Origin of the sequence: Rathayibacter sp. AY1D9 (assembly GCF_002932395.1) — a bacterium.
Taxonomy (GTDB): domain Bacteria; phylum Actinomycetota; class Actinomycetes; order Actinomycetales; family Microbacteriaceae; genus Rathayibacter.
Genome location: NZ_PSVQ01000004.1, coordinates 57,672 through 110,419 on the forward strand (window position 1 = coordinate 57,672; position 52,748 = coordinate 110,419).

Sequence of the window (52,748 nt, forward strand, 5' to 3'; positions counted from 1 at the left end):
GCGAGCTGCGCTCCGGGGACGCGGTCGGCACTTCCCTCGCCGGGCTGAGGATCCTCGAGCACGACACCCACGGCAAGCACCTCCTCACCCGCTTCTCCGGCGGAACGACCCTGCACACCCACCTGCGGATGCAGGGCTCCTGGACCGTGACCGCTCCCGGCCGAGCGGTCCCCCGCTCGGTGCAGAAGGACGTCCGCGTCCGCCTCCGCCTCGACGACGACTCGACCGTGTGGGGCATCGACCTCCCGGTCGTCGAGCTCCTCGCCACCCGCGACGAGCCGCGCGCCGTCGGGCACCTCGGGCCCGACCCGCTCCGCGCGGACTGGGACGCCGACGAGGCCGTCCGGCGCCTCTCCCGCCTCCCGGACCGGCCCGTCGTCGCCGCACTCCTCGACCAGCGCTGCCTCGCGGGTCTCGGCAACCTCTGGGCCAACGAGGTCTGCTTCCTCCGCGGGGTCTGGCCCTGGCGGCCGATCGGCTCCCTCGACGTCCGCGCCCTCGTGGCGACCGCGGCGAGAGGCCTCCGCGCCTCCGTCACGATCCCGGGGATGTTCCAGACCACCACCGGTGACACCCGCCGCGGCGAGCGGCACTGGGTCGCTGGGCGCGCCGGGCGCCCGTGCCTGCGCTGCGGCACGACGGTGCTCGTCCGCGACGAGGTCCGCGACGACCCCGAGCAGCGCCGCACCTGGTGGTGCCCGCACTGCCAGCCGGAGCAGGCGGCCGCCCCCTGAGCCCGCGTACCGCCGCCTGAGCCCGCGTACCGCCGCCTGAAGCCCGCGTACCGCTTCCGACGGCCCGTGCGTAGGCTGGCCGAATGACGAACGAGTGGGGAACTCCGGATCCGTCCGCCCGGCGAGACCGGTCCGCGGAGGTCGTCCCGGCGGCCGCCTCCGGCGAGGAGGTGGAGACCGCCCGCGTCGAGGACGCCGAGCGCGCGCTCGCCGTGCGCGAGGTCAAGCGGCGCCGCGACTTCCTGGGATCGCTCGGCGGATGGGCGAGCGTCTCGGCGATCACGACCGCCGTCTGGGTCGGCACAGGGGCCGACGGCTACTTCTGGCCGATCTGGCCGATGATCGGGATCGGGATCGGCGTCGTCGGCCAGGCCGCGTCGATCTGGGGTCCCGCCCGCAAGGAGATCACCGAGGCGGACATCGCCGCCGAGATGCAGCGCCGGGAGAAGCGCGGCCGCTGATCAGTCCAGGCGGCCGACCGAGGTGACGCGGACGACGGCCGCACCCTGCTCGTCCGACTCGGCGAGGTCGACGGTCGCCGAGATCCCCCAGTCGTGGTCGCCGGCCGGATCGTCGAGGATCTGCCGCACGAGCCACTGCGTCGGCTCCTCCGTGACGAGCAGCATCTTCGGCCCCCGGGCGTCGGGCCCGATGCCGATGCTGTCGTGCTCGTCGTAGTAGTCGTCCAGCGCGGCGCCCCACGCGTCGGCGTCGAAGCCGGCGGCGGCGTCGAGCTCGCCGAGCGCCTCGTGGTCGTCGAGGGCGGCGAGGGTCACCCGGCGGAACATCTCGTTGCGCACCAGCACGCGGAAGGCGCGGTGGTTCGCGGTGAGGCGGCGCGGAGCGGGCGGCACGATCGCCTGGTCCGCCGCGTGGAGCGCCGGATTGACCAGCTCCTCCCACTCGTCGACCAGCGAGGAGTCGACCTGGCGCACGAGCTCGCCCAGCCACTCGATCAGGTCGTGCAGCTCCTCGTTCTTCAGCTCGTCGGGGATGGTCTGCCGGGCCGCGCGGAACGCGTCGGACAGGTAGCGCAGCACCAGTCCCTCCGAGCGGGAGAGCTTGTAGAACGCGGTGTACTCGCCGAAGGACATCGCCCGCTCGTACATGTCGCGCACGACCGACTTCGGCGAGAGCTCGAAGTCCTTCACCCACGGCTGCGCCGCGGTGTAGGTCTCGAAGGTCGCCTCGAGGAGCTCCTCGAGCGGCTTGGGGTGCGTGACGGACTCGAGCAGCTCCATCCGCTCCTCGTACTCGATCCCGTCGGCCTTCATCGCGGCGACGGCCTCGCCGCGGGCCTGGAACTGCTGGGCCCCCAGGATCGGGCGCGGGTCGTCGAGGGTCGCCTCGAGCACCGAGATCACGTCGAGCGCGAAGCTCGGCGACTCCGGGTCGAGAACGTCGAACACGGCCAGCGCGAACGGCGAGAGCGGCTGGTTGAGCGCGAAGTTCGGCTGCAGGTCGACGGTCAGGCGGATGCGGGTCACGCCGTCGGCGCCGACGCTCTGCTCGACCACGCCCGCCTCCCGCAGCGTCCGGTAGATACCGAGCGCCCGGCGGGCGAGCTGCAGCTGCCGCTTCCACGGCTCGTGGTTGTCGAAGATCAGGGCGTGCACGTTCGCGTAGGCGTCGCCGCCGCGGGCGATCACGTTCAGCAGCATCGCCGAGGTGATCGTCATGTGCGAGGTCAGCGTCTCGGGCTCGGCGTCGACGAGCTTGCGGAAGCTCGGCTCGCCCCAGCTGACGAAGCCCTGCGGCGCGCGCTTGGCGACCCACTTCCTCCGCTTCTTCGGGTCGTCGCCCATCTTGTCGAGAGCCTTCCGGTTCTCGGACTCGTGCTCGGGGGCCTGCACGACCACGGTCCCGGCGGTGTCGTACCCCGCGCGACCGGCGCGGCCGGCGATCTGGTGGAACTCGCGGGCCGAGAGCTGGCGGGTCCGGGTGCCGTCGTACTTGGTCAGCGCGGTGAGCAGCACGGTGCGGATCGGGACGTTGATGCCGACGCCGAGGGTGTCCGTGCCGCAGATCACGCGCAGCATGCCCTGCTGGGCGAGCTGCTCGACCAGGCGGCGGTACTTCGGCAGCATGCCCGCGTGGTGCACGCCGATCCCCAGCCGGAGCAGCCGGGAGAGGGTCTTGCCGAACGCGGTGGTGAAGCGGAAGCCGCCGATCACCTCGGCGATGCGGTCGCGGTGCTCGCGGGTGGCGATGTTCGCGCTGGTGAGCGCCTGCGCACGCTCGAGAGCGGCCGCCTGCGAGAAGTGCACGACGTAGACCGGCGACTGGTTCGTCGAGAGCAGCTCCTCGATGGAGTCGTGGATCGGCGCGATCTCGTAGAAGTAGTGCAGCGGCACCGGGCGCTCCACGCCGGTGACCCGGGCGGTCTCCCGGCCCGTACGGCGGCTGAGGTCGGCGGCGAGCGCCGTCACGTCGCTGAGGGTGGCCGACATCAGCACGAACTGCACGTGCGGGAGGGTGAGCAGCGGCACCTGCCACGCCCAGCCGCGCGCCGGGTCCGCGTAGAAGTGGAACTCGTCCATCACGACCTGGTCGACCGGGGTGTCCTCGCCGTGCCGGAGCGCGAGGTTCGCGAGGATCTCGGCCGTGCAGCAGATGATCGGCGCGTCGGCGTTCACCGAGGAGTCGCCGGTGACCATCCCGACGTTGGAGGCGCCGAAGACGTCGACCAGCGCGAAGAACTTCTCGGAGACGAGCGCCTTGATCGGCGCCGTGTAGAAGCTGCGGCGTCCGGAGGCGAGCGCCGCGGCGTGCGCGCCGATCGCGACGAGCGACTTCCCGGTGCCGGTGGGCGTCGAGAGGATCAGGTTGGAGCCGGAGGCGATCTCGAGCATGGACTCGTCCTGCGCCGGGTAGAGCGGGAGGCCGCGCGACTCCGCCCACTCGGTGAAGGCCAGGTAGACCGCGTCGTCGTCGACGCGCCCGTCCGCGTCGGGCGTCGGCATCCGGTCGAGCAGCGTCGAGGTCATCCCCCCATCCTCCCAGCCCGCGGGCCGTCGCTCGGGTGCGATCCGTCACGGACGGCCCGTGCGCCCTCGCCTCACGGGCCGCGGGTGACGGATCGGTCCGCTGGAGCGAGGGCCCCGTCGACGAGTCCGACGACGCGGTCCGCGTCGGCCAGCACGGCGGGGTCGTGCGAGACGCAGACCACGGTCGCGCCGCGGTCCGCCTCCGCGCGCAGGACCGACCGGATCCGCTCCGCACTCGCTGAATCGAGACCGGTGGTGGGCTCGTCCAGGAGCAGCAGGCCGGCCCCGCGGGCGAGCCCCTGGGCGAGGAGCGCCCGCTGCCGCTGACCGCCGGAGAGCACCGCGAAGGGCTCCCGGGCGAGCGCGGCGATCTCCATCCGCTCGAGCGCGGTGGCGATCGCGTCCGCCGCGCGCGCGTCGCTGCGGCGGAGGCGGCCGAGCCGACCCCAGGTGCCCACCGCGACCACGTCGCGCACCGTCACCGGGAGGAGGTCCGGGATCGACGCCCGCTGCGGCACGAAGGCGATCGCTCCGGTGACGTCCCGCGTGCCGGACGTCAGTGGACGCACTCCCGCGATCACCTCCAGAAGCGTCGACTTGCCGGCGCCGTTCGGCCCGGCGATCACGGTCAGCGAGCGCGCGGCGACGTCGAGATCGACCCCCGTGAGAGCGCGGCGGGAGCCGAAGTCGACGTGAGCGCCTCGGAGGCGGACCGGGGGCTCGGGCAGGGGTGAGACGTCCATCCCGACGAGCGTACAGGAGTGATAACTGTTCTCATTATCGTGTACGGTCGGGCACCATGCCCAGCCTCCTCGCCGGAATCCTCGAGCCGTTCGCTCTCGACTTCCTCCAGCGCGCCCTCCTCGGCGGCGTCCTCGTCGCGGTCCTCTGCGGCGTCGTCGGCACCTGGGTGGTGCTCCGCGGGATGGCCTTCCTCGGCGAGGCGCTCGCCCACGGGATGCTCCCCGGCGTCGCCCTCGCGACGGTGCTCGGCGCGCCCGTCCTCGTGGGCGGCGCAGCCAGCGCGGTGCTGATGAGCCTCGGCATCGCGGCCCTGCAGCGGCGCGGACGACTGTCCTACGACACCAGCATCGGCCTGCTCTTCGTCGCCATGCTGGCGCTGGGGGTCATCGTGATCTCGCACTCGGGCAGCTTCGCCACGGACGCGACCTCGATCCTCTTCGGCGACATCCTCGCGATCACCCCCGTCGACATCGGGGTGCTCGCCGCCGCCGCCGGAGCCGGCCTCCTCGTCGCGGCGGCCTTCCACCGCCCGCTCGTCGCCCTGGCGCTGGATCCGCGCATCGCCGCGGTGCTCGGGCTCGGTCCGCGCTCGGCTCAGGCCGCGCTGGTCGGCCTGGTGACCCTCGCCGTCGTCGCCTCCTACCAGGCGGTCGGCTCGCTCCTCGTCGTCGGGCTCCTTCTGGCTCCCGCGGTGGCCGCCGGGCACTGGACCACCCGCATCCCGACCCGGATGCTGCTCGCGTCGATCCTCGGCGCGGCCTCCGTGCTCGTCGGCCTGCTCGTCTCCTGGCACGCGGCCACGGCCGCGGGCGCCTCGGTCGCCGGCACGGCCATCGCGGTCGCCGCGGTGTCCTGGGCGGTCCGCTCGGCCGCGTCGGCCCTCGCGTCCCGGTCGGGCCCTCAGCCGGTCGCCGCATGAGGCCCTGCCGGCACCGCCCCTCCCCCGCTCACCCTCGAAAGGACTCCGTGCACTCCCGAACCACCGCCTCCACCGTCCTCCTGGGCGCTCTCGCGCTGGGCCTGGCCGCCTGCTCGACCGATGCCTCCGCGCCGGCCGCGGACGACACGGGCTCCGGCCACGGCGCCGTCGCGAACGCCGCCGAGCTCGCCGAGCCGCGCCTGGGGCTGACGACGATCGACCCGTCGGGCGCCGTGTCGCACCTCGACCTCCTCGACGAGACGGTCACCGGCCTCGGCACCATCGGCGCACCGAGCGCGATGACGACCGACGGCCGCTACCTCTTCGCCCAGACCGATGCGGGCGTCGAGATCGTCGACAGCGGCGTGTGGACCTGGGACCACGTCGACCACTTCCACTACTACCGCGCGGACCCCCGCCTGATCGGCACGGTCGAGGGCTCCGGGACGGCCGTCGTCGCCACGACGAACCTCTCGACCACCGGCGGAACCGGACTCTTCTTCCCCGACTCCGGCGAGGCGGTCCTCCTCGACACCGAGGCGCTGTCGAAGGGCGCGATCGTCGAGCGGTTCCGGAAGGACGTCGAGCCCGGACCCGGGATGGTCGTGCCCGTCGGCTCGTCCGCACTGGTGACCGAGGGGTCCGGATCCGGAGCGGCCGTCGCCGGCTACGACTCGGACGGCGAGCCGACGGGCCTCCGCGAGGCCTGCCCCGACCCCGCCGGGACGATCACCACCCGCGTCGGCGCCGTCATCGGCTGCTCCGACGGCGCACTCCTGGCGTCGATCGAGGACGAGGAGCTCATCGTCGAGCGGATCCCCTACCCCGCCGGCACCACCGCGCCACCCGCCGCCTCCTTCGACAACCGCGAGGGCCGCCCCACGGTCGCCGGCCTCGCCGGGGACGCGGGCATCTGGCTCCTCGACACCCGGGAGCGCTCCTGGAGCCTCCTCCCCTCTCCCGCCCCGCTGGCGCAGGTCACCGCGGTGGACGACGCGGACGAGACCGTCCTCGCCCTCGCCGCCGACGGCCGCGTGCTGGTGCTCGACGGCTCCGACGGCGCGGTCCTCGCCGAGACCGCGCCCCTCGTCGCCGACACGACCGCGGACGGCTCGCGGCCCGTCCTGATCGCCGACCAGCAGCGGGCCTACCTCAGCGCACCCGCCGAGCGGAAGCTGCACGAGATCGACTACGCGGACGGCGCGCGCCTCGCCCGCACCTTCGAGACCGCCACCGAGCCGGCCTTCACGGCGGAGACGGGCCGATGAGGCGCCGCTGGGCCCTCGCGTCCGCCGCGGCGGTCCTGCTCCTGTCGGGCTGCACGTCCGCGGAGGAGGACGAGAGGCCCCTCGTCATCGTCTCCACCAACATCCTCGGCGACGTCGTGGGCGAGCTCGTCGGCGACGAGGCGCAGGTCGTCACGCTGATGAAGCCCGACACCGACCCGCACTCCTTCGAGATCTCGGCGCAGGAGGCGGCGCGCCTGCGCTCCGCCGACCTCGTCGTCTCGAACGGGCTCGGACTCGAAGAGGGCCTGCAGCAGCACCTCGACGAGGCCTCCGGTGAGGACGTCCCCGCGTTCGTCGCCGGCGACGCCGTCGACGTCCTCGACTACAGCGAGGGCGACGCGGAGGGGAGCCCGGACTCGCACTTCTGGACGGACCCCGGCCGGATGATCGACGTCGTCGACTCCCTCGGGCCCGTGCTCGCCGCGCTCGACGGCGTCGATCCGGCCGCCGTCCGGGACCGGACGGCCGGCTACCGCGCCGAGCTCGAGCGGCTCGACTCCGAGATGGCCGCGGCGTTCGCCGCGATCCCCGCCGAGCGCCGCGCCCTCGTCACCAACCACCACGTCTTCGGGTACCTCGCCGACCGCTTCGACTTCGACGTCGTCGGCGCCGTCATCCCGGGAGGCACGACCCTCGCGGCGCCGTCCGCCTCCGACCTCGCCGATCTCGTCGACGCGGTCGAGCAGACCGGCGTCCCCACGATCTTCGCGGAGTCCTCGTCTCCCGACCGCCTGGTCCAGGCGCTCGCGAGCGAGGCCGACATCCGCGTGGAGGTGGTCGAGCTGTTCACGGAGTCCCTGACGGGGCCCGAGGGCGGCGCTCCCGACTACCTCGCCATGATGCGCGTCAACACGCAGCGCATCGCCACCGGGCTCTCCCCGTGAGCCCTCCGATCCACCACCAGGAAGAAGAAGCACCCATGCAGAATCCCCACGTCCGGCGGGCGGGCCTCGGCCTGATCGCCGCCTGCTCGATCACGGTCCTCGCGGCCTGCTCGTCGAGCTCGACCCCGGCCGCCGAGTCCTCCGCGTCCACCGCGCCGGCCACCGAGGCCGCGGCGGCCGCCGGCGCCCGCGTCGCCGTCGCCTACGAGGGCGGCATCCTCGTCCTCGACGGCGAGACCCTCGAGACCGTCGCGGACCTGGACTCCGAGGAGTTCACCCGCCTCAACCCCGCCGGCGACGACCGCCACGTCATAGTCACCATGAGCGAGGGGTTCCAGCTCCTCGACACCGCCGCCGGCACCAGCGGCGAGCCGGAGCTGACGGACATCGTCTTCCCCGCGGACACCCCGGGCCACGTCGTCCGGCACGCCGGGAAGACCGTCCTCTACGCCGACGGCACGAGCGACACGACCGTCCTCGAGGCCGCCGACCTGGCGTCCTCGGACGGGATGCCCGAGACCGAGACCATCCCGGGAGTCGAGGCGCACCACGGCGTCTCTATCGTCCTCGAGGACGGCACCTTCCTCACCACGGTCGGTGACGCCGACGGGCGCACCGGCATCGAGGTGCGCGACGCCTCCGGCGCCGTGACGGCCACGAACGACCAGTGCCCCGGTGTCCACGGAGAGGGCACGGCCGAGAACGAGGTCGTCGTCTTCGGCTGCGAGAACGGCGCCCTGGTCTACGACGGCGGCGAGATCACGAAGCTCGAGGCGCCGGACCAGCCGTACGGCCGCATGGGCAACGCCTGGGTCAGCGAGACCAGCCCGATCATCGTCGGCGACTACAAGGACGACCGCGACGCCGAGGGCTACCTCCTGCACCGCGTGGCGCTGATCGACACCGAGGCGAAGACCCTCGACGTCGTCGACCTGCCCGAGGGCGTCGAGTACACCTTCCGCGGCGTCGCCCGCGGCCCCGACGACCTGGCGTACATGATCGCCTCGGACGGCGCGATCCACGTCCTCGACCCCCAGACCGGCGAGCTGACCGCCTCCTACCCCGTCGTCGACGCCTGGGAGAGCCCGGTCGAGTGGCAGGACCCGCACCCCGCGATCACGGTCGCCGGGTACATCGCCTACGTGACCGACCCGGCCGCCGACAGCATCCACGCCGTCGACCTCACCACGGGAGAGGTCGTCGCCACGGGCGAGCTCGACGTCACACCGAACGAGATCGCCGTCGCCGCGAGCTGACCATCGGCACGGAGGAGGGGCGCGGGGCCGTGGGCTCCGTGCCCCTCCTGTTCACCTGGAGGGGCCAGGATCTCCGCATGACGACCGACTTCGATCTCGACCAGGTGGTGCGCGACGTGACCGCGAACGTGCGCAAGAAGTTCCCCGACCACTCCGAGGAGCAGGTCGCGCCGCTCGTGCGCGAGGAGCTCGCGGACCTGCAGGACCGGCCCGTGCAGGACTACCTGACGGTGCTCACGGAGCGAGCGGTCAAGCGCCGCCTCAAGCGCGAGGCGCGCGGGGAGTAGACCGGGTCAGGCGAGCGCCCGCTCGATCGACGCCCGCAGCGCCGGAGCCGGCCGGAGCGCGCCCGCCTCCTCCGCTTCGAGGAGCGCCTGCGCGTCCGCCGGGCTGTGCTCGCGGTACCAGCGGTCGACCGGGACGCCGTGCCCGGGCCGGCTCAGGACCTCGACGGCGTCGCCCGCCTCCACCGATCCGCGGTGCAGCACCCGCAGGTACGCGCCGGTGCGCCCCTCGTCGGCGAAGCGCTTCACCCACTGCGGCTCTCCGAGGGCCCGTTGGAACGTCGCGCACGGCGTCCGCGGCATCGTCACCTCGACCTCGACCGCCTCGCCGATCCGCCAGCGCTCGCCGATCACGGCTCCGCTCACGTCGAGGCCCGCGATCCGCAGGTTCTCGCCGAACATCCCCGCGGCCACCGGCCGCCCCAGGCGCTCCGCCCACCAGACCGCGTCCTCGTCGGAGTAGGCGTAGAGCGCCTTGTCGAGGCCGCCGTGGTGCGCGCGATCGGCCTGCACGTCGCCGTAGAGGCCCAGGTCGCGCACTCCGACGGGACCCTCGACCGGCCGCTTGTCGATCGCGGTCACGCCGACCGTGCCGGAGTCGGGCAGGAGGCGGGCGACGCGGCACACGGCGAGCAGGCGGGGCATGCCGCCATGGTGCCAGCACTAGGCTCGCCGCGTGCGCGACGCGACCGCTCCTCCCCGGCTCGACCCCCTCCTCCTCGACGGCCTCGCCGAGGGGTACGCCGGGGACACGGGCGCCCAGGAGCACGCCGAAGGGCTGCGCTTCGCCGGCACCGACCTCACCGGCGCCGATCTCACCGCGGCCTCCTTCAGCGAGTGCGTGCTGGAGGGAGTGGTCCTGGACGGCGCCCAGCTGCGGGCCGCGTCGATCGCGGAGTCGCGGCTCGAGCGGCTGGACGTCCCCGGGCTCTCGGCGCCGCGGAGCCGGCTCCGATCCGTCGAGCTGCTCGCCTCGCGGCTGGGCTCGGCCGAGCTCTACGAGAGCACCTGGGAGCAGGTGCGCGTGGCCGACTGCAAGCTCGGCTACCTGAACCTCCGCGGAGCCGCGGTGCGCGACGTACTGCTCGAGCGCTGCACGATCGACGAGCTCGACCTGGCGGGTGCGACCGGCACGCGGCTGCGCCTGGTCGACTGCGACGTCCGCTCCCTCGATCTCTCCCGGGCCCGGATCGAGCACCTCGATCTGCGCGGCGCCGAGCTGCACGTGCTCACCGGGCTGGACGGCCTCCGCGGCGCCACCCTCTCCGAGCTGCAGCTCAGCCTGCTGCTGCCGCTGTTCGCGGAGCACTTCGGGGTGCGGGTGGGCTGAGCCGCCGGTCCGCCTAGCGCCGGCGGGCGATCAGCCGCGTCAGAGCGCGGCGGCCGAGGAGGAACACGGCCAGCACGACGGCCGTCACGATCACGAAGCTCCACTGCACGCCCTGCCCGGAGGCGATCCGCAGGAGCATCCCGCCCGCGACGGTCACCGCCCAGACGACGAGCCCGGCGGGCACGATCCGGTCCGGGGAGCGCCACGAGCGCGTGACGACCCAGCCGAGCAGGAGCGCCGCCAGGAACGGCCAGAGCGTGGTGAGCAGGCCGATCAGCGCCGACCCCTCGTCGTGGCTCCCGCGGCCGATCAGCACGAAGACCAGGACGAGCACGGCGTCGAGGGCGAGGCCGAGGCCCGCGTGCCGGGTCATGCGGGCTCCGTCACGAAGTCGATGAGCTGCTCGACCCGGCCCAGCAGCGCCGGCTCCAGGTCCTGGAAGGTGCGCACCCGGCCGAGGATGCGCTGCCAGGCGCGCGCGATGTCGGCCTGCTCCTCGTGCGGCCAGCCGAGCGCCTCGCAGATCCCGTGCTTCCACTCGGTTCCGCGAGGGATCTCGGGCCAGCGCTCCAGGCCGATCCGGCCGGGCTTCACGGCCTGCCAGACGTCGATGTAGGGGTGGCCGACGACGAGGACGTGGGCGCCGTGCGGACCGGCGGCGACCTGCTCGGCGATCCGCGACTCCTTCGAGCCGCGCACCAGGTGGTCGACGAGCACGCCGATGCGGCGCCCCGGACCGGGCCGGAACTCGCGCACCAGCTCGTCGAGGTTGTCGACGCCCTCGATGTACTCGACGACGACGCCCTCGACCCGCAGGTCGTGGCCCCAGACCTTCTCGACCAGCTCGGCGTCGTGCCGTCCCTCGACGTAGATGCGGCTGGGCAGGGCGACCCGCGCCTTCGCGTCGGCGACGTGGAAGGAGCCGGAGGCGGAGCGCGCGCGACCGAGGCCGGCGTCGCGCTTCAGCCCGGGCGCCTTCAGCGACACGGGCTTCCCCTCGAGGAGGAACCCGGGCCCCAGCGGGAACACGCGGACCTTGCCGAACCGGTCCTCCAGCCGCACCATCCGCAGCTCCACGCCGAGCACGGCACCCACGAAGCCGGAGGCGACCTCCTCGACCACCAGATCGCGCTCGGCCTCGACCACCGCCACCTCGACCCTGCCGCGGGCGCGCCAGTCGCCGGCGAGCACGTCCTGCCCGTACCTGTCCTCGTCCATCGCACCGAGGGTAGCCGGAGGCGCGCGGGGCGCCGCGCGGACACGGCGCATGCACCTCTGCTTACATGAGCAGATGACCGAGGACCTCGAACCCGCCGCCGAGCTCTTCAAGGTGCTGTCCTCCTCCTCCCGGCTGCGCCTGCTCCGGGCCCTCGCCGAGGAGACGTCGACGGTCGGGCGGCTGGCCGAGGTGACCGGGCTCTCGCAGCCGCTGGTCTCGCAGCACCTGCGGATGCTCCGCACCGCCGGGCTGGTCGCGGTCGAGCGCGTGGGCCGCGAGGCGCACTACTCCGTCGCCGACACCCACGTCACGCACATTGTCGACGACGCTGTCCGGCACGCCCTGGAGGGGTGACCTCCGTCCCTGTCGGGAACGATGATCGCTCTCGATTAGGCGCATCCATTGCAATGCGTTTATGGATCTGGTCGACTCGAGCCCGTCGCGTCCGCGGCCCCCGCATCCGGAAAGGCAGCACCATGAGCACCACCGATCTCCACGCCGAGCACCCCGTCACCGAGCACGAGCACGGCGAGGGCTGCGGCCATCCGGCCGTGCAGCACGAGGACCACGTCGACTACGTCCACGGCACGCACCACCACGCCCTGCACGGCGACCACTACGACGAGCACGAGTCGGAGGCCGAGCACTCGACCGCCGACCACGAGCACGGCGACGCCTGCGGCCACGAGACCGTGCAGCACGACGACCACGTGGACTTCGTCCACGACGGCCACAAGCACGCCGCTCACGCCGGCCACTACGACGAGCACTGAGGCCGTGCGCGACGGGAGGGCTCGCACCCTCCCGTCGGCGCTCAGCCCTGACGGGCCTTGAAGCGCGGGTTCAGCTTGTTGATCACGAAGACGCGGCCCCGGCGGCGGACCACCTGCGAGCCGGGCTGCGCCTTCATCGACCTGAGGGAGTTGCGGACCTTCACGGATGCTCCTGTCGTTAATGAGAACTGTTATCGATAGAGTAGCGGTCCATGGAGCCCCACCACCCCGCACCCCCCGTCCTCGCCGTCACCCTCGTCAGCGCGACCGACCCCCAGGACGCCGGGCGGACCGCCGCGCTCCTCGCCGGCAGGCCCGAGTCCCGGATCGCCTTCGAGGTCGATCCGCCCGGCGCCGACGGTCCCGCTCTCGCCGAGGAGCTCCACCGGCGCCTCGCGGCCGACGCCGACGACGGCCACCGCGGTCACACGGTCGTCGCCCTCGATGGCCAGGCCGACCCGCTCGAGATCGGACTCGTGCTCGAGCACCTCTGCGCGCAGCGGCATCCCGCCGACACCCGCATCGCGATCCTCGACGTGGTCGCCGTGACGTCGACGGAGGAGATCCTGCGCGTGCTCTGCGGCGGCGCGGGCCCCTCCTTCGACTCGGCGGAGCGCCTCGCCGCCCGCCTGGAGTTCTCGAGCCTCGTCGCCCTCGCCGAGCCCCTCTCCGAGAGCGACCCCGAGCGGACCGCACTCGTCCGCGACCTCCTGCGAGCACTCGCCCCCACCGCCGATCTCCTCCCCGCCGGTGAGCTCCCGGCGGCGCCACGGAGGCTCCACCCCCGGCGCGCGCACGCGATCGCCTCCTCGATGGGCTGGCAGTGCGCCCTCAACGGGACCTCGCGGCGCCGCGCCTCGGGCACGACCGTCGAGGAGTTCGTGTTCCGCGATCCGCTGCCCTTCCACCCCGGCCGCCTGAGCACGGCGGTCCACGGGGAGCTGGTGGCGGAGAAGGTGGGCCGCATCCTCCGCTCCCGCGGCCTGGTGCGCCTGGCGACGCGCGCCGACCGGGTCGGCTCGTGGTCGGTCGCCGGCGACGTGCTGACGCTGGACCCGACCAGCCTGCTCAGCTGGGACGAGGACGCGCCTCTCGGCCAGGAGCTCGCCTTCTTCGGGACGGGCCTGGACACCGGGAGGCTGACCGCCGTCCTGCAGAGCTGCCTGCTCACCCCCGAGGAGCTGCTGGCCGGCCCCGCCGCCTGGGCGGAGTACGCGGACCCCTTCCCGCGCTGGGTGGACGAGCACCGGCACTGAGCCGGGCGTCCTTTGCCGCGCGGGACTCGACGAGCGCGACCCGGCCCCTGCGTCCGAGCGCCGCCCGCCCCGCGCCAGCCGACCGTGCGCCGGGAGTGTGACGCGCGGAGGCTCCCGCCGGGCGGCGGGTGGGTAGGCTGACCGGACAGCACGTGCTCCGGGGTCGGTGGGAATTCCGAACCGGCGGTCACAGTCCGCGAGCCGCAGCCCCTCGAGAGGGGCGGCGGTTGACCTGGTGGAACCCCAGGACCGACGGTGAAAGTCCGGAGGAGAGGCAGCACGAGCGTCGCGCATCACCGCGCGATGCTGAGCGACGGTGCCCGCGCACCGTCGATCGAGACCCCGGAGTTCGGCGACGAACGGAAGAACCGGGAATGACGATCGACTACGAGCACGCGATGCGCCGGGCGCTGGCGCTCGCCGAGCGCGGGCCCGCCCGCGGACCCAACCCGCGCGTGGGCTGCGTGATCCTCGCGCCCGACGGCACCGTCCTCGGCGAGGGCTGGCACCACGGAGCCGGCACCGCGCACGCCGAGGTCGACGCCCTGTCGCACGTCGCGGCGGGCGCCGCCGAGGGAGCGACGGCCGTCGTCTCGCTCGAGCCGTGCGACCACACAGGGCGCACGGGTCCCTGCAGCCGCGCCCTGATCGAGGCGGGCGTCTCCCGCGTCGTCTACGCCGTGCCGGACCCGGGCGAGCGCTCGGCCGGCGGCGGTCGCACCCTCCGCGAGGCCGGCGTCGAGGTGATCGAGGGCGTGCTCGCCGAGGAGGGAGAGCAGTTCCTCCACCCGTGGCTCACCGCGACCCGCCTGCACCGCCCCTTCGTCACGCTCAAGTGGGCCTCGACCCTCGACGGCCGCACCGCGGCGGCGGACGGCAGCAGCCGCTGGATCACCGGAGCGGCGGCCCGTCAGCGCGTGCACGAGCAGCGTGCCGCGCACGACGCGATCCTCGTCGGCACCGGGACCGTCCTCGCCGACGATCCCGCGCTCACCGCCCGCGGCGACGGAGGCGAACTCCTCGCCCACCAGCCGGTGCCCGTCGTCGTCGGCACGCGCCCCGTGCCGCCGGGCGCCCGCCTGCACGAGCACCCCCGCGCCGTCGTGGTCGAGCGCACCCGCGACCTCGCCGCGGTCCTCGCGCACCTCTACTCCGCCGAGATCCGCAGCGTCTACGTCGAGGCCGGACCGACCCTCGCCTCCGCGCTCGTCGCCGCCGGACTGGTCGACGAGTACCTCGTGTTCCTCGCGCCCGCGCTCCTCGGCGGCCCCCGCCTCGCGCTCGGCGACCTCGGCGTGGAGAGCATCGGCGGGGCCCGGCGCCTCTCCCTCCGCTCGGTCGAGATCCTCGGCGACGACCTCCTCGTGACCGCGCGCCCCGACGTCCTCCCCGCGGGCGGTGCCGGCACCCCGGCCCGCCTCCCCCACGCCCTGCAGATGGAGACCCACTGATGTTCACCGGAATCATCGAGGAGAAGGGCGTCGTGACCGCTGTCGAGGCGGGCGCCGACGCGATCCGCCTCAGCATCCGCGGGCCCCTCGCCGTCGAGGGCGTGCGGCACGGCGACTCGATCGCGGTCTCGGGCGTCTGCCTCACCGTGGTCGAGCACACCGACCAGGGCTTCACCGCCGACGTCATGGCGCAGACCCTGCGGATGTCGACCCTCGACGGCGTGGGCGTCGGCGACCCCGTGAACCTCGAGCGCGCCGCGCTGGTGGGCGACCGGCTCGGCGGCCACATCGTCCAGGGCCACATCGACGGCACGGCGACGCTGCTCGCGATCGCACCGGGCGAGGCCTGGCGGGTGCTGCGGTTCTCGCTGCCGGCGGAGATCGCTCCGCTCGTCGTCGACAAGGGCTCGATCGCGGTCGACGGCGTCTCGCTGACCGTCTCGGCGATCAGCCCCGCCGCCGAGCCGGAGCAGTGGTTCGAGGTCTCGCTGATCCCCGAGACGCTCGCCGTCACCACGCTGGGCGCGCGCGCGATCGGCGATCAGGTCAACATCGAGACCGACGTCCTGGCCCGCCACGTCGAGCGGATGCTCGCACTGCGCTCGATCGCGGAGGCCCGCTCATGAGCCTCGCCACCATCCCCGAGGCCGTCGAGGCGCTGCGCGCCGGGCGCCCGATCATCGTCGCGGACGACGAGGGCCGCGAGAACGAGGGCGACGTCATCGTCTCGGCCCAGCTCGCCAGCCAGGAGACGATCGCCTGGATGGTCCGCCACTCCTCCGGGTTCATCTGCGCGCCGATGACCAACGAGATCGCCGACCGCCTCGCCCTGCCGCTGATGGTGGTCGAGAACGAGGACCCGCGCGGCACCGCCTACACGCTGTCCGTCGACGCGGCCGACCGGCTCTCCACCGGCATCAGCGCCTCCGACCGCGCGCACACCCTCCGCGTGCTGGCCGACCCCGAGGCGACCCCCTCCCGCCTGAACCGCCCCGGCCACATCCTGCCGCTGCGCGCCGTCGACGGCGGCGTGCGCGAGCGCGACGGGCACACGGAGGCGGCGGTCGACCTGATGAAGCTCGCCGGCCTGTACCCCGTGGGCGCGATCTCCGAGATCGTCGCCGAGGACGGCGAGATGATGCGGCTGCCCGGCCTGATCGCCCTCGGCGAGCGCGAGGGCGTGCCGGTGACCACGGTCGCGGCCCTCATCGCGTACCTGCAGGAGTTCCACTGCGACGCGGAGGTGCCCGTCACGGTCGCGGTCCCGGAGAGCGCGCGGGTGAGCTTCGAGGTCGAGACCACGGTGCCGACCACCCACGGCCCGTTCCGGATCCGCGCCTACCGCGACCGGCAGACCGGAGCGGATCACGTCGCGATCCTCGCGGGAGAGGTCGCCGCGGGGCGGCCCGCCCTGGTGCGCGTGCACTCCGAGTGCCTGACCGGCGAGGCCTTCGGCTCGCTGAAGTGCGAGTGCGGGCCCCAGCTCGACGCCGCCCTCGACACGATCCAGCGGGACGGCGGCGTCGTCGTCTACCTCCGCGGTCACGAGGGCCGGGGCATCGGCCTGATCAACAAGCTGCGCGCCTACCGCCTGCAGGAGGACGGCCTCGACACCCTCGACGCGAACCTCGCCCTCGGGCTCCCCGCCGACGCGCGGGACTACGGAGCGGCGGTCGGGATCCTCGAGGACCTCGGCCTCACCGAGGTGCGCCTGCTCACCAACAACCCCGAGAAGGTCCGCCAGCTCACCGACCGCGGCATCGTCGTCGCCGAGCGCGTGCCGCTCGTCGTCGGAATCGGCGCCTTCAACGAGGGCTACCTCGAGACCAAGCGCGACCGCATGGGCCACACCCTCGACAGCGTCCTCGACCACGACCCCCTCGACGCCGGGATCTCCGGCCTCGCCCTCGACGCCGGGATCGCCGGCGCCACCACGAAGGAGTAGCAATGGCCGGTAGCGGCGCCCCCACCACCTCCCCTCTCGACGGCGCGGGACTGCGCGTCGTCGTCATCGCGGGCACCTGGCACGAGCAGATCAGCGACGGCCTGATCGCCGGAGCGAGCCGAGCCCTCGACGAGGCCGGAGCGTCCTGGTCGCTCGTGCGCGTGCCCGGCTCGTTCGAGCTGCCCGTCGCCTCGAAGGCGGCCCTGGAGGCGGGGGCCGACGCGGTCGTCGCCCTCGGCGTGATCATCCGCGGCGGCACCCCGCACTTCGAGTACGTCTCGGACGCCGCCACCTCCGGGCTCACCACCGTCTCGATCCTGACGGGCAAGCCGGTCGGCTTCGGCGTGCTCACCCTCGACACCGAGCAGCAGGGCATCGATCGCGCGGGCCTTCCCGGCTCGAAGGAGGACAAGGGGCGCGAGGCGGCCGAGGCGGCGGTCTCGACCGCTCTGCTCCTCCGCTCGCTGCGCAGCTGAACCACTGCGGGCGGCCCCCGTCCTGGGGCCGCCCGCACACGAACCTGGGAGAACACGGAGTAAAGTGGTCGGGTCGTCACGAGCGGCCCCTCTCTCCTCCCCCTCGCCCCAGCGGTCCGCGACGCCCGATCGACGCCCCGCCCCGCCGGCTCAGGGGGAGTCGCCGTCCACACGGAGCCTCTCCCTCATGTCTTCTCCCGCCGTCTCCGACGCGCCAGCAGCCGCCCCGCAGAACTCCCGCGGCCGCGTCATCCTCGCCAGCCTCATCGGCACCTCGATCGAGTTCTACGACTTCTACGCCTACGCGACCGCCGCGGTCCTGGTCTTCCCGTCGCTCTTCTTCGTCAACGAGGACCCGGCCACGGCCCTCCTCGCCTCCTTCGCCGTCTTCGGCGTCGCGTTCATCGCGCGCCCGATCGGGTCGATCATCTTCGGCCACTTCGGCGACCGCATCGGCCGCAAGGGCACCCTCGTCGCCTCGCTGCTCACCATGGGCGTCGCGACCTTCCTGATCGGCTGCCTGCCCACCGCGCTCACGCCCGGCTGGGAGTTCCTCGCTCCGTTCCTGCTCGTCGTGATGCGCTTCTGCCAGGGCCTCGGCCTCGGCGGCGAGTGGTCCGGAGCCGCGCTGCTCGCGACCGAGAACGCACCGGCCGGCAAGCGCGCCATCTACGGCACCTTCCCGCAGCTGGGCGCACCGATCGGCTTCATCGTCGCCAACGTCCTGTTCCTGGTGCTCGCGAGCACGATGAGCGACGAGACGTTCGCGGCCTGGGGCTGGCGCGTGCCGTTCCTGGCGAGCGCCGTGCTCGTGATCATCGGGCTCTACGTGCGGTTCAAGCTCGTCGAGACGCCCGCGTTCCAGAAGGTCGTCGAGAAGGGCGAGGTCGCCAAGCTGCCCCTCGCCCGCGTCTTCATCACCAGCTGGCGCCCGCTCATCCTGGGCACCTTCATCATGCTGGCGACCTACGTGCTCTTCTACCTGATGACCACGTTCACGCTGACCTACGGCACCTCACCCGTCGACGGCGCGGTTCCGGGCCTCGGCTACACGCGCAACGACTTCCTCGTCATGCTGATCGTCGGCGTGGTGTTCTTCGGGATCTTCACGCTCGTCTCCGGCCCGCTCGCGGAGCGCTTCGGCCGCCGGCGGACGCTGCTCGTGGTGACCGCGGCGATCCTCGTGTTCGGCCTGCTCTTCGTGCCCCTGTTCAGCGCCGGCTTCGCGGGCGTCATGGCCGTCCTGATCCTCGGCTTCACGCTGATGGGCCTGACCTTCGGCCCGATGGGCGCCGTCCTCCCCGAGCTGTTCCCGACCAACGTCCGCTACACCGGCTCGGCGATGGCGTACAACCTCGCATCGATCCTCGGAGCGGCCCTCGCGCCGATCATCGCGGTCGCGCTCTGGAGGGCGGCGGGCGGCAGCACCGTGCTGGTCGGCCTCTACCTCAGCGCCGCGGCCGTGCTGACGCTGATCGCGCTCCTGCTCTCCAAGGAGACGAAGAACGCGTCGTACCACGACAACGTCTCGTAGGACTCCCTGCAGAGGACGGCCCGACGGGATCCCCCGGCGGGCCGTCCGCGTCTCCGCTCCCTCCCTGAGCACCGGGCCCGCCCTCTGGCGGCCTGCTCGCAGCGACGACGGGGCAGAATGGACGGCGATGAGCACCACCACCTCCCGGCGCGGCGGACGACGACCCTCCCGCGACGACGGACCCCGCGCCTCCTTCTCGCAGCTCGTGCCCTACCTGCTCGAGCACCGCGGCATCCTCTCGGTCGTCGTGGTCCTCAGCCTGTTCGGAGCGGCGGCGAGCCTCGGCCAGCCCCTGCTCGTCGGCCAGGTCATCACCCGGGTCCAGTCCGGTCTCGATCTCGGCCCGCTGGTGTGGGCCCTCGTCGGCCTGGTCGTGGCCTCCGGGCTGATCTCGGGCTTCGCGCACTACCTGCTCCAGCGCACCGGCGAGGGGATCGTGCTCTCGAGCCGCCGCCGCCTCGTCGCCCGGCTGCTGCGCCTCCCCATCCGGGAGTTCGACGCGCGCCGCACCGGCGACCTCGTCTCGCGCGTCGGCTCCGACTCCACGCTCCTGCGCGCGGTGCTGACCCAGGGGCTCGTCGACTCGATCGCGGGCTCCCTCGTCTTCGTCGGCGCGATCATCGCGATGGCCGTCATCGACTGGGTGCTGCTGCTGATCATCGTGGCGGTGGTGGCGGTGGCCCTCGGGCTCGCGCTGACCCTCGGCCGCGGCATCCGCACCGCCAGCCGCAAGGCCCAGGAGAAGGTCGGCGATCTGGCCGCGGCCGTCGAGCGCGCCATCAGCGCCGTCCGGACGATCCGCGCGGCCGGAGCCACCGATCGCGAGATCGCGGTCGTCGACCAGCACGCGACGGAGGCGTACCGCCTCGGGATCCGCGTCGCGCACGTCTCGGCCCTCGTGGTGCCGGTGGCGGGGATCGCCATGCAGGTCGCCTTCCTCGCCGTCCTCGGCGTCGGCGGCTACCGCGTCGCGTCCGGCGCGATCGACATCGCCCAGCTGGTCTCGTTCATCCTCTTCCTCTTCATGATGGTGATGCCGCTCGGCAACTTCATCGGCGCCATCACCTCGGTGAACTCGGCGCTGGGCGCCCTCGGCCGCATCCAGGAGATCATCGATCTGCCGATCGAGGGCGACGGCGACGCCTCCGCGGGCGGCCTCGGCGCCGGCGTGGCGGAGGAGGCCATCTCCTTCGAGGACGTGGTGTTCTCCTACGAGGAGGGCGCCGTGCCCGACGCGGCGGCCGTAGCGGACGAGCGCGACCGCACCGTCCTGCGCGGCGTCTCCTTCACCGTGCCGCGCGGCAAGCGCACCGCCCTGGTCGGGCCGTCGGGAGCGGGCAAGAGCACGATCCTCGCCCTCATCGAGCGGTTCTACGACCCGGAGGCCGGCGTCGTCCGACTCGGCGGTGTCGACATCACGGCCATCGACCGCGACGCGCTCCGCGCGCAGATCGGCTACGTCGAGCAGGACGCCCCCGTCCTGGCCGGCACCATCCGCGAGAACCTCGTCCTCGGCCGCCCCGACGCCGACGACGCCGACTGCCTCCGGGTGCTCGAGGCGGTGAACCTGACCGACGTGCTCGAGCGCAACCCGCTCGGCCTGCACGCGCCGGTGGGCGAGAGCGGAGTGATGCTCTCGGGCGGCGAGCGTCAGCGCCTCGCGATCGGCCGCGCGCTCCTGGCGGCCCCGCCGATCCTGCTGCTGGACGAGTCCACGTCGAGCCTCGACGGCCTCAACGAGCAGCGCCTGCGCCTGGCGATCGACGCGGTCGCCGAGAACCGGACCCTGCTGGTGATCGCGCACCGCCTGTCGACGGTGGTCGACTCCGACCGCATCGTCGTGCTGCAGAAGGGCGAGGTCGTGGGAGTCGGCACCCACTCCGAGCTCGTCGAGTCGACGCCGCTCTACCGGGACCTCGCCAAGCACCAGCTGCTCGTCTGACGGGCGCCGCAGCGGCGTCTCGCGACCGCCGCCGCCTCATGCCGGTCGACCAGCCGCGCAGCGGCGTCTCGAGACGCCCGCACGTCTCGACCAGCAGCCTGCGCCCGCTCGTCCCTCAGCGCGGCGGCAGCCGCAGGGCCCCGTCGAGCCGGATGGTCTCGCCGTTGATCATGGGGTTCTCGACGATGTGCCGCACCAGGGCCGCGAACTCCTCGGGGCGTCCGAGGCGGGCCGGATGCGGCGTCGCCGAGCCGAGCGCCTCGCGGGCCCTGTCCGGCAGCCCGGCGAGCAGGGGCGTGTCGAACGTGCCCGGTGCGATCGACACCACGCGCACGAGCCGGGCCGCGAGCTCGCGCGCGAGCGGCAGGGTCATCGCCGCCACGGCTCCCTTCGACGCGGCGTAGGCCGCCTGTCCGATCTGCCCCTCGAAGGCGGCGACGGAGGCGGTCGTGACCAGGACTCCCCGCTCCCCATCGATCGGCTCCCGCTCGGCGATCGACGCCGCGGCGAGGCGCAGCACGTTGAGCGTCCCGGTCGTGTTGATCCGCAGCACCCGGTCGAACTGCTCGAGCGGCAGCGGCCCGTCGCGTCCGAGCAGCCGCCCGGGTGTGGCCACGCCCGCACAGCTCACGGCGACGCGCAGCTCCCCCGCCGCCGCCACGGCGCGCGAGACGGCGTCCGGATCGAGGACGTCCCCGGCGATCAGCTGCACGGAGGCGGGCAGACGCGCGGCCTCCACCGCGTGCGGCAGGTCGAGCACGACCACGTGCGCTCCTGCGGCGTCGAGCGCCGTCGCCGTCGCGGCTCCCAGTCCGGATGCTCCCCCCGCGATCAGCGCGGACGTCCCCTCGAGTCGCACGGTCAGCCCGCCGGAGCGGGGGTGGAGTCGGCGTCGGGCTCGTCGGTCGGCTCGCTGCCGGGCTCCCCCGTCGGATCACTGCTCGGCTCTCCGGACGCGAGCGCCTGCGCCGAGCAGTCGGTCAGGGTGGCGTCGTAGGCGTCACGGGCGCGCTGCGCCGCCAGGCGGACCTCCTCCTCCGCGAGCGGGCTCGCGAGCGGCGGCCGGTCGCTCAGGCCGTAGCGGGCGAGGCAGTCGCTGATCAGGCGGGTCATGCGCGCGCCGCTCTCGGGATCGGCTGTGCCGGTGGGCGCCGGGGCGGCGGTCGCGACGGAGCCCGAGTCGCGCACGGACCCGTCCGGCACCTCCGCGGCGGGACCGGAGCAGGCGGTGAGGCTCAGTGCGAACGCGACTCCGACGAGCAGCGCGACGGGCGGGCGGAGCGTCGTGCGCAGGAGCATGGACGACCTCGTTCGTGACGGCTGCGGGCAGGAGTGCGGCCACGGTAGCGCAGTCGATGCTTCCGGCGAGCGCTGGGCGCGCTCTCACGCCCCAGTGGCACCCCCAACGGGGCACAGGCGCGCCTGTCAGGAGGGCTCGGCGAGCGCCCACATCGCGACCGCCGACGCCGCAGCGACGTTGAGCGAGTCGATCCCGTGCCGCATCGGGATCTGGACGGCGACATCGGCGGCGGCGAGCGCGTCGGCGGTGAGACCCTGCCCCTCGGTGCCGAGCACGAGGGCGACGCGCTCCGGAGCGCGGGCGGCGAAGTCCCGCAGGGGCACCGCCTCCGGGGTCAGAGCCATCGCCGCGATCGTGAAGCCCGCTCCGTGCAGGAGCCGCTGCGTCGACGGCCAGTCGCCGACGCGTGTCCAGGGCACCTGGAGGACCGTTCCCATGCTCACGCGGATGGCGCGGCGGTAGTACGGATCGGAGCAGCGCGGCGTCACCAGCACGGCATCGGCTCCGATGGCCCCGACGGAGCGGAAGATCGCGCCGACGTTCGTCGGGTCGACCACGTCCTCGAGCACGACGACGCGGCGCGCTCCCGCGAGCAGGTCGGACGGGTCGGGCAGCACGGGCCGGTCCATCGCCGCGATCAGGCCGCGGTGCAGGGTGTACCCGGTGAGCTCGGCCAGGAGCTCACCCGGGCCCGTGAAGACGGGGACGTCGAAGCAGCCGACCAGGCGCTCGGCCTCGCCTGCCGATCCGCCGAGGGCGAGCACCGAGCGCGGCCGGTGCCCGGCGGCGAGCGCACGCTCGAGCACGAGCGCCGACTCCGCGATGTACAGGCCGTGCGGGCCGCGGGCGTTCTTCAGCGCGACGTCCGTGGCGTGGGCGTAGTCGCGCAGCCTCGGGTCGTCGAGCGCGGTGACCTCGATCCGCTCCACCGGATCAGGCGAAGGGGTCGGGGGTGAGCGTGTACTTGGTGCTGAGGTACTCGTGGATCCCCTCGAGTCCGCCCTCGCGGCCGAGGCCCGACTGCTTCACCCCGCCGAAGGGCGCCGCCGCGTTCGACACCACGCCGACGTTGAGGCCCATCATCCCGGTGGCGAGCCGCTCGATCATCCGCTGACCGCGGGCGAGGTCGCGCGTGAAGACGTAGGACACCAGTCCGTACTCGGTGTCGTTGGCGAGCTCGACGGCGTCGTCCTCGTCGGTGAACGGCACGATCGCGAGCACCGGGCCGAAGATCTCCGTGCGCAGGATCTCGCTCTCCCGGTCGACCCCCGCGAGCACGGTCGGCCGGTAGAAGTGGCCGGCCCCCTCGATCCGATCGCCGCCGGTGAGCAGGCGCGCGCCGCGGGAGACGGCGTCCTCCACCAGCGCGGACGCCTTCTCGACCGCGCGCTCGTCGATCAGCGGGCCGATGGTCACCCCGTCCTCGGTGCCGCGGCCGACGCGCAGAGCGCGCACGCGCTCCACGATCCGCGCGGCGAACTCCTCGGCGATCGACTCGTGCACGAAGAAGCGGTTGGCGGCCGTGCAGGCCTGGCCGATGTTGCGGAACTTCGCGAGCATCGCGCCCTCGACCGCCCGGTCGAGGTCGGCGTCCTCGAACACGACGAAGGGCGCGTTGCCGCCCAGCTCCATCGAGGTCCGCAGCACGTTCTCGGACGCCTGCTGCAGCAGCGTGCGCCCGACGGGAGTGGAGCCGGTGAAGGACACCTTCCGCAGGCGGGGATCCGACAGGATCGGAGCCGACACGGCTCCCGCCGAGGACGTGGTGACCACGTTGAGTACGCCGTCGGGGAGCCCCGCCTCGGCGAGCAGCGCCGCGAAGGCGAGCGTGGTGAGCGGAGTGAGCTCGGCCGGCTTCACGACGACGGTGCAGCCCGCCGCCAGCGCCGGAGCGATCTTCCGCGTCGCCATCGCGAGCGGGAAGTTCCAGGGGGTGATCAGGTAGCAGGGGCCCACCGGGTGCTGCGAGACGATCATCCGGCCGCTGCCCTCGGGCGAGACACCGTAGCGTCCGCTGATGCGCACCGCCTCCTCGCTGAACCAGCGGAGGAACTCGCCGCCGTACACGACCTCGCCCCTCGCCTCCGCGACCGGCTTGCCCATCTCGAGCGCCATCAGGAGCGCGAACTCCTCGGTGCGCTCCTGCAGGAGGTCGAACGCCCGCCGGAGGATCTCGCCCCGCTTCCGCGGCGCCGTCGCGGCCCACGACGGACCGGCGGCGACGGCGGCGTCGAGCGCCCGGACCCCGTCCTCCGGAGTCGCGTCGGCGATCGAGACCAGGACCGCTCCGGTGGCCGGGTCCTCGACGTCGATCGAGCCGCCGCCGGAGGCGTCCACCCACTCACCGCCGATCAGCAGCTGCGTGGGGATGCGGGCGAGCAGAGCGGTCTCGGCGGCGCGGGACGCGACGGAATCAGTCACAGGAGGGAACCACTTCTTCGGATCGGAGCGCGCAGACCGCGCCGGGAGGAGCTTCTCGTCCTCCCAGTGTAGGACGGGCGATCGCTCCGGGGGCGGGGTCGCCGGGAGCCGCGAGGACCTGCGCCTCCGTGAGCCCTGTGGAGGGACGAGCCCTCAGACGGACCGCTCGACGCGGACTCCCGCCTCCGTCAGCTCGCGCAGCGCCGCGGCACTCGCCTCCTCGGAGACGCCTGCGACCAGGTCCTGGAGCACGCGGACCTCGAGCCCCGCCCGTCGCGCGTCGAGCGCCGAGGCGCGCACGCAGTGGTCGGTCGCGAGTCCCACGACGTCGAGCGCAGTGACGCCCCGCTCCGCGAGCACGGCGCCGAGCTCCTCGCCCGCCTCCGTCGTGCCCTCGAAGGCCGAGTAGGAGGGGCGGCCCTGCCCCTTGAGGATCTGCACGTCGATCAGAGCGGTGTCCAGGGCCGGGTGGAACCGCGCGCCGTCCGTGCCGGCGACGCAGTGGACGGGCCAACTGTCGACGAAGTCCGGCTCCACCGCGAAGTGGCCGCCGTTGTCGGAATCGCCCTCGTGCCAGTCGCGGGAGGCCAGCACCGCGGAGTAGCGGTCGGCGTGCGCCGCCAGATGCTCGGTGATTCCCCGGGCGACGGCCGCGCCGCCTGTGACGGCGAGCGCGCCGCCCTCGGTGAAGTCGTTCTGCACGTCGACGATCAGGAGTGCGGTGGTCATCGTGGGCCTTCCGGGAGGAGGTGGCGAGGAGGAGCGGGAGGTCGACCCGCCCGGGTCAGGAGTCGGAGAGCGAGGATCCGCAGCGGTAGACGCCCGTCACGAGAGTGTCGATCGCGGTCTTCGCCGAGTCGGAGACGTCGCCGAGAGCGTAGACCGCGAAGGTCAGCTCGGTGCCGTCCGCCGCGGTGACCACGCCGGCCAGGGTGTAGCCGGTGTCGATCCAGCCCGTCTTCGCCCGCACCGCGCCGTCGGCCGCGGCGTTGTCGCCGGCGAAGCGGTCGGAGTAGGAGAGCGAGCCCGTCCGGCCCGACACCGGCAGGCCGTCCAGGAGGATCCCCAGCTGCCCCTCGCGGGCCTGCACCTTCCGGAGCAGCTCGGTGAAGTACGCCGGCGCGACCGCGTTGTCGTCGCTCAGGCCGGAGCCGTCGACGATCGCGATCCCGGACGTGTCGACACCGTAACCGGCGAGCCCCTGCAGCACACCGGCCTGCTCGGCAGCGAAGTCGCTGCCCGCGCCGGTGCGGATCGCGACGAGCCGCGCGAGCATCTCGGCGATCGCATTGTCGGAGACGAGCAGCATCTGCTGCACGAGCGTGCCGACCGGGGCCGACTCGACCGAGCCGAGAACCGCGGCGCCCGCGGGAGCGGTCCCGGTGGAGACCACGGGCGAGCCGTCCAGCTCGTCGGCGAACGCCTCTCCGGCCCGGCCGACCGGATCCGTGCCGCGCTCGGAGGTCGAGGCCGTGGTGTCCTCGCGATCGCCGTCCACCTGGAGCGCCGTGATCTCGGGCATGTAGCCGTCGACCTGCTCCTTGCGGTTCCAGCTCGGCTGCCAGGTCTCGCCCGAGTAGAGGGAGGAGTCGAGCACCAGCGACGTGATCGGCGTCCCGGCGGTGGAGGGGTCGGCCTCCCAGGCGCTCTCGACCTGCGCCGCGAGATCGTCGAGGTGGGCCGCTCCGGCGTAGGTCGACTCCCGGCCGGTCGGGAGCCGGGTCAAGGTGAGGTCTCCCCCGCCGACGAGGACGACGCTTCCGGGCTCGCTCCCGCGGACCACGGTGGTGGCGATGCGCGTGTCCGGGCCGAGGACCGCGAGCGCCGACGCGGCCGTGAGGATCTTGAGGGCGGAGGCGGTGCGGGACGCGGTCCCGCCCCCGCGGTCGAACAGGACCTCGCCCGTCGCGGCGTCGACCACACGCGCCTGCATCGAGCCCAGGCGCGGGTCGGCGGCGAGCCCCGCCACCGAGCAGGTGCGGAGCGCCTCGGCCGCCGCTTCGGCGGTGGGCCGCGCCGTGGCCGTCGGCGTCGGTGCGGGAGTCGCGGTGGCGGTCGGGGTCGAGGCGACGGGCAGCGCCCCGGGCTCCGCGGCGCTGCCGAGGGCCGTCCCCACGCCGAAGGCGCCGCCACCGAGCACGGCGGCCACGAGCACCGCGGCGACCACGAGAGTGCGGCGACGGCGGGGAGGAGGCGTGTCGGTCATCCGCAACAGGGTAGCGACGCGAGTTCGACGCGACCTGGACGCCGCGGATGAGGCCGGGAACTCGCGGATTCGGCCGGGACGTCGCGGATGACGGGAGAGGGAGCCGCCTGTGGGAATCGAACCCACGACCTTCTCATTACGAGTGAGACGCTCTGCCGACTGAGCTAAGGCGGCGTGCACGCGGGGCCTGAGCCCCGGACACGATTACACAGCATAGCCTGCTCGCGCCCCCGGGCGTGAATCAGGACGGCGCGGTCGAGCAGAGGCTCCGCGACGGCGGCGGCGACCGCCGCGCTCGGCTCAGGCGAGCGCGCCGCGGAGCTCCTCGAAGGAGCGGGCGATGCGTCCGGGCAGGGCCTCCCGGCCGTCGTGATCGACCCAGGCCGCCCAGGCGTGGCGGACGGCGGCGAGCCCGAGGAGCGTCAGCATCCGCGCCCGGCTGCGCACCCGCTCCGCGTCGTCGTCCTCCTGGCCGAGACGCTCGGCGACGAGCCCCTCGACCGCGAGCTCGAACTCGCGCATGCCCGCGATCTTCAGACCGACCAGATGCGGGTGCTCGCGGAAGAGCGCGCGGCGGAGGACGTGCAGCTCCCGATCCTCCTCGAGCGGCTCCTCCATCGCGGCGACGAAGACCCGCTGCAGGTCCTCGAGCACGGCGCCCCGGCCCGCGACGAACGCCGCCGCCGTCTCGTCGGCGATGACCGGGAGCCCGCCGACCAGCGCGTCCTCCTTCGAGGCGAAGTAGTTGAAGAAGGTGCGCGTGGAGACGTCGGCGGCGCGCGAGACGTCGTCGATGGTCACCCGCTCCGGCCCGCGCTCGCTCGCCAGGCGGAGGACGGCGATCTCGATCGCCCGCCGCGTGGCCAGGCGCTTGCGCTCGCGGAGCCCGGGCTGCTGCTCGCGGGACCGCTCCTGCTCGGTCAGCACTGCGGATCCACCTCCGGGACGGTCCCCTCGAGCAGGTACGCGTCGACCGCGTCGTTCACGCAGGACGTCGACTTGTTGTAGGCCGTGTGGCCCTCGCCGTCGTAGGTGACCAGGTGACCGGCGGAGAGCTCGCCCGCGAGCGCCTGCGCCCATACGTAGGGCGTCGCGGGATCGTTCGTGGTGCCCACGACCAGGATGGGCGCCGAGCCCTCCGCGGTGATCGGCTCGCGGGAGCCCTCGAACGCCGCCGGCCACTCGCTGCAGAGGATGTCGCCGTAGGCCATGTAGCGGCCGATCGTCGGCGCGGCCTGCTCGAGAGCGGCCTCGTCGGCGCGCATCGAGGCGGTGTCGGCGTCGTAGGAGTAGTCGACGCAGTTGATCGCGAGGAACGCCTCGGTGGTGTTGTCCGCGTACCGGCCGTCCGCGTCGCGCCCGTTGTAGGCGTCCGCGTACTGGAACGCGACCGCGGGGTCGCCCCGGCGGACGCCGGCCAGCATCTCGCTCAGCGCTCCCCACGCCGTGGCGTCGTAGAGCGGGTAGACGATCGCGGTGAACAGCGTGCTCGCGCCGAGCTCACGGCCGTCGGCGGCCCGGATCGGCGAGGCGTCCACGTCCTCGAGCATGCGCTTCAGCTGGGCCATCCCCGCGTCGACAGTGCCGGTGAACGGGCAGTCGTCCGAGCGGAGGCAGTCGGAGAGGTAGGCGCGCAGTGCGCTCTCGAACCCCTTCGCCTGCTCGCGCACCACGTCGAACGAGGTGGCCGCCGGGTCGATCGCGCCGTCGAGGACGAGGCGGCCGACCCGGTCCGGGAACAGCCCGGCGTAGGTCGCTCCGAGGAACGTGCCGTAGGAGTAGCCGAGGTAGTGCAGCGTCTCGTCGCCGAGCGCCGCGCGCAGCACGTCGAGATCACGGGCGGCGCTCGGGGTGCCGACCTCGGGCAGCAGCGGCCCGCTACGCTCCTCGCAAGCGGCGGCGAACGCGGCAGCGGTCGTGCGCTGCGCCTGGATCCACTCGTCGCTGCCCCGCTCCCCCGGCGTGATGTCGTAGAGGTAGGAGTCGAGCCCCGCGGCGTCGAGGCAGGAGACCGCGGTGGAGGCGCCCACCCCGCGCGGATCGAAGCCGACGACGTCGTACCGGGCGGCGAGCGCGGAGTCGACCGCGTAGTCGGCGCTGTCGCGGACGAAGTCGACGCCCGACGCTCCCGGTCCGCCCGGATTCACGAGCAGGGACCCGATCGCCGGGCCCTTCGTCGCGGGTCGGCGCACCAGGGCGATCGACGCCGTCTCCCCCGAGGGGTCGTCCCAGTCGAGCGGGACTGTCGCGTCGGTGCAGAGAGCGCCGTCGCCGCAGTCGTCCCAGACCAGCACCTGCGAGTAGTAGCGCTCCAGGGAGTCGTCGACGGTCTGCGGATAGGGGGTGGAGGTCCGGTCGACGCTCGGGCCGGGCGCGAAGCAGCCGGTCAGGAGGGACGCGGCCGCGGCGAGCGCGACGACGACGGCCGACCGGCGCCCCCGCCTCACGCGGCCACCGGGCGGCGCGCCGCGACGACGAGCAGCGCCTCGAGAGCGAGGACCGGGGAGACGTTCGCGTCGATCCGCTGCCGGGCGGTCGCGATCGCGTCGAGGACGGCGAGCGTGCGGTCGGGCGGAGTCGCGTCGGCGAGCGCGGTCATCGCGGTCCGGACCTCCTCGTTGATGACGCCGCCGGGCGCTCCGAGCTGGAGGCGCACCACGTCGCGGTAGAGGGAGAGCAGGTCGACGAGGATCCGGTCGAGGCCGTCGCGGAGGCTCCGCGTCGCGCGTCGCTTCTGGTCCTCCTCGAGCGCCCGCAGCTGCGAGCGGAGCTGCGCGGGCACGGTGCCCCCGGGCTCGACGCCGAGCGAGCGCAGCGCCTGCTGCCGCTCGGCCTCGTCGCGCTCGAGCGTGATCGCCTTGGCGTCCTCGGTCGCGACCTCGATCATCCGCGCAGCGCCGAGCACCGCGTCCGAGACGCCGCGGAGGCGCAGGGCGATGCGGAGCGTCTCCTCGCGGCGCTCGCGCGCGTTCGCGTCGGTCGCCAGGCGGTGCGCCATCCCGATGTGGCTCTGAGCCTGGCGGGCGGCGCGCTCGGCGGTCTCGGGGTCGACCCCGTCGCGGCGCTCGAGGAGACCGGCGACGTCCTCGATGCTCGGCACGCGGAGCCGCACGGAGCGGACGCGGGAGCGGATGGTGGGGAGCAGATCGGCCTCGCTCGGGGCGCACAGGATCCAGACCGTGCGCTCCGGCGGCTCCTCGAGCGCCTTCAGCAGCACGTTGGACGTGCGCTCGCTCATCCGGTCGGCGTCCTCGATGACCATGACGCGGTAGCGCGACACCGAGGGCGAGTACTGCGAGCTGCTGACCAGCCGCCGCACCTCGTCGATCGAGATGATCACGCGCTCGGTCGTCAGCACGGCGAGGTCGGGATGGGAGCGGGCGGCGACCTGGCGGCAGTCGGGGCACTCCCCGCAGCCGCCGCGGCGGCAGAGCAGTGCGGAGGCGAACGCGTAGGCGAGGTTCGAGCGGCCGGACCCGGGAGGGCCGGTGATGAGCCAGGAGTGCGTCATCGACGACGATTCCCGGCCACGGTCGTCCCGGGGCGTCGAGGCGTCCTGCAGGGCGCCGATGGCGTGCTCCTGCCCGACGAGCTGGCTCCAGACGGTCATGCCACCAGGCTAACCGCGAGCACCGACAGCCGACGCGCCGTCGAGGAGGACGGCGACCCGCTCCCGCACCGCGGCCGCGATCTCCTCGACGGGGAGAGCGGCGTCCAGGACGAGGAAGCGCTCGGCGTCCGTCTCGGCGATCGCCAGGAACGCCTCGCGCACGCGCCCGTGGAACTCCGCCTTCTCGGCCTCCAGCCGGTCGAAGCGGGTGCGGGCCGCGTCGAGCCGGCCCCGCGCGACGGCGGGGTCGAGGTCGAGCAGGACGGTGAGGTCGGGCCTCAGGTCGCGGGTGGCCCATTCCGAGAGCCGCCGGACCTCGACGGCGTCGAGGACCCGCCCGGCTCCCTGGTAGGCGACGGAGGAGTCGATGTAGCGGTCCTGCACGACGACCTCGCCGCGCTCGAGCGCCGGTCGCACGAGCGTCCCCATGTGCTGGGCGCGGTCCGCCGCGTAGAGCAGGGCCTCGGCCCGCGGATCGATCTCGCCGCGGTGGTGCAGAACGATCTCGCGGATCTGCAGGCCCACCTCGGTGCCTCCGGGCTCGCGGGTGCGGACGACGGTCTCGCCCCGCGTGCCCAGCCACTCCTCGAGCAGCCGGGCCTGCGTGGTCTTGCCCGCGCCGTCCCCGCCCTCGAGGGTGACGAACAGCCCGGTCACGACTCGGTCGCGTCCGACGTCTCGGCGGCGGCCGCCGCGGCCGCGCGGCTCGCGGCGGTGGCGCGGGGCGTGGCGGGCTTCTTCGCTGCGGTCGTCTTCTTGGCGGCCGCGGCCGTCTTGGCCGCGGTCGTCTTGGCCGCCGTGGTCTTGGCCGCCGTGGTCTTGGCCGCGGTCGTCTTCGCCGCGGGCTTCCTGGCCGGCGCGCGCTTGGCCGGAGCCTTCTTGGCCGGGCCCTTCGCGCGCTTGTCGGCGAGCATCTGGACCGCCTGCTCGAAGTCGATCTCCTCGATCGTCAGGCCCTTGGAGATCGTGACGTTGGTCTCGCCGTCGGTCACGTAGGCGCCGAAGCGTCCGTCGCGGATCCGGATCGGCTTGCCGCTGACGGGGTCCGCCTCGAACTCCTTCAGCGCGCTCGACGCGCGTCGCGCCCCGTACTTCGGCTGGGCGAAGATCTCGAGCGCCGTCGGCAGGTCGACCTCGAAGATCTGGTCCTCGCTGGTGAGCGACCGGCTGTCGGTGCCCTTCTTGATGTACGGGCCGTACCGGCCGTTCTGAGCCGTGATCGGCTCGCCGCTCTCGGGGTCGTCACCGACCGTGCGCGGCAGGTCGAGCAGGCGCAGCGCCGTCGCCAGGTCGATCGACGCGACGTCCATGGACTTGAAGAGGGAGGAGGTGCGCGGCTTCACGACAGCGGGCTTCTTCGCGCCGCGCTTCGCGGGCGCGGGCTCGACGACCTCCCCGGTGGCGGGATCCGCCGTGGTCTCCGGCTCCGGATCGACCTCGGTCACGTAGGGGCCGAAGCGCCCGTCCTTGACGACGACGGTCTTGCCCGAGTCGGGGTTGCTTCCCAGCACGCGGTCGGTCTGCACCGGGGCGTCGACGAGCTCCTGCGCCTTGGCGGGCGTGAGCTCGTCGGGAGCCAGCTCGAGCGGCAGGTTGACGCGACGCGGCGTCTCCTGCCCCTCCTCCTGGGCCACCTCGAGGTAGGGGCCGTACTTGCCGATGCGCAGGGTGATGTCGTCGGTGATCCGGACGGAGTTGATGCTCTTCGCATCGATCTCGCCGAGGTTGTCCACGACGTGTCGGAGCCCGGGGTGCGTGCCTCCGCCGAAGTAGAAGCGGTTGAGCCAGGCGACGCGGTCCTCCTCGCCGCCGGCGATGCGGTCGAGGTCGCCCTCCATCTCGGCGGTGAAGTCGTACTCCACCAGGTCGGAGAAGAAGTCCTCGAGCAGCCGGACCACCGAGAAGGCGATCCAGTTGGGCACGAGGGCGGTGCCGCGCGGAGTGACGTAGCCGCGGTCGACGATGGTGGAGATGATCGACGCGTAGGTGGAGGGCCGGCCGATGCCGAGCTCCTCGAGCGCCTTGACCAGGCTCGCCTCCGTGTAGCGCGGGGGCGGCGAGGTCTCGTGGCCCTTGGCCTCGACCTCGGCGACGACCAGGCTCTGGCCGACCTCGAGCACCGGCAGCTTGGCGTCCTTCTCGTCGCGGGCGCCGTGACGCTCCTCGTCGCGCCCCTCCTCGTAGGCGAGGAGGAATCCGCGGAAGGTGATGACGGTTCCGGAGGCGGTGAACTCGGCGGTCTTCGCGACGTCGCCGGCCGGCTCGGCGAGCAGCGTCACGGTGGCGGTCGAGCCCTTGGCGTCGGCCATCTGCGAGGCGACGGTGCGCTTCCAGATGAGCTCGTAGAGGCGGAGGTCGTTGCCGCGGAGGGTGCCCGAGAGCTGATCCGGGGTGCGGAAGGTCTCGCCCGCGGGCCGGATGGCCTCGTGCGCCTCCTGCGCGTTCTTGTTCTTGCCGGAGTACAGCCGGGGCTTGTCCGGGACGGTCTCGGCTCCGTAGAGGGACGCGGCCTGGGTGCGTGCGGCGTTCAGCGCCTGCTGCGAGAGCCCGGGCGAGTCGGTCCTCATGTACGTGATGAAGCCGTTCTCGTAGAGCGACTGCGCGACGCTCATCGTCTGGCGCGCCGAGAAGCGGAGCTTGCGCGCCGCCTCCTGCTGGAGCGTGGACGTGGTGAACGGGGCGGCGGGGCGGCGCGAGTACGGCTTGGACTCGAGGTTCGAGACCCGGACCGTGGTGGCGGGGTCACGCAGGGCCTCGGCGAGGGCACCGGCGGTGGACTCGTCGAGGACGGTGACGTCGCCCTTCAGCTGACCGCGGTCGTCGAAGTCGCGGCCGCTTCCGATCCGCTTGCCGTCGAGCCGAGCCAGGCGGGCGTCGAAGCCCGCCGCGGCGTCCGACTCGGGCGCCAGCACGGTGGCGAGGTCCCAGTAGCTCGCCGACACGAACGCCAGGCGCTCCCGCTCGCGGTCGACCACCAGGCGGGTCGCGGCCGACTGCACCCGGCCGGCCGAGAGCCCGGGGCCGACCTTGCGCCACAGCACGGGCGAGATCTCGTAGCCGTAGAGGCGGTCGAGGATGCGGCGGGTCTCCTGGGCGTCGACCAGGGAGGTGTCGATGTCCCGGGTGTTGTCGCGCGCCTTCTGGATCGCGTCCTTCGTGATCTCGTGGAAGACCATGCGGTGCACGGGGACCTTGGGCTTGAGCTCCTCGAGGAGGTGCCACGCGATGGCCTCGCCCTCGCGGTCCTCATCAGTGGCGAGGTAGAGCTCGTCGGCGTTCTTCAGCGCGCGCTTGAGGTCGGCGACCGTCTTCTTCTTCTGGTCGGACACGACGTAGTAGGGCTCGAAGCCGTTGTCGACGTCGACGGAGAACTTGCCCAGCGGGCCCTTCTTCAGCTCCGGGGGGAGGTTCTTCGGCTCGATGAGGTCGCGGATGTGCCCGACGGAGGCGAGCACCTCGTAGCCGTCGCCCAGGTACTGGGCGATGGTCTTGGCTTTCGCCGGCGACTCGACGATCACCAGCTTCTTCGTGCCGGACACAGTTCTCCTCGATTGGTGCTGTCGGGTCGGACGACCAGTGGTCCGACGTCCCCTGCTGCGGGGAGACGGTGCGCGGCGACGTGGTGCGGGGAACGGCGACGCGTCCCCATCGGCGGGGGCGCCCGACAGGCACACCATACACACTGACCCCGGACGTGCTGCCCCCTCCCGAGGACACGGGGACCTCGGGAGGACGCTGGACACGGCCTCGGAGCCGCCTGCCCGGCCTGCCGTCGACGGGGGTGACGCGCGGCGCCGATCGGCGCATGATGAGGCATGGCAACGACGCACACCACCACGACCTCCGCCTACACGGCCAAGCTCCTCGACGGACCGCTGGAGGGCAAGACCCTCCGCCGGGGATACGGCGACGATCAGGCCCCCGCCGCACGCCTCGAGATCCCCGGGGCGAGGGCGGGCTCCCGCTACATCTACCTCCTCGCCGGCGGCCTCGAGCACGACGAGGGCGCGGGCGCCCTGCCGACCGCCGCCGCGTACCGGTACCAGCGACTCTCCTCCGACTGACGCGCTCCCGCGGCGTCGTCCGGACCTCGGTCCGGACGACGCCCGCTGCTGCCCCCGCCCTCAGGGCGGCGGGCCGGCCCTCGACCGCGCCGTGAGGGAGAGCGGACCCGCGGTGACGGCCGCCTCCGTTCTCGCGACGCCGCCGTCGACGTCGCAGAGGACGAGCTCGGCGCCGTTCGCGCGGGCTACGGCGGCGGCACGTCCGCACGGATCCCCGGCCAGCAGGCCGGAGGCGACGTCGGCCGCTGCCAGGGACGAGGCGTCCGCGGCGGCGACCGCTCGCTGGTGCCCGACGACTCCTGCGCAGCCGGCGAGGACGGCGGCCGTCACCAGGATCGTGCCCGCGACGACTCCGATCGCCACGACCGCGGCCGATCCCTCCTCCCGGTCGCGGACAGCCCCGGGGAGCCGGCGGATCATCCGCCCCCGCCCAGCGCGCAGGACCGGACCGAGACCGGGAGCGAGACCGCCGGGAGCGGGCGCAGCCGGGCCGCGACGTCGACGCAGACCAGTCCGTCCTGCTCCCCCGCCGTGAGCGACGCCCCCGTCACCCGGGCGAGCGGCGCGCGGGGGTCGTCGCCCCGGGCCGCGGACCGGGCCGCGTCGGCGGCCGCGTCGACGAGCCGGACGTACTGCGCCGAGGCCGCTACCGACCCCAGGCACAGCGCCAGCACCGCGACCACCGCCGGGAGCACGAGCGCGAGCTCGGCAGTGGCCGAGCCCTCCTCCTGGACGAGCCGCCCGCGCAGCAGCGGAAGGCCTCTCATCCAGCCGCGGTGAGCGCGCGGGTCACCAGGTCGGTCAGGATGCTCCGCACCTCGTCGCCCTTGAGGATGACCACCAGCAGCCCGGCGAAACCGACTGCGGCCATCGTCGCGATCGCGTACTCCGCCGTCGCCGACCCCTCCTCGTCGCCCAGAGCGCCGAGACCTCCCCACCCGGGTCGGCGCCACTCGACGCGCCCCGCGGAGACGTCGATGCCCGTTCCTCCGCCGGACGCCGCACCTCCGCCGCTCCTCGAGCCCCGGCTCGTTCCGGGCACACCACTTCCCGCATCCCTGCTCCTACCGAGTCCTCGACTCCGGGAGACTCCCCCGCCGCTGATCGCCGTGTCACTTCTCATCCGTCCTGCTCCGTTCCGCCCCGCTCCGTGCCCCTCCTCCGAGGATCGCGGACTCCCGATCCCGCCGATCGACCCTCCGGTGGATCCGTGGAGACGCCTCCCGATCCCGCCTCTGTGGAGGAGCGGTCGACCGAATCACGCCGTCACCGAGAACGTCGAGAGCAGCACCGAGACGACCATCGGAGCCACTCCGAGCAGCAGGAACGCCGGCAGCACGCAGACTCCGAGCGGCAGCATCAGGGTCACGCCGAGCCGAGCGGCTCGCTCCCGCGCCCCGGAGGACGCCCGTGCCCGGACCAGAGCCGCCTCGCTCCGGAGCAGGCGTCCGGCCGGCACACCCGCCGCCGCGGAGAGGGCGAGCACCGGGTCCGCGTCGGAGAGCACGCGCTCGCCCGAGTCGAGCCCGCACTCGGCGAGCGCCGCCACGACCCGGGCGCGCGACGACTCGATCGAGCCGCCACCGGCCAGCGCCACCGAGAGGAGGTCGAGCGCGAGCCCGGGCGCCGGATCGGCCGGGGCCGCGCTTCGGACGAGGCGCCGCGTCCACGCGTGCGCGGCCGCCATCAACCCGGCTCCCCCGACCAGGCAGACCGCACCGGGCACCGTCCCGAGGAGCACGCCGACCACGTCGAAGCCCAGCAGTGCCCCCAGACCCAGCGCCGCCAACGGCAGCGCGCTCACGACCCTCCCGGTGGCGGAGGGACCGGCCAGAGCCACCTCGATGTCCCGGCGGGCGCGCGCCAGCTCGCGCAGGGACTCCGCCAGCTCGCCGAGAGCGGCGGCGACCGGCGCGCCGGAGTCGGCGGCCACCCGCCATGCGGCGGCCAGCGCTGCCCACGCGGTCGCCTCACCGGTGTCCGGCGCTCGCCGTCGCGGCCGCTTCCGCTCCGAGCCGCTCCGCCGCGAAACCGGCGTCCCGCGCAGCAGCGCCTCCGTCACGTCGCCCCCGCGGCCGGCCTCCTCCGACACCGCCCGGAGCAGTCGCCGCCGCCGCGCGTCCCCGCTGTCCGCCCCCTCCGCCCCCGCGAGATGCCCGAGGGCCGACGCGGGAGCCACTCCCGCCGCGAGGAGGACGGCCAGTCGGTGCACGACGGCCGCGACCTCGTCCAGCCCGTCGCGGCCCGTCACGCGCTCGACCTCGAGGCGCTCGGGAGCGACCCGTCCTCGACCCTCAGGCGGCCGGCCGCGTCGAGCGCGAACGTCCCGAATGCCGCCAGCCGCCGCCGCCCGTCGCGGCGCTCGAGGTGGAGCACCAGGTCGATCGCGCTGACCGTCTGGCGGGCGATCGCCTCGGGCCCGAGTCCCGCGAGGACCCCGAGCGCCTCGAGACGCGCGGGCACGTCCTCGAGGGAGTTCGCGTGGAGGGTCCCCGCACCGCCGTCGTGCCCGGTGTTCAGCGCGGACAGCAGCTCGCGCAGCTCGACGCCGCGGCACTCGCCGAGGACCAGGCGGTCCGGACGCATCCGCAGCGCCTCCCGCACGAGCCGGTCCAGGCCCACGGCACCGGCGCCCTCGAGGTTGGGCTGCCGCGCCTCGAGCGAGACGACGTGCGGGTGCGCCGGCCGGAGCTCGCCGACGTCCTCGATGGCCACGATCCGCTCGGTCGGCGCCGCGCACCCGAGCAGGGCGCCGAGCAGGGTGGTCTTGCCTGATCCACCGGCTCCCGTGATCAGCAGGTTCCACCGCTCGCGGACCGCCCGGCGCAGAAGCCGCACTCCGTCGTCGTCCAGCATCCCGGCCGCCTGCAGCTCCCCGAGCGTCCAGGAGTCCGACCGCGGCACCCGCACCGACACGAGCGCTCCCCCGGTCGCCACCGGCGGCAGCACGACGTGCACGCGGACCCCGTGGCGGAGCCTGACGTCCACGCACGGGCTCGCCTCGTCGACGTGCCGTCCACCGGCCGCGACCAGCGCGACGGCCAGCCGCCGTGCTCCGGCGGCGTCGAGCGTCCACTCCGGAACCCGCTCCGCACCACCGCCCCGGTCGATCCAGAGGCCCGCGCCGCCGTTCACGAAGAGGTCGGTCACCGCGGGGTCCGCGGCGTGCGGCGCGAGCAGCCCGAGACCGGCGGCGGCGGGCCGCACCGGCACCGGGTCGCGGCGGTGCTCGACGGGGACGAGGGGGACGAAGTCGCGGGTCATCCCGGCACGCTAGGAGCCCGTTCCGCGCGCCGGGGCGCTCCCTGCCCGATCGGAGGAGAGACGCCCGCGTCGGCGCCTGTGGAGGAACGACCCGGGCCGGACGCGCGCGCAGGGGCGGCCCGGGGCTCTCGGCAGGGAGCCGCTCCGAGGAGGGGCCCCACGGCGCAGAGAAGCCCAGTCGACGAGGAGACGTCCCGGCAACGCGGAAACGCCCCCGCGAGCAGGGCTCGAGCGGGGGCGTCCCTCCGCCGGAAGCGGCGGGAAGAAGGGGGCGGCACCCATTGGGGGGAACAGGTGCCGCCTCGGCGGCGCTGGATTGGGGGGAATCACTTGCGCCGCTGGGCCGAAGTTCATTCGGCCGTATGCAACTGTAGGGGAAGGATCGCGATTCGCCAAGCCCGGATCCTGTTCTCTGCGGACTCTTATCCGACACCCGCCCCGCACTCAGCTTGCGGCGCTCGGCGATCCGCGCTGGAGGCGGGCGCTACGGTGGTGCGACGCCGACCGCGCGGGCCGGCGAACGTCTCACTCGCGAAGGAGCGAATCGCAGATGTCCACTCCCCCCGACGCCCCGGCCGCCGACCGGAACGCCATCGACAACCTCCTCCACGAGACCCGCCGGTTCCCGCCGCCGGCCGATCTCGCCGCCGGAGCGGTCGCGACCGCCGCGCTCTACGACGAGGCCGCGGCCGACCGCCTCGCCTTCTGGGCCGACCGGAGCCGCGAGCTCCTGCACTGGCACCGGCCGTTCACGCGGACGCTCGACTGGAGCGAGCCCCCGTTCGCGAAGTGGTTCGACGACGGTGAGCTGAACGTGGCCTACAACTGCCTCGACCGTCACGTCCTGGCCGGCCACGGCGACCGCGTCGCCCTGCACTGGGAGGGCGAGCCCGGCGACTCCCGCTCGATCACCTACGCCGAGCTCACCGCCGAGGTGAAGCGCGCCGCGAACCTGCTCACGAGCCTCGGCGTCCGCGCCGGCGACCGCGTCGCGATCTACCTGCCCATGATCCCGGAGGCGGTCATCGCGATGCTGGCCGTCGCCCGGCTGGGGGCGGTCCACTCCGTCGTCTTCGGCGGCTTCAGCGCCGAGAGCCTGCGCGCGCGCATCGACGACGCGGAGGCGACACTCGTCATCACCGCCGACGGCGGCTGGCGCAAGGGCGCCGTCTCGCCCCTGAAGCCGGCGGTCGACGCCGCGCTCGCCCTCGGCGGCGAGTCCAGCGTCCAGCACGTCCTGGTCGTGCGCCGCGGAGGCAACGAGGTCGCCTGGCACGAGGGGCGCGACCTCTGGTGGCACGAGGAGATCGTGGCGGTCGACGCCGACCACGTCGCCAAGCCGTTCCCCGCCGAGCAGCCCCTCTTCATCCTCTACACCAGTGGCACCACGGGTAAGCCCAAGGGCATCCTGCACACCAGCGGCGGGTACCTCACCCAGGTCGCCTTCACGCACCGCGCGGTCTTCGACCTGCACCCCGAGTCGGACGTCTACTGGTCGACCGCGGACGTGGGCTGGATCACCGGGCACAGCTACGTCGTCTACGGCCCGCTCGCCAACGGCGCCACCCAGGTGATGTACGAGGGCACTCCGGACAGCCCGCATCCCGGCCGCTGGTGGGAGATCGTCGAGAAGCACGGCGTGACGATCCTCTACGCGGCGCCCACGGCGATCCGCTCCTTCATGAAGCTCGGCCGGCAGATTCCGCAGCGCTTCGACCTCTCGAGCCTGCGCCTGCTCGGATCGGTCGGCGAGCCGATCAACCCGGAGGCGTGGGTCTGGTACCGCGACGTCATCGGCGGCGGCCGCACCCCCATCGTCGACACGTGGTGGCAGACCGAGACCGGCGCGATGATGGTGTCCCCCCTGCCCGGGGTGACGACTCTCAAGCCCGGGTCCGCGCAGGTAGCTCTGCCGGGGATCTCGATCGACGTGGTCGACGACGCCGGGACGCCGGTCGGCGCCGACGAGGGCGGACTGCTCGTGATCACCGAGCCCTGGCCGGCGATGCTGCGCGGCATCTGGGGCGACCCGGAGCGCTACGTCGAGACCTACTGGTCGAAGTTCGGCGACCGCTACTTCGCGGGTGACGGAGCGCGTCGCGACCAGGACGGCGACCTCTGGCTCCTGGGGCGCGTGGACGACGTGATGAACGTCTCCGGCCACCGCCTCTCGACGGCCGAGATCGAGTCGGCCCTCGTCTCGCACCCGGTCGTCGCCGAGGCGGCCGTCGTGGGAGCCGCGGACGAGACCACCGGCCAGGCCGTGGTCGCGTTCGTGATCGCGAAGGCGAGCCAGGCCGAGGCGCTGGCCCACGGGCACGACGAGCTCGAGGCCGCCCTGAAGGCGCACGTCGCCGAGCACATCGGCGCGATCGCCCGCCCGAAGCGGATCTTCGTGGTGCAGGAGCTGCCCAAGACCCGCTCGGGGAAGATCATGCGCCGGCTGCTGCGCGACGTGGCGGAGGGACGTGCCGTGGGCGACACGACGACGCTCGCGGACACGCAGGTGATGGCGGTGATCTCCTCCGCGATCGCCGCGGACTGACCGGGCGCCGCCCCCTCCCGCCGCGTGGGCCGGAAGGGGGCGGTGCGTCAGTCGAAGGCGACGATCAGCTCGACCTCGACGGGAGCGCCGAGGGGCAGCTCCGCCACCCCGACGGCCGAGCGCGCGTGACGGCCGGGCTCGCCGAACAAGTCGCCGAGCAGCTCCGAGGCGCCGTTGATCACGCCGGGCTGCCCGGTGAAGCCGGAGGCGGACGCGACGAAGCCGGTGAGCTTCACGATCCGCGTCACCCGGTCGAGCGATCCGATCGCGTCGGCGACGGCCGCGAGCGCGTTCAGGGCGCAGGTGCGGGCCAGGTCCTTCGCCTGCTCGGGCGACACCTCGTCGCCGACCTTGCCGACCAGCGGCAGAGCGCCGTCGACGAAGGGGATCTGCCCGGCCGTGTAGACGAGGCCGCCGTGCACGACGGCGGGGACGTAGGCGCCGGCGGGGACCGCCACGGCGGGCAGCTCGACGCCGAGCTCCGCGAGGCGCTCGGCGATCACGCGCCGGCCTCGGCGACGGGGCGCTTGAGGTACGCGACGAGGCCGCCCTCGGGACCGGTCACGATCTGGACCAGCTCCCAGCCCTCGGATCCCCAGGTGTTCAGGATCGCCGTGGTGTTGTGGATCATCAGCGGGGTGGTGATGTACTCCCAGCGCGGGACGGACATGGCTCTCCTCGGGTGCGGCCGGTGCGGGACGACTGCTGAGCGCCGCGCGTCGGCGGGATGAGCGCCGCGGCTCGTCCGAGCGCGGCGACTACGCTGATTCTATGTCGGGGCAGGGCGGGACCAGAGTCGTGAAGACCATAGGGGGCGCCGTCGGCGGTCTGATCGGCATCGTCGCCATGAGCGTCGTCGCGGGAGTCCTGGTGGCCGCCTCGGTGACGCCGGCGATCGCGCTGAGCGGCATGGCCGCCGGCAACACGGTGGAGATGTTCGACAACCTCCCCGAGTACCTCGAGATCGGCACGCTCGCCGAGAAGAGCGACGTGTACGCGAAGGGCTCCTCCGGCGGCGACGTGCTGCTCGCCTCCTTCTACGCCCAGAACCGCGTCGAGGTGGGCTGGGACGAGATCTCGCCGTTCGTGAAGGACGCCGTGGTCGCCTCCGAGGACCCCCGCTTCTACGAGCACGGCGGCATCGATCTGCTCGGCACCGTCCGCGCGGCCGCGACGACGGCCATGGGCGGGGACGTCCAGGGCGGCTCCTCCATCACGCAGCAGTACGTCAAGAACGTGCTCGTGCAGAAGGCGGAGGCGCTCAGCGATCCGATCGAGCGCGACGCGGCCTACCGCGAGGCCACGGAGACCACTCCGGAGCGCAAGGTCGCCGAGATGCGGCTCGCCATCGGGCTCGAGAAGGAGTACCCGAAGAACGACATCCTGCTGGGCTACCTCAACATCGCCCTGTTCGGCGGCACCGTCTACGGCGTCGAGGCGGCCGCCCGCTACTACTTCGGAGTGAGCGCGAAGGACCTCTCGCTCGCGCAGTCCGCCGCGCTCGTCGCGATCGTGAACAACCCCGAGAAGTTCCGCTTCGACCGGCCCGGCGACCCGGCGAACCCCGCCGCGGAGGGCTACCCGCAGACCCGGGACCGGCGCGACTACATCGTCACCCGCATGGACCTCGAGTCGAAGGTGACGTCCGAGCAGGCGCAGGCGGCCGTCGCCGAGCCCGTGACGCCGAACATCACCGAGCCGAGCACCGGCTGCCAGACGGCCGGAGTCGCGGCCTTCTTCTGCGACTACGTCACCTGGGTCATCAAGAACGACGACGCGTTCGGTGCGAGCCAGGACGAGCGCGACGCCACCTTCAAGCGCGGCGGCTACCGGATCTACACGACCCTCGACTCCGACCTGCAGCAGGCCGCCGTCTCGGCCACCGACGACTGGGTGCCCAAGTCGATGGCGAACGTGAACATCGGCAGCGCGAGCGTCTCGGTCGAGGTCGGCACCGGCCGCATCCTCGCGATGACCCAGAACAAGGACTACTCCAACGATCCGGACCTGACGGGCCCCAACTACACGAGCGTCAACTACAACACCGACTTCGGGTACGGCGGCTCCTCGGGATTCCAGGTCGGCTCGACCTACAAGGTGTTCACCCTCGCGGAGTGGCTGCAGGAGGGGCACTCGCTCGGCGAGAGCGTCGACGGCACCCGCCGCGCCTACACGACCTTCCGTGACAGCTGCGAGCCCGACGGCGTCTACTACGGCGAGTCCTGGAACCCCGGGAACGACGAGGGCGGCAACGGAGGAGTGACCACGGCCCTGCAGGCCACGACCGGCTCGATCAACACCTCGTTCGCCGCCATGGCCCAGCAGCTGGACCTCTGCGGCATCCGCAACACGGCGCTGGCGATGGGCGTGCACCGTGCCGACGGGACCGAGCTGCAGAAGCTCGCGCCGACCATCCTCGGCACCAACGAGATCGCTCCGCTCACGATGGCCACGGCCTTCGCCGGCTTCGCGAACAAGGGCACCGTCTGCACGCCCATCGCGATCGACCGGATCGTCGACCGCACGGGCGCGGACGTCGCGCCGCCCGCCTCCGAGTGCAGCCAGGGGATGTCCGAGGAGGTTGCCGCGACCGCCGGCTACGCCCTGCAGCAAGTGGTGACGGGCGGCACCGGAGCCCCCTCCAACCCCCGCACCGGGGTGCCGCACATCGGCAAGACCGGCACCACGGACGACGCGCTGCACACGTGGATGGTCGGCGCGAGCACCGAGGTCGCCACCGCCACCTGGGTCGGCAACGTGACCGGCTTCACCTCCATGCGCGGGTTCAGTCTCAACCGGGTGAACGCCGGTCAGGTGCGCCACCAGATCTGGCCGCGCATCATGCGCGTCGCCGACGCGAAGTACGGCGGGACGGCGTTCCCGGCTCCCGTCCGCTCGCTCGTCGACGCTCCGCAGGAGGCCGTGCCCCAGGTCACCGGCCAGAGCCCCTCTGCGGCGGCCGCACGCCTGCGCTCCGTCGGCTTCACGGTCCGCGTCGACACTTCTCCGGTCCCCTCCGACCGCCCGGCAGGGACGGTCGCGCAGACGAACCCGCCCGCCGGGTCGCGCGTCTCCCGGGGCGCGGAGATCACCCTGCAGATCAGCGCCGGACCGGGCGCCCCGCCCCGCGCGGGCTGAGCCCCTGCACCCCCGGCTGCTCCCGAGGGAGCGTCCGGCAGAATGAACGCGGCCGCGCTCGCGGCCGACGTGCGAGAGAAGGACCCATGACCGGACGCACCCGTCGCCCCCTCACCACCGCCCTCGCGACCGTCGCCGCGGCCGGAGCCGTCGCCGCGGCCTGGGGCATCGGCGTCGAGCGGACGCTGTTCACCGTCCGGCGCACGTCGTTCCCGGTGCTGCCCGCCGGTTCCGAGCCGATCCGCGTCCTGCACGTGTCGGACCTGCACATGGCCCCGTGGCAGACGAAGAAGCAGGAGTGGATCCGCTCGCTCCTCGCCCTGGCGCCCGACGTCGTGGTCGACACCGGCGACAACCTCGGCCACCGCGACGGCGTGCTCGGCATCCGCCGGGCTCTGGAGCCCTTCGCCGGGATCCCCGGCGCCTTCGTCAACGGATCCAACGACTACTTCGGCCCTCGGATCAAGAACCCGCTCCGCTACTTCGTCGGCCCCTCCAAGAACCCCAAGCAGCACGAGGCCGATCTCGACACCGACGGGCTGACCGGCTTCTTCTCGGACGGGCTCGGCTGGGTGGACCTCAACAACCGCGCCGAGAGCATCACGGTGAAGGGGACGCGCATCGAGTTCTTCGGCGTCGACGACCCGCACATCGGCCTCGACCGCATCGACCTGGTCGCCGGAGCCGTGGACGAGCTGCGCGGCGCGGAGGACGGACCGGCCGGGGTCAGCATCGGCGTGGCGCACGCGCCCTACCGGCGCATCCTCGACGACTTCGTCGCCCGCGGCGCCGAGGTGATCCTCGCCGGGCACACGCACGGCGGGCAGGTCTGCGTCCCGGGCTTCGGCGCCCTCGTCACCAACTGCGACATCCCGCGCGACAAGGTCGCCGGCTCGACGACGTGGGACAACGGACTGCGCAGCTCGTACCTCAACGTGTCCGCCGGAGTCGGCACCTCGATCTACGCACCGGTGCGCTTCGCCTGCCGGCCCGAGGTGACCCTCGTCACGCTCACTCCGGCGGCCTGACGAGGGGTGTCCGACGGCGGTCCGGAAATCGGCTACTATTGTCGAGGCTCGTGAGCGGTTCTCCGTGATGAGCACACCGGGGTGTGGCGCAGCTTGGTAGCGCGCCTCGTTCGGGACGAGGAGGTCGTGGGTTCGAATCCCGCTACCCCGACCGGTGAGAAGCCCGGCCAGGATCGATGATCCGGCCGGGCTTCGTCGTTCCCGGGGCGTTCTCGGAATTCTGCTGTGGCGGGGCTCGCCCGCAGGCGGATGCTCGCCCGGGCCGGAGCCTGGTCGACGACGGAGCCGGCGCGATCACCGCCCCGCGCTCTCCGGCTCGAGCACCCCTGACGGCGTCCCGAGCGTCCTGCGCACGGGCGTGCCTCCAGCCCACTCCCCCGCGCCTCCCGGCCCGATCCCAGCAGCCGGGAGCGAGACTGTTCTTCCGCCGTCGTCGCCGCCCCCGCCCGACGACCGACGAGAGGAGCACCGTGACCCGGTCGCTCACCCGCCTCACCCTCGCCATCAGCGTGCCCTACGTGGTCGCGCTCGCAGCCATCGCCTTCTGGCCGACGCCCGTCGATGCGGGAGTGCGGGGGGATCTCGGCCGGGTGACCTCCTGGTTCGCCCGGCACGGCCTCCCGATGGTCGACTACGCGTTCATCGAGTCGACCGCCAACATCGCCCTGTTCGTGCCCCTGGGGCTGCTCCTGGCCCTCAACCTGCGGCTCCGGAGGGCGTGGGTCGCTGTGGCCGTCGGCGCCGTCGTGAGCTCGCTGATCGAGGCGGGCCAGCTGCTCTTCCTCTCGGCGCGCTTCGCGACCGTCGACGACGTCGTGATGAACACCTCCGGCGCGCTTCTCGGCGCGGTCGCCGGCGTCCTGCTCCGGATGGTCGTCCGCGCACGACGACGCCGGAGGGCGGCGGAGTGGGACGACGCCTTCGCGCACATCCCCCTCCGCGGCACCTCCGGCGTGGTGGCGGATCAGCCGAGCCGCGTCCGCTGAGACGACGGCTCCGCCGCGTCAGCGGCCGAGGCCGCGGTACTCCCAGCCGGCAGCACGCCAGGCGGCGGGGTCGAGGCAGTTGCGACCGTCGACGAGGAAGGTGTTGGCCACCTTCGCCGCCGTGGCCGCGGGGTCGAGGGCGCGGAACTGCTTCCACTCCGTCACGACGACCACGGCGTCGGCACCGGCCAGCGCCTCGTCGACGTCGGTCGTGTAGGTGATCTCGGGGTAGCGGCGGCGCGAGTTCTCGATCGCCTCGGGGTCGGTCGCGACCACGGTCGCACCGAGGTCGTGCAGGCGAGCGGCGACGTCGAGCGACGGCGAGTCGCGGATGTCGTCCGACTCCGGCTTGAACGCCAGACCGAGCACCGCGATGCGGCGGCCCTCGACGGAGCCGCCCAGGCCCTCGGTGACGAGGTCGACGACGCGCTGACGGCGACGCAGGTTGATCGCGTCGACCTCTTTGAGGAAGGCGACGGACTCGCCGACGCCGAGCTCGTCGGCGCGGGCAGAGAAGGCGCGGATGTCCTTCGGGAGGCAGCCGCCTCCGAAGCCGATGCCCGCGTTCAGGAAGCGGCGGCCGATCCGCACGTCGTAGCCGATCGCGTCGGCGAGCTGCGTGACGTCCGCGCCGGTGACCTCCGCGATCTCGGCGATCGCGTTGATGAACGAGATCTTGGTCGCGAGGAAGGCGTTGGCCGAGACCTTCACCAGCTCGGCGGTGGCGTAGTCGGTGACCACGAGCGGGGTCTCGGCCGCGAGCGCCGTCGCGTAGACCTCGTCGAGGGTCGCCTTCGCCGCTGCTCCGGCCTCGCCCGCGGGCACGCCGTAGACGAGCCGGTCGGGGCTGATCGTGTCCTTGACCGCGAAGCCCTCGCGGAGGAACTCGGGGTTCCAGGCGAGGGTCGCACCGGAGGAGGCGATGCGGTCGGCCAGGCGGGCGGCGGTGCCGACGGGGACGGTCGACTTGCCGACGACGAGGGAGTCCGCCTCGAGGTAGGGCAGGAGACCGTCGATCGCCGAGTCGACGTAGGTCATGTCCGCGGCGTTCTCGCCCGGCTTCTGCGGGGTGCCGACGGCGACGAAGTGCACGGCCGCACCGGCGGCGTCGGCCATGTCGGTCGAGAAGCGCAGGCGCCCGGAGGCGACGCCGGAGGACAGCAGCTCCGGGAGGCCGGGCTCGAAGAACGGCGCGGTGCCGGCGGCCAGGGCGTCGATCTTCTTCTGGTCGACGTCGATGCCGATGACGTCGTGGCCGAGCTCGGCCATGGCGGCAGCGTGGACGGCACCGAGGTAGCCGCAGCCGATGACAGAAAGCTTCACAGGGGTTCTCCGAATCGTGGCGGGTTCGTGTCGCGGTCGCGACGGTGAGGAGGAGCGATGCGATGCGGCGAGGCGTCAGCGCGCCCGCGGACGCGCGACTACCGCCGCGCCAATGCTCTCAGATCGCGGGAGACGTCGGCGACAGCCGCCGCGATCTGCGCCGCCACGCGCTCGTGCACGGCCTCGCTGCGGCCGATCGGGTCCTCGATGTCGTCGCCGCCCTCGCCCCGCGGGGCGCGCCCGCGGTGGGCGGCGGCGAGCCGCACGACGGCGCGGAGCCGCGCGGCGGGGTCCTCGACCGTCGGCAGCGGCACCTCCCGCAGCACGAACGGCAGCACGCGGGCGAACTCGAGCAGCGTGAAGCCGCGGAGGAGGAGCGACGGGAAGCGCCGGGAGGCGTCGACCAGGTGGTCGCGCGTCATCGTGAGCAGGAGGTCGGCGTCGCCGACGATCGCGTCGCCGAGCACCGCGCTCGTGTGCGCGGCCGGGTCTCCCCCGTGCTGAGCCGAGAAGCGGGCCGAGACCGGGTCCATCGGCAGTCCGTCGCGCGTCCTCACTCCGGCGCTCGTGAACGCGAAGAGCGGACCTCCCGCGGGTGATGTCGCGTCGGCGAGTGCGGCGCGCAGCAGCTGCTCCGCCATCGGCGACCGGCAGATGTTGCCGGTGCAGACCGAGAGCACGGTGAAGACGGGGGCGGCGGAGGCGGCGACCGGTTCGTCCGGTCGCCAGCTCCGGCGGGCGGGGCGGGCGGAGTCGTCTCCCGGGAAGATCATCGCGGGGCGCTCAGGCCGAGGTCGACGCGGGCTCGGGCTCGACGGCCGTGTCCGGGCGGGCACCCGATCGCTCGGAGCCGTAGTAGCTCGTGTAGTAGTAGCCGTAGCCCCGGCCGACCTGGCCGCGCGCGGGCACGCGGTTGAGGATCACGCCGAGGGTGTGGCCGCTGACCCGCTCGATGTTCTGGATCGCCTTGCCCAGCTCGTCGGTCGTCGTCCTGCCCGCGGAGATGACCACGAGCGCGCCGTCGGTGCGGGCGGTGAGGATGGCGCCGTCCGTGACGGGCAGGAGCGGCGGCGCATCGACGATCACGATGGCCTCGCGAGCGATCTCGTGCAGGAGGATGTCCATGCCGTTGGAGCCGAGCAGCTCGGACGGGTTCGGCGGGATCGACCCGGCTCCGAGCACCCAGAGGTTGCCGGACGGGCCCCACGGCTGCAGGACGTCCTGCAGTTCCGCCTTGCCGATCAGCAGGTCGGTCAGGCCGACGCCGGGAACGAGGCCGAACGACTTGGCGACGGTGGGCTTGCGGAGGTCGCCATCGACGACGACGGTCCGCTGGCCGGAGGCGGCGAGCGTCACCGCGAGGTTCGCGGTCACCGTCGACTTGCCGTCCGAGGGCAGCGGGCTCGTCACGACGATGATGCGCGGCGGGCTGTCGATGTTCATGAACTGCAGGTTCGTGCGGAGCTCGCGCAGCGCCTCGGCGAGTGCGTGCTTGCCGTCGGCCTTGATGTAGTCGGTCGTGTCGGCCTCGGGGACGATGCGGTTGGTCTCGCTGAGGCGCTTGTCGACGGGGAGGGTGCCGACCACGGGGAGGTCGAACAGGCGCTCGACCATCTCGGCGGTGCGGATGCGCCGGTCCAGCGTGTTGCGGACGAACGCGTAGACGAGACCGAGGACGAGGCCCGCGAGCGCGCCGACCGCGAGGACGAGGCGCAGGTTCGGGAACGCCGGCGAGGACGGGAGCGCCGCGGCCTGCAGAACGGTGAGGGAGACCGTGTCGCCGACGCCCGTCTCCTGGTTGACCTGCTGCACCTTGGTGGCGATGGCCGCGACCCAGGCGTCGGCGAGCTTCTGCGCGCCCTCGGGGGTGGAGGCGGTGGCGCTGACCTTCATCACCGGGGCGACCGTGTCGGCCTGCACCGTGATCGCCGAGATCAGCGTGGCGGGCGAGACGTCGAGGCCGAGGCTGTCGATCGCGATCTGCGCCACGTCGCGCGAGGTGGCGATCGGGACGTACGTGGCGAGGCTCGACTTGGCGACGGACTGCGCGATCTGCTGCGTGTAGATCGCCTGGCTGTCGTCGGCACCGGTGGTGGCGACGGAGACCAGGCCCTGCGAGTCGGCGACGTACCGCGGCTTCTGCGTCAGCGACCAGCCGAAGGCGACGAGAGTGCCGAGGAGGATCGCCGCGACGATCGGGATCCAGTGGTCGCGCAGCAGCCGGAGGACGTCTCGAAGTTCCACAGAGTCAGATTTCCTTCGCTGGTACGGATCACGCGGCGGGCGCCGGCGACGGGTTCTTCCGAATTCTGACACAGCGCTTCCGCGCCCTCGGCGCCAGGCGCGTCAACCGTGCCACCTGTCGGGGGTGGGCTCCGGCGGAGTCCCTCTCGTGATCACTCCGAGGCCCTCGAGCTCGACGACCGCCGACTCGACGACCGCCTCCGCATCGACGCCGGCGGGCGGCGGGCCCGCCTCCTCGAGCACCGCGGCGACGAGACCGGGCAGATCGGAGCCCCGGCCGGCGTGGCGCCAGATCGTCGGGCCGATGCCGGACAGGCGCACGAGGGTGCCGCCGCAGAACACGAGCAGCTGGCCGTCGGCGAGCTCCACCGCGTCGTCCGCAGGGGTGCGCAGGACGGTGCCGGGCAGGGCCTCGCCCACAGGGTCGAGCTGCACGGAGACCACGTCGGACCAGGCGGACGGGGCCTCGGCGCCGAGGGACGCGAAGACCTCCTCGACCAGGTGCACCACGCTCGCGGCCTCGGAGTAGACCAGTCGCCGGACGCCGCCCAGCGCCGAGAGGGTGCGGACGAGATCGGCGATCGGCCGCGGTCGGGCCGAGAGGTACGAGGTCTGCGGCACCAGATCCTCGATCGCGTCGACCGGGTCGACGTGCTCGAGGAAGGGCGTCCCGACGCCGTCGCGGCGCTCGAGCAGGAGGACGCCCGCCAGACGCAGGGGCGCCTCCGGGACCGGTCGGAGGGCGAGCGACCCGGGGGCCAGCTGCGCCTTCGGCGCCGATCCGGTCAGCGGCTTCACCGACAGCGGCTTGGGATAGGGCAGGACGCGCCCCTCCGGGGTCACGCCGACCGTCTCGTCGGTGACGTAGCCGAAGCGGGACCCGAGCGTCCGGGCGATGGTGGTCTTGCCGGTCCCGGAGGCGGCGACGAAGGCCAGCACGCGGCCGGACTCGTCGGAGATCCCGCAGGCGTGGAGCATCAGCAGGTCGGCGCGCCGGGCGCCGATCGCCTCGAGGGTCAGGGTCGAGGTCAGGGACTCCTCGAGCTGCGCGAGCGTGGCGCTCGAGACCCGGGGCGAGCCGTCGACCGGGACGGAGGGATCGTGCCCCACCTCGGCGAGGACGTCGCGTGCTCCCGCGTCGGGCTCGGACGCGCAGGCGGCCCAGCTGTCGGCGATCCGCGCCGCGTCCTCGTCGCCGACGCCGCGTCCGAAGACCACGCGGAACGGGGTCTCGAGGACCGAGACGGACAGGGTGCGGGGCTCGGCGCCCCTCCCCCCGGCGATCAGTACGCCCCGTCGCGGGCGAGGACGGCGCGCGCGGTCTTGAAGAGGATGACGATGTCGCCGGTCATCGACCAGTTCTCGACGTAGTACAGGTCGAGGCGGACGGTGTCCTCCCACGAGAGGTTCGAGCGTCCGCTGACCTGCCAGAGCCCGGTGATGCCCGGCTTCATCAGGAAGCGGCGGTGCACGTGCTCCTCGTACTGCTCGACCTCGCGGGCCAGCGGCGGGCGGGGGCCGATCAGGGACATGTCGCCGCGGAAGACGTTCAGGAACTGGGGCAGCTCGTCGAGGCTGAAGCGCCGGAGGATCGCGCCCACCCGGGTGACGCGCGGGTCCTTCGCCATCTTGAAGAGGATCGAGTTCCCCTCCGCACGCTGCTGCGACGCGAGAGCCGCCAGTCGCGCCTCCGCGTCGACGACCATCGAGCGGAACTTCAGCATCTCGAAGGTCGCGCCGTTCAGACCGATGCGCTCCTGCCGGAAGAGCACGGGCCCGGGGCTGGTGACCTTGACCAGCACGGCGACGACGACGAGCACCGGCGCGCTGAGGATGATCAGCATGGTCGACGCGAGGATGTCGAAGAGGCGCTTGGCGAACCGCTGGCGGCCGTCGAAGCGCGGGGTCTCGACGTGGATCAGCGGAAGGCCCGCGACGGGGCGGGTGTGGATGCGCGGACCGCCGATGTCGGTGAGGCTCGGCGCCACGACGAGGTGCTCGCGCCCGGGCTCGAGCGTCCAGCTCAGCTCGCGGATCCGCTGCGGCGCCAGCTCGTCGGAGCTCGTGACGACCACCGTGTCGGCGCCGGTGGCGTCCATCACGGCGCGGACGCCGTCGATCCCGGTGAACCCGTGGACCGCGAGGCCCGAGAGCTCCTGCTCGCTCCGCAGCGCGTCCGCACCGCCGACCGAGGTCGAGACGGCGCCGACGAGCTTGTAGCCGGCCTCGGTGCCGCGGCGCAACTCGCGTGCGGTGTGCAGGACGCTCGCGCGGGAGCCGAGGAGCACGACCTGGCTCGAGAAGCGGCCCGCCCGGCGCTGCCGGGTGAGCCAGGAGCGCCAGACCAGGCGGCCGACGCAGATCAGCACGATCCCGGCGGGGAACGCCGTGATGATGTAGCCGCGCGCGAGCAGGATCTGGAGCAGGTAGGCGATGATCGCGACGATGCCGAAGAGCCAGATGGAGGCGTCGACGACGCGGCGGTACTCGACGTAGCCGGTGCCGACGATCCGGCGGTCGCGCGTGTCGAAGACCTGGAGGGCGAGGAGCCAGCCGACCGACAGGGCGACGGACACCCAGGTGTAGCTGACCGCGATGTCGGCGGGGTTCTTGAACCCCAGGTCCGAGTTCAGGTTCAGGTCGAACCAGAAGAGCTGCGTGCCGAAGACGGAGAGGACGATCGCGACGACGTCCGTGATGAGCAGCCGTCGCCGGTAGTCCTGCTCCCACGACGGCCGACGCCTCAGCGGTGCCCCTTGCGCCGTCATCGTTTCCCCCGACCTTTCCTGCTGCTTCGAAAGGCGTAATTCCGTTTCCGGTGTTGTCACGTCGTCAGGCTACCCACTTCCTCGTTTCGGAGGGGTGTCGCGCCGGTGAGGAACGCTCGACCGGTCACCCGCGGAGCCGGCCGCGGCTCTCCTGGAGGTAGCACGCGCCGCACAGCGACTCGTAGGTGACCGCCGTTCCGTCGATCGCGACCTGATCGCCGTCGAACACGAAGCGGCCGTCCACGACGCGCCCGTTGAAGATCGCTTTGCGCCCGCACCGGCAGATCGTCTTCAGCTCCTCGAGGCTGTGGGCGATCTCCAGGAGCCGCCTGCTTCCCGGGAACGCGGCGGTGCGGAAGTCCGTGCGGATGCCGTACGCCAGGACGGGCACGTTCTCGAGGATGGCGATCCGGAGCAGATCGTCGACGTGCGACTCCGGCAGGAACTGCGCCTCGTCGACGAGCAGAGCACTCACGTCGCGCTTCGACTCGGCCAGCACGCGGGCCCGGGCGGCGGTGAAGACGGCCACCGGGTCCCCGTCGGGTTCGAACAGGATGTCCACCGGACGGGTCACGCCGAGCCGCGACACGATCAGCTCCTCGCCCTTCGTGTCGACGGCCGGCTTGGCCAGCAGCACCCGGTGCCCGCGCTCCTCGTAGTTGTGCGCGGCCTGCAGGAGCGACGTGCTCTTCCCGCTGTTCATCGCTCCGTAGCGGAAGTACAGCTTGGCCATCAGGTCTCCTCGGGGCGGGTCCGGGGGCGGGGCCCCCGGACCCGCCCCGAGGAGACCTGATGGCCAAGCTGTACTTCCGCTACGGAGCGATGAAC

Annotated in this window: 52 protein-coding genes and 2 tRNA genes (1 of these 54 only partly in view); 23 read left to right on the forward strand and 31 right to left on the reverse strand. The window is 73.2% G+C overall.

All coding sequences use genetic code 11. The features are described from left to right. Both C5C50_RS03680 and C5C50_RS03685 read left to right on the forward strand, forming a co-directional pair. Positions 1-734 carry the 3' portion of a DNA-formamidopyrimidine glycosylase family protein gene (locus C5C50_RS03680; RefSeq protein ID WP_104272850.1) on the forward strand. The gene continues 76 nt to the left of window position 1, outside the view, so only the last 734 of its 810 coding nucleotides appear in the window; its start codon lies beyond the left edge, outside the window; it ends in the stop codon at positions 732-734. Between the two features lie 83 nt (positions 735-817). Beyond that, entirely contained in the window at positions 818-1,195 is a 378-nt protein-coding gene (locus C5C50_RS03685) for a 2TM domain-containing protein (protein ID WP_104272851.1), read from the forward strand. On the opposite strand, the gene C5C50_RS03690 is transcribed toward C5C50_RS03685, so the two are convergent. After that, entirely contained in the window at positions 1,196-3,721 is a 2,526-nt protein-coding gene (locus C5C50_RS03690) for an RNA helicase (RefSeq protein WP_104272852.1), read from the reverse strand. It abuts the gene before it with no gap. A gap of 71 nt (positions 3,722-3,792) precedes the next feature. Further along, entirely contained in the window at positions 3,793-4,464 is a 672-nt protein-coding gene (aztA, locus tag C5C50_RS03695) for a zinc ABC transporter ATP-binding protein AztA (protein ID WP_104272853.1), read from the reverse strand. 56 nt (positions 4,465-4,520) lie between these two features. Here aztA and aztB point away from each other — a divergent pair, with 56 nt between their 5' ends. The 5 genes from aztB (at position 4,521) to C5C50_RS03720 (ending at position 9,100) form a co-directional block, all read left to right on the forward strand. Next, entirely contained in the window at positions 4,521-5,384 is an 864-nt protein-coding gene (gene aztB, locus C5C50_RS03700; protein WP_104272854.1) for a zinc ABC transporter permease AztB, read from the forward strand. A 47-nt stretch (positions 5,385-5,431) separates the two neighbouring features. After that, positions 5,432-6,652: an ABC transporter gene (locus C5C50_RS03705; RefSeq protein ID WP_104226905.1), complete on the forward strand. Its 1,221-nt coding sequence runs from the start codon at positions 5,432-5,434 to the stop codon at positions 6,650-6,652. Beyond that, positions 6,649-7,557: a zinc ABC transporter substrate-binding protein AztC gene (gene aztC, locus C5C50_RS03710; RefSeq protein WP_104272855.1), complete on the forward strand. Its 909-nt coding sequence runs from the start codon at positions 6,649-6,651 to the stop codon at positions 7,555-7,557. The genes C5C50_RS03705 and aztC overlap by 4 nt, the downstream gene beginning before the upstream one ends. Positions 7,558-7,592: 35 nt before the next feature. Next, positions 7,593-8,813, forward strand: coding sequence for a zinc metallochaperone AztD (aztD, locus tag C5C50_RS03715; protein WP_104272856.1), 1,221 nt, complete (start codon positions 7,593-7,595; stop codon positions 8,811-8,813). Positions 8,814-8,890: 77 nt separating this feature from the next. Then, on the forward strand, positions 8,891-9,100 hold the full coding sequence (locus C5C50_RS03720; protein WP_104262881.1) for a three-helix bundle dimerization domain-containing protein: 210 nt from the start codon (positions 8,891-8,893) through the stop codon (positions 9,098-9,100). A gap of 6 nt (positions 9,101-9,106) precedes the next feature. Here the strand turns inward: C5C50_RS03720 and C5C50_RS03725 are convergent, their stop codons facing one another. After that, complete coding sequence (locus C5C50_RS03725; RefSeq protein ID WP_104255826.1) at positions 9,107-9,742, reverse strand: MOSC domain-containing protein; 636 nt, start codon at positions 9,740-9,742, stop codon at positions 9,107-9,109. 31 nt (positions 9,743-9,773) lie between these two features. Between C5C50_RS03725 and C5C50_RS03730 the strand changes: the two genes are divergently transcribed. After that, the gene (locus C5C50_RS03730; RefSeq protein WP_104272857.1) at positions 9,774-10,427 is read left to right on the forward strand and encodes a pentapeptide repeat-containing protein; all 654 of its coding nucleotides are present in this window, start codon (positions 9,774-9,776) and stop codon (positions 10,425-10,427) included. A 13-nt stretch (positions 10,428-10,440) separates the two neighbouring features. Here C5C50_RS03730 and C5C50_RS03735 read toward each other — a convergent pair whose 3' ends face one another. Both C5C50_RS03735 and C5C50_RS03740 read right to left on the reverse strand, forming a co-directional pair. Continuing rightward, positions 10,441-10,800 (reverse strand): DUF3054 domain-containing protein, encoded by a 360-nt coding sequence (locus tag C5C50_RS03735; RefSeq protein WP_104233715.1) that lies wholly within the window; start codon positions 10,798-10,800, stop codon positions 10,441-10,443. Further along, entirely contained in the window at positions 10,797-11,645 is an 849-nt protein-coding gene (locus C5C50_RS03740; protein WP_104226898.1) for a DUF3097 domain-containing protein, read from the reverse strand. The genes C5C50_RS03735 and C5C50_RS03740 overlap by 4 nt, the downstream gene beginning before the upstream one ends. A gap of 73 nt (positions 11,646-11,718) precedes the next feature. Between C5C50_RS03740 and C5C50_RS03745 the strand changes: the two genes are divergently transcribed. Next, complete coding sequence (locus tag C5C50_RS03745; protein WP_104222235.1) at positions 11,719-12,000, forward strand: helix-turn-helix transcriptional regulator; 282 nt, start codon at positions 11,719-11,721, stop codon at positions 11,998-12,000. A gap of 122 nt (positions 12,001-12,122) precedes the next feature. Then, positions 12,123-12,419, forward strand: coding sequence for a hypothetical protein (locus C5C50_RS17230; RefSeq protein ID WP_104222233.1), 297 nt, complete (start codon positions 12,123-12,125; stop codon positions 12,417-12,419). 41 nt (positions 12,420-12,460) lie between these two features. On the opposite strand, the gene ykgO is transcribed toward C5C50_RS17230, so the two are convergent. Further along, positions 12,461-12,583: a type B 50S ribosomal protein L36 gene (gene ykgO, locus C5C50_RS03755; RefSeq protein WP_104226896.1), complete on the reverse strand. Its 123-nt coding sequence runs from the start codon at positions 12,581-12,583 to the stop codon at positions 12,461-12,463. A gap of 48 nt (positions 12,584-12,631) precedes the next feature. Between ykgO and C5C50_RS03760 the strand changes: the two genes are divergently transcribed. The 7 genes from C5C50_RS03760 to C5C50_RS03790 all read left to right on the forward strand — a co-directional run bounded on the left by C5C50_RS03760 (position 12,632) and on the right by C5C50_RS03790 (position 21,023). Then, the gene (locus C5C50_RS03760; RefSeq protein ID WP_104272858.1) at positions 12,632-13,675 is read left to right on the forward strand and encodes a GTP-binding protein; all 1,044 of its coding nucleotides are present in this window, start codon (positions 12,632-12,634) and stop codon (positions 13,673-13,675) included. A gap of 374 nt (positions 13,676-14,049) precedes the next feature. Then, a complete protein-coding gene (ribD, locus tag C5C50_RS03765) occupies positions 14,050-15,126 on the forward strand; it encodes a bifunctional diaminohydroxyphosphoribosylaminopyrimidine deaminase/5-amino-6-(5-phosphoribosylamino)uracil reductase RibD (RefSeq protein ID WP_258062884.1) in 1,077 nt (358 codons plus the stop codon). Then, on the forward strand, positions 15,126-15,752 hold the full coding sequence (locus C5C50_RS03770) for a riboflavin synthase (RefSeq protein WP_104272859.1): 627 nt from the start codon (positions 15,126-15,128) through the stop codon (positions 15,750-15,752). Before ribD ends, C5C50_RS03770 begins: the two co-directional genes overlap by 1 nt. Next, a complete protein-coding gene (gene ribA, locus C5C50_RS03775) occupies positions 15,749-17,071 on the forward strand; it encodes a GTP cyclohydrolase II (RefSeq protein WP_104247336.1) in 1,323 nt (440 codons plus the stop codon). The genes C5C50_RS03770 and ribA overlap by 4 nt, the downstream gene beginning before the upstream one ends. Before the next feature lie 2 nt (positions 17,072-17,073). Further along, the gene (gene ribH, locus C5C50_RS03780; RefSeq protein ID WP_104250609.1) at positions 17,074-17,547 is read left to right on the forward strand and encodes a 6,7-dimethyl-8-ribityllumazine synthase; all 474 of its coding nucleotides are present in this window, start codon (positions 17,074-17,076) and stop codon (positions 17,545-17,547) included. Positions 17,548-17,734: 187 nt separating this feature from the next. Next, positions 17,735-19,081 carry an MFS transporter gene (locus C5C50_RS03785; RefSeq protein WP_104272860.1) on the forward strand — a complete coding sequence of 449 codons (1,347 nt, stop codon included), beginning with the start codon at positions 17,735-17,737 and terminating at the stop codon, positions 19,079-19,081. A 127-nt stretch (positions 19,082-19,208) separates the two neighbouring features. After that, positions 19,209-21,023 (forward strand): ABC transporter ATP-binding protein, encoded by a 1,815-nt coding sequence (locus tag C5C50_RS03790; RefSeq protein WP_104233721.1) that lies wholly within the window; start codon positions 19,209-19,211, stop codon positions 21,021-21,023. A 115-nt stretch (positions 21,024-21,138) separates the two neighbouring features. Here C5C50_RS03790 and C5C50_RS03795 read toward each other — a convergent pair whose 3' ends face one another. The 12 genes from C5C50_RS03795 to topA all read right to left on the reverse strand — a co-directional run bounded on the left by C5C50_RS03795 (position 21,139) and on the right by topA (position 34,099). Beyond that, on the reverse strand, positions 21,139-21,882 hold the full coding sequence (locus tag C5C50_RS03795; RefSeq protein ID WP_104250608.1) for an SDR family NAD(P)-dependent oxidoreductase: 744 nt from the start codon (positions 21,880-21,882) through the stop codon (positions 21,139-21,141). Between the two features lie 2 nt (positions 21,883-21,884). Further along, positions 21,885-22,322: a hypothetical protein gene (locus C5C50_RS03800; protein WP_104272861.1), complete on the reverse strand. Its 438-nt coding sequence runs from the start codon at positions 22,320-22,322 to the stop codon at positions 21,885-21,887. 126 nt (positions 22,323-22,448) lie between these two features. Beyond that, complete coding sequence (locus C5C50_RS03805) at positions 22,449-23,252, reverse strand: RNA methyltransferase (protein ID WP_104260348.1); 804 nt, start codon at positions 23,250-23,252, stop codon at positions 22,449-22,451. Between the two features lie 4 nt (positions 23,253-23,256). Then, positions 23,257-24,744, reverse strand: coding sequence for an NAD-dependent succinate-semialdehyde dehydrogenase (locus tag C5C50_RS03810; protein WP_104260349.1), 1,488 nt, complete (start codon positions 24,742-24,744; stop codon positions 23,257-23,259). Between the two features lie 153 nt (positions 24,745-24,897). Then, positions 24,898-25,473 carry an isochorismatase family protein gene (locus tag C5C50_RS03815; RefSeq protein WP_104262888.1) on the reverse strand — a complete coding sequence of 192 codons (576 nt, stop codon included), beginning with the start codon at positions 25,471-25,473 and terminating at the stop codon, positions 24,898-24,900. Positions 25,474-25,528: 55 nt separating this feature from the next. Next, the gene (dacB, locus tag C5C50_RS03820; RefSeq protein WP_104272862.1) at positions 25,529-26,950 is read right to left on the reverse strand and encodes a D-alanyl-D-alanine carboxypeptidase/D-alanyl-D-alanine-endopeptidase; all 1,422 of its coding nucleotides are present in this window, start codon (positions 26,948-26,950) and stop codon (positions 25,529-25,531) included. A 101-nt stretch (positions 26,951-27,051) separates the two neighbouring features. Beyond that, positions 27,052-27,124: transfer RNA gene (locus C5C50_RS03825), tRNA-Thr, on the reverse strand. Positions 27,125-27,250: 126 nt separating this feature from the next. Beyond that, the gene (locus C5C50_RS16850) at positions 27,251-27,877 is read right to left on the reverse strand and encodes a TetR/AcrR family transcriptional regulator (protein WP_181027157.1); all 627 of its coding nucleotides are present in this window, start codon (positions 27,875-27,877) and stop codon (positions 27,251-27,253) included. Beyond that, positions 27,871-29,397: an alpha/beta hydrolase gene (locus C5C50_RS03835; protein ID WP_104272863.1), complete on the reverse strand. Its 1,527-nt coding sequence runs from the start codon at positions 29,395-29,397 to the stop codon at positions 27,871-27,873. Before C5C50_RS03835 ends, C5C50_RS16850 begins: the two co-directional genes overlap by 7 nt. Continuing rightward, a complete protein-coding gene (locus C5C50_RS03840; RefSeq protein WP_104272864.1) occupies positions 29,394-30,560 on the reverse strand; it encodes a DNA polymerase III subunit delta' in 1,167 nt (388 codons plus the stop codon). The genes C5C50_RS03835 and C5C50_RS03840 overlap by 4 nt, the downstream gene beginning before the upstream one ends. A gap of 9 nt (positions 30,561-30,569) precedes the next feature. Then, positions 30,570-31,217, reverse strand: coding sequence for a dTMP kinase (gene tmk / locus C5C50_RS03845; RefSeq protein WP_104272865.1), 648 nt, complete (start codon positions 31,215-31,217; stop codon positions 30,570-30,572). Continuing rightward, complete coding sequence (gene topA / locus C5C50_RS03850) at positions 31,214-34,099, reverse strand: type I DNA topoisomerase (RefSeq protein ID WP_104272866.1); 2,886 nt, start codon at positions 34,097-34,099, stop codon at positions 31,214-31,216. Before topA ends, tmk begins: the two co-directional genes overlap by 4 nt. A gap of 276 nt (positions 34,100-34,375) precedes the next feature. Between topA and C5C50_RS03855 the strand changes: the two genes are divergently transcribed. Continuing rightward, positions 34,376-34,624 (forward strand): hypothetical protein, encoded by a 249-nt coding sequence (locus C5C50_RS03855; RefSeq protein WP_104222197.1) that lies wholly within the window; start codon positions 34,376-34,378, stop codon positions 34,622-34,624. Positions 34,625-34,684: 60 nt separating this feature from the next. Here C5C50_RS03855 and C5C50_RS03860 read toward each other — a convergent pair whose 3' ends face one another. The 5 genes from C5C50_RS03860 to C5C50_RS03880 all read right to left on the reverse strand — a co-directional run bounded on the left by C5C50_RS03860 (position 34,685) and on the right by C5C50_RS03880 (position 37,888). Then, positions 34,685-35,044 (reverse strand): Rv3654c family TadE-like protein, encoded by a 360-nt coding sequence (locus C5C50_RS03860; RefSeq protein WP_104272867.1) that lies wholly within the window; start codon positions 35,042-35,044, stop codon positions 34,685-34,687. Beyond that, entirely contained in the window at positions 35,041-35,391 is a 351-nt protein-coding gene (locus C5C50_RS03865; protein WP_104222193.1) for a TadE family type IV pilus minor pilin, read from the reverse strand. The genes C5C50_RS03860 and C5C50_RS03865 overlap by 4 nt, the downstream gene beginning before the upstream one ends. Beyond that, positions 35,388-35,666 (reverse strand): DUF4244 domain-containing protein, encoded by a 279-nt coding sequence (locus C5C50_RS03870; protein ID WP_244229600.1) that lies wholly within the window; start codon positions 35,664-35,666, stop codon positions 35,388-35,390. The genes C5C50_RS03865 and C5C50_RS03870 overlap by 4 nt, the downstream gene beginning before the upstream one ends. A gap of 216 nt (positions 35,667-35,882) precedes the next feature. After that, on the reverse strand, positions 35,883-36,875 hold the full coding sequence (locus tag C5C50_RS03875) for a type II secretion system F family protein (RefSeq protein WP_104272868.1): 993 nt from the start codon (positions 36,873-36,875) through the stop codon (positions 35,883-35,885). Next, positions 36,872-37,888 (reverse strand): TadA family conjugal transfer-associated ATPase, encoded by a 1,017-nt coding sequence (locus tag C5C50_RS03880; protein WP_104272869.1) that lies wholly within the window; start codon positions 37,886-37,888, stop codon positions 36,872-36,874. The genes C5C50_RS03875 and C5C50_RS03880 overlap by 4 nt, the downstream gene beginning before the upstream one ends. A 550-nt stretch (positions 37,889-38,438) precedes the next feature. On the opposite strand from C5C50_RS03880, the gene acs reads away from it, so the two are divergent. Next, entirely contained in the window at positions 38,439-40,433 is a 1,995-nt protein-coding gene (gene acs, locus C5C50_RS03885) for an acetate--CoA ligase (protein WP_104272870.1), read from the forward strand. A gap of 47 nt (positions 40,434-40,480) precedes the next feature. On the opposite strand, the gene C5C50_RS03890 is transcribed toward acs, so the two are convergent. Next, positions 40,481-40,936 (reverse strand): RidA family protein, encoded by a 456-nt coding sequence (locus C5C50_RS03890; RefSeq protein WP_219814071.1) that lies wholly within the window; start codon positions 40,934-40,936, stop codon positions 40,481-40,483. Further along, a complete protein-coding gene (locus C5C50_RS16855; protein WP_164861113.1) occupies positions 40,933-41,103 on the reverse strand; it encodes a hypothetical protein in 171 nt (56 codons plus the stop codon). The genes C5C50_RS03890 and C5C50_RS16855 overlap by 4 nt, the downstream gene beginning before the upstream one ends. Before the next feature lie 101 nt (positions 41,104-41,204). Here C5C50_RS16855 and C5C50_RS03895 point away from each other — a divergent pair, with 101 nt between their 5' ends. The 4 genes from C5C50_RS03895 (at position 41,205) to C5C50_RS17235 (ending at position 45,585) form a co-directional block, all read left to right on the forward strand. After that, positions 41,205-43,571 carry a transglycosylase domain-containing protein gene (locus C5C50_RS03895; RefSeq protein ID WP_104272871.1) on the forward strand — a complete coding sequence of 789 codons (2,367 nt, stop codon included), beginning with the start codon at positions 41,205-41,207 and terminating at the stop codon, positions 43,569-43,571. 86 nt (positions 43,572-43,657) lie between these two features. Then, a complete protein-coding gene (locus C5C50_RS03900) occupies positions 43,658-44,599 on the forward strand; it encodes a metallophosphoesterase (RefSeq protein WP_104272872.1) in 942 nt (313 codons plus the stop codon). Between the two features lie 77 nt (positions 44,600-44,676). Next, positions 44,677-44,750: transfer RNA gene (locus C5C50_RS03905), tRNA-Pro, on the forward strand. Between the two features lie 319 nt (positions 44,751-45,069). Then, entirely contained in the window at positions 45,070-45,585 is a 516-nt protein-coding gene (locus C5C50_RS17235) for a VanZ family protein (RefSeq protein ID WP_258059527.1), read from the forward strand. Positions 45,586-45,603: 18 nt separating this feature from the next. Here C5C50_RS17235 and C5C50_RS03915 read toward each other — a convergent pair whose 3' ends face one another. The 6 genes from C5C50_RS03915 to C5C50_RS03940 form a co-directional block, all read right to left on the reverse strand. Further along, positions 45,604-46,908 carry a UDP-glucose/GDP-mannose dehydrogenase family protein gene (locus tag C5C50_RS03915; protein ID WP_104222179.1) on the reverse strand — a complete coding sequence of 435 codons (1,305 nt, stop codon included), beginning with the start codon at positions 46,906-46,908 and terminating at the stop codon, positions 45,604-45,606. A gap of 98 nt (positions 46,909-47,006) precedes the next feature. Then, the gene (locus C5C50_RS03920) at positions 47,007-47,681 is read right to left on the reverse strand and encodes a low molecular weight phosphatase family protein (protein ID WP_104227254.1); all 675 of its coding nucleotides are present in this window, start codon (positions 47,679-47,681) and stop codon (positions 47,007-47,009) included. 10 nt (positions 47,682-47,691) lie between these two features. Further along, on the reverse strand, positions 47,692-49,152 hold the full coding sequence (locus tag C5C50_RS03925) for a polysaccharide biosynthesis tyrosine autokinase (protein WP_181027156.1): 1,461 nt from the start codon (positions 49,150-49,152) through the stop codon (positions 47,692-47,694). Positions 49,153-49,254: 102 nt separating this feature from the next. Beyond that, positions 49,255-50,370, reverse strand: coding sequence for a hypothetical protein (locus C5C50_RS03930; RefSeq protein ID WP_104227255.1), 1,116 nt, complete (start codon positions 50,368-50,370; stop codon positions 49,255-49,257). Between the two features lie 65 nt (positions 50,371-50,435). Further along, entirely contained in the window at positions 50,436-51,920 is a 1,485-nt protein-coding gene (locus C5C50_RS03935; RefSeq protein WP_104222171.1) for a sugar transferase, read from the reverse strand. 124 nt (positions 51,921-52,044) lie between these two features. Then, positions 52,045-52,653, reverse strand: coding sequence for a thymidine kinase (locus tag C5C50_RS03940; RefSeq protein ID WP_104227256.1), 609 nt, complete (start codon positions 52,651-52,653; stop codon positions 52,045-52,047). Positions 52,654-52,748 lie beyond the last annotated feature (95 nt).

Coding starts and splice junctions, on each gene's coding strand:
- C5C50_RS03880 (WP_104272869.1), bottom strand. CDS start 37,888: ATGACCCGCGACTTCGTCCCCCTCGTCCCCGTCGAGCACCGCCGCGAC.
- C5C50_RS03840 (WP_104272864.1), bottom strand. CDS start 30,560: ATGACCGTCTGGAGCCAGCTCGTCGGGCAGGAGCACGCCATCGGCGCC.
- C5C50_RS03770 (WP_104272859.1), top strand. CDS start 15,126: ATGTTCACCGGAATCATCGAGGAGAAGGGCGTCGTGACCGCTGTCGAG.
- C5C50_RS03940 (WP_104227256.1), bottom strand. CDS start 52,653: ATGGCCAAGCTGTACTTCCGCTACGGAGCGATGAACAGCGGGAAGAGC.
- C5C50_RS03725 (WP_104255826.1), bottom strand. CDS start 9,742: ATGCCCCGCCTGCTCGCCGTGTGCCGCGTCGCCCGCCTCCTGCCCGAC.
- dacB (WP_104272862.1), bottom strand. CDS start 26,950: ATGACCGACACGCCTCCTCCCCGCCGTCGCCGCACTCTCGTGGTCGCC.
- C5C50_RS03900 (WP_104272872.1), top strand. CDS start 43,658: ATGACCGGACGCACCCGTCGCCCCCTCACCACCGCCCTCGCGACCGTC.
- C5C50_RS03935 (WP_104222171.1), bottom strand. CDS start 51,920: ATGACGGCGCAAGGGGCACCGCTGAGGCGTCGGCCGTCGTGGGAGCAG.
- ribA (WP_104247336.1), top strand. CDS start 15,749: ATGAGCCTCGCCACCATCCCCGAGGCCGTCGAGGCGCTGCGCGCCGGG.
- C5C50_RS03815 (WP_104262888.1), bottom strand. CDS start 25,473: ATGACCACCGCACTCCTGATCGTCGACGTGCAGAACGACTTCACCGAG.
- ribH (WP_104250609.1), top strand. CDS start 17,074: ATGGCCGGTAGCGGCGCCCCCACCACCTCCCCTCTCGACGGCGCGGGA.
- C5C50_RS03895 (WP_104272871.1), top strand. CDS start 41,205: ATGTCGGGGCAGGGCGGGACCAGAGTCGTGAAGACCATAGGGGGCGCC.
- C5C50_RS03740 (WP_104226898.1), bottom strand. CDS start 11,645: ATGGACGAGGACAGGTACGGGCAGGACGTGCTCGCCGGCGACTGGCGC.
- C5C50_RS03920 (WP_104227254.1), bottom strand. CDS start 47,681: ATGATCTTCCCGGGAGACGACTCCGCCCGCCCCGCCCGCCGGAGCTGG.
- aztB (WP_104272854.1), top strand. CDS start 4,521: ATGCCCAGCCTCCTCGCCGGAATCCTCGAGCCGTTCGCTCTCGACTTC.
- aztA (WP_104272853.1), bottom strand. CDS start 4,464: ATGGACGTCTCACCCCTGCCCGAGCCCCCGGTCCGCCTCCGAGGCGCT.
- C5C50_RS16855 (WP_164861113.1), bottom strand. CDS start 41,103: ATGTCCGTCCCGCGCTGGGAGTACATCACCACCCCGCTGATGATCCAC.
- acs (WP_104272870.1), top strand. CDS start 38,439: ATGTCCACTCCCCCCGACGCCCCGGCCGCCGACCGGAACGCCATCGAC.
- C5C50_RS03785 (WP_104272860.1), top strand. CDS start 17,735: ATGTCTTCTCCCGCCGTCTCCGACGCGCCAGCAGCCGCCCCGCAGAAC.
- C5C50_RS03860 (WP_104272867.1), bottom strand. CDS start 35,044: ATGATCCGCCGGCTCCCCGGGGCTGTCCGCGACCGGGAGGAGGGATCG.
- ribD (WP_258062884.1), top strand. CDS start 14,050: ATGACGATCGACTACGAGCACGCGATGCGCCGGGCGCTGGCGCTCGCC.
- C5C50_RS03720 (WP_104262881.1), top strand. CDS start 8,891: ATGACGACCGACTTCGATCTCGACCAGGTGGTGCGCGACGTGACCGCG.
- C5C50_RS03865 (WP_104222193.1), bottom strand. CDS start 35,391: ATGAGAGGCCTTCCGCTGCTGCGCGGGCGGCTCGTCCAGGAGGAGGGC.
- aztC (WP_104272855.1), top strand. CDS start 6,649: ATGAGGCGCCGCTGGGCCCTCGCGTCCGCCGCGGCGGTCCTGCTCCTG.
- aztD (WP_104272856.1), top strand. CDS start 7,593: ATGCAGAATCCCCACGTCCGGCGGGCGGGCCTCGGCCTGATCGCCGCC.
- C5C50_RS03790 (WP_104233721.1), top strand. CDS start 19,209: ATGAGCACCACCACCTCCCGGCGCGGCGGACGACGACCCTCCCGCGAC.
- C5C50_RS03745 (WP_104222235.1), top strand. CDS start 11,719: ATGACCGAGGACCTCGAACCCGCCGCCGAGCTCTTCAAGGTGCTGTCC.
- C5C50_RS17230 (WP_104222233.1), top strand. CDS start 12,123: ATGAGCACCACCGATCTCCACGCCGAGCACCCCGTCACCGAGCACGAG.
- C5C50_RS03690 (WP_104272852.1), bottom strand. CDS start 3,721: ATGACCTCGACGCTGCTCGACCGGATGCCGACGCCCGACGCGGACGGG.
- C5C50_RS03685 (WP_104272851.1), top strand. CDS start 818: ATGACGAACGAGTGGGGAACTCCGGATCCGTCCGCCCGGCGAGACCGG.
- C5C50_RS03760 (WP_104272858.1), top strand. CDS start 12,632: ATGGAGCCCCACCACCCCGCACCCCCCGTCCTCGCCGTCACCCTCGTC.
- C5C50_RS03735 (WP_104233715.1), bottom strand. CDS start 10,800: ATGACCCGGCACGCGGGCCTCGGCCTCGCCCTCGACGCCGTGCTCGTC.
- C5C50_RS03800 (WP_104272861.1), bottom strand. CDS start 22,322: ATGCTCCTGCGCACGACGCTCCGCCCGCCCGTCGCGCTGCTCGTCGGA.
- C5C50_RS03855 (WP_104222197.1), top strand. CDS start 34,376: ATGGCAACGACGCACACCACCACGACCTCCGCCTACACGGCCAAGCTC.